The sequence below is a fragment of the Pseudomonas sp. FP1762 genome, assembly GCF_030687105.1.
Lineage (GTDB): Bacteria > Pseudomonadota > Gammaproteobacteria > Pseudomonadales > Pseudomonadaceae > Aquipseudomonas > Aquipseudomonas siliginis.
In genome coordinates this window covers 3,142,452-3,200,122 of sequence record NZ_CP117458.1, presented here as the reverse complement: position 1 = coordinate 3,200,122, position 57,671 = coordinate 3,142,452, and the positions used below count along the sequence as shown (strand labels likewise).

The 57,671-nt window shown below is 62.2% G+C and carries 42 protein-coding genes and 1 tRNA gene (1 of these 43 only partly in view); 15 read left to right on the top strand and 28 right to left on the bottom strand.

Annotation, left to right across the window (positions count from 1 at the left end; all coding sequences use genetic code 11):
• Positions 1 to 199: 199 nt before the first annotated feature.
• Complete coding sequence (locus tag PSH90_RS14260) at positions 200 to 1,354, bottom strand: MalY/PatB family protein (RefSeq protein ID WP_305380836.1); 1,155 nt, start codon at positions 1,352 to 1,354, stop codon at positions 200 to 202.
• 243 nt (positions 1,355 to 1,597) lie between these two features.
• Here PSH90_RS14260 and fdnG point away from each other — a divergent pair, with 243 nt between their 5' ends.
• The 7 genes from fdnG to PSH90_RS14225 all read left to right on the top strand — a co-directional run bounded on the left by fdnG (position 1,598) and on the right by PSH90_RS14225 (position 12,330).
• Positions 1,598 to 4,663, top strand: a complete 3,066-nt coding sequence (gene fdnG, locus PSH90_RS14255) for a formate dehydrogenase-N subunit alpha (RefSeq protein ID WP_305380835.1) — start codon at positions 1,598 to 1,600, stop codon at positions 4,661 to 4,663.
• Entirely contained in the window at positions 4,664 to 5,599 is a 936-nt protein-coding gene (fdxH, locus tag PSH90_RS14250) for a formate dehydrogenase subunit beta (RefSeq protein ID WP_016774818.1), read from the top strand.
• Positions 5,596 to 6,261, top strand: coding sequence for a formate dehydrogenase subunit gamma (locus PSH90_RS14245; protein ID WP_305380834.1), 666 nt, complete (start codon positions 5,596 to 5,598; stop codon positions 6,259 to 6,261). Before fdxH ends, PSH90_RS14245 begins: the two co-directional genes overlap by 4 nt.
• A gap of 3 nt (positions 6,262 to 6,264) precedes the next feature.
• Positions 6,265 to 7,191: a formate dehydrogenase accessory protein FdhE gene (fdhE, locus tag PSH90_RS14240; protein WP_305380833.1), complete on the top strand. Its 927-nt coding sequence runs from the start codon at positions 6,265 to 6,267 to the stop codon at positions 7,189 to 7,191.
• 1,712 nt (positions 7,192 to 8,903) lie between these two features.
• Positions 8,904 to 10,316: an L-seryl-tRNA(Sec) selenium transferase gene (selA, locus tag PSH90_RS14235; protein ID WP_305380832.1), complete on the top strand. Its 1,413-nt coding sequence runs from the start codon at positions 8,904 to 8,906 to the stop codon at positions 10,314 to 10,316.
• On the top strand, positions 10,313 to 12,229 hold the full coding sequence (selB, locus tag PSH90_RS14230; RefSeq protein WP_305383133.1) for a selenocysteine-specific translation elongation factor: 1,917 nt from the start codon (positions 10,313 to 10,315) through the stop codon (positions 12,227 to 12,229). Before selA ends, selB begins: the two co-directional genes overlap by 4 nt.
• Positions 12,230 to 12,234: 5 nt before the next feature.
• A tRNA-Sec gene (locus PSH90_RS14225) sits at positions 12,235 to 12,330 on the top strand.
• A gap of 99 nt (positions 12,331 to 12,429) precedes the next feature.
• On the opposite strand, the gene PSH90_RS14220 is transcribed toward PSH90_RS14225, so the two are convergent.
• The 13 genes from PSH90_RS14220 to PSH90_RS14160 all read right to left on the bottom strand — a co-directional run bounded on the left by PSH90_RS14220 (position 12,430) and on the right by PSH90_RS14160 (position 27,397).
• Positions 12,430 to 12,720, bottom strand: a complete 291-nt coding sequence (locus PSH90_RS14220) for a type II toxin-antitoxin system RelE/ParE family toxin (protein ID WP_041480302.1) — start codon at positions 12,718 to 12,720, stop codon at positions 12,430 to 12,432.
• Positions 12,713 to 12,958: a type II toxin-antitoxin system ParD family antitoxin gene (locus tag PSH90_RS14215; RefSeq protein WP_016770738.1), complete on the bottom strand. Its 246-nt coding sequence runs from the start codon at positions 12,956 to 12,958 to the stop codon at positions 12,713 to 12,715. The genes PSH90_RS14220 and PSH90_RS14215 overlap by 8 nt, the downstream gene beginning before the upstream one ends.
• Positions 12,959 to 13,299: 341 nt before the next feature.
• The gene (locus PSH90_RS14210) at positions 13,300 to 13,659 is read right to left on the bottom strand and encodes a DUF6124 family protein (protein ID WP_150635198.1); all 360 of its coding nucleotides are present in this window, start codon (positions 13,657 to 13,659) and stop codon (positions 13,300 to 13,302) included.
• Between the two features lie 460 nt (positions 13,660 to 14,119).
• The gene (locus PSH90_RS14205) at positions 14,120 to 14,629 is read right to left on the bottom strand and encodes a hypothetical protein (RefSeq protein WP_016774812.1); all 510 of its coding nucleotides are present in this window, start codon (positions 14,627 to 14,629) and stop codon (positions 14,120 to 14,122) included.
• A gap of 8 nt (positions 14,630 to 14,637) precedes the next feature.
• Entirely contained in the window at positions 14,638 to 15,153 is a 516-nt protein-coding gene (locus PSH90_RS14200) for a hypothetical protein (RefSeq protein WP_252867657.1), read from the bottom strand.
• A complete protein-coding gene (locus PSH90_RS14195; RefSeq protein WP_225926639.1) occupies positions 15,150 to 15,857 on the bottom strand; it encodes a hypothetical protein in 708 nt (235 codons plus the stop codon). Before PSH90_RS14195 ends, PSH90_RS14200 begins: the two co-directional genes overlap by 4 nt.
• A gap of 172 nt (positions 15,858 to 16,029) precedes the next feature.
• The gene (locus PSH90_RS14190) at positions 16,030 to 17,325 is read right to left on the bottom strand and encodes an OprD family porin (RefSeq protein ID WP_305380830.1); all 1,296 of its coding nucleotides are present in this window, start codon (positions 17,323 to 17,325) and stop codon (positions 16,030 to 16,032) included.
• Positions 17,326 to 17,525: 200 nt separating this feature from the next.
• The gene (locus tag PSH90_RS14185; protein WP_305380829.1) at positions 17,526 to 19,229 is read right to left on the bottom strand and encodes an amidase; all 1,704 of its coding nucleotides are present in this window, start codon (positions 19,227 to 19,229) and stop codon (positions 17,526 to 17,528) included.
• A gap of 164 nt (positions 19,230 to 19,393) precedes the next feature.
• Entirely contained in the window at positions 19,394 to 20,899 is a 1,506-nt protein-coding gene (gene proP, locus PSH90_RS14180) for a glycine betaine/L-proline transporter ProP (RefSeq protein WP_041480305.1), read from the bottom strand.
• Between the two features lie 382 nt (positions 20,900 to 21,281).
• The gene (locus PSH90_RS14175) at positions 21,282 to 22,580 is read right to left on the bottom strand and encodes a carbohydrate porin (protein ID WP_305380827.1); all 1,299 of its coding nucleotides are present in this window, start codon (positions 22,578 to 22,580) and stop codon (positions 21,282 to 21,284) included.
• Positions 22,581 to 22,677: 97 nt separating this feature from the next.
• On the bottom strand, positions 22,678 to 25,083 hold the full coding sequence (locus tag PSH90_RS14170; RefSeq protein ID WP_305380826.1) for a glucose/quinate/shikimate family membrane-bound PQQ-dependent dehydrogenase: 2,406 nt from the start codon (positions 25,081 to 25,083) through the stop codon (positions 22,678 to 22,680).
• A 453-nt stretch (positions 25,084 to 25,536) separates the two neighbouring features.
• Positions 25,537 to 26,553: an NADP-dependent oxidoreductase gene (locus PSH90_RS14165; protein WP_256809846.1), complete on the bottom strand. Its 1,017-nt coding sequence runs from the start codon at positions 26,551 to 26,553 to the stop codon at positions 25,537 to 25,539.
• A gap of 55 nt (positions 26,554 to 26,608) precedes the next feature.
• On the bottom strand, positions 26,609 to 27,397 hold the full coding sequence (locus PSH90_RS14160; protein WP_150635206.1) for an SDR family oxidoreductase: 789 nt from the start codon (positions 27,395 to 27,397) through the stop codon (positions 26,609 to 26,611).
• Between the two features lie 138 nt (positions 27,398 to 27,535).
• On the opposite strand from PSH90_RS14160, the gene PSH90_RS14155 reads away from it, so the two are divergent.
• Positions 27,536 to 28,138: a TetR/AcrR family transcriptional regulator gene (locus PSH90_RS14155; protein ID WP_305380825.1), complete on the top strand. Its 603-nt coding sequence runs from the start codon at positions 27,536 to 27,538 to the stop codon at positions 28,136 to 28,138.
• A 5-nt stretch (positions 28,139 to 28,143) separates the two neighbouring features.
• Here the strand turns inward: PSH90_RS14155 and PSH90_RS14150 are convergent, their stop codons facing one another.
• Together PSH90_RS14150 and PSH90_RS14145 are read right to left on the bottom strand one after the other, a co-directional pair.
• On the bottom strand, positions 28,144 to 28,545 hold the full coding sequence (locus PSH90_RS14150) for a response regulator transcription factor (RefSeq protein WP_236168776.1): 402 nt from the start codon (positions 28,543 to 28,545) through the stop codon (positions 28,144 to 28,146).
• Complete coding sequence (locus PSH90_RS14145; RefSeq protein ID WP_236168777.1) at positions 28,542 to 29,531, bottom strand: response regulator; 990 nt, start codon at positions 29,529 to 29,531, stop codon at positions 28,542 to 28,544. Before PSH90_RS14145 ends, PSH90_RS14150 begins: the two co-directional genes overlap by 4 nt.
• A gap of 313 nt (positions 29,532 to 29,844) precedes the next feature.
• On the opposite strand from PSH90_RS14145, the gene PSH90_RS14140 reads away from it, so the two are divergent.
• Complete coding sequence (locus PSH90_RS14140) at positions 29,845 to 35,043, top strand: AAA family ATPase (protein WP_370695141.1); 5,199 nt, start codon at positions 29,845 to 29,847, stop codon at positions 35,041 to 35,043.
• Positions 35,044 to 35,287: 244 nt separating this feature from the next.
• On the opposite strand, the gene PSH90_RS14135 is transcribed toward PSH90_RS14140, so the two are convergent.
• The 5 genes from PSH90_RS14135 to PSH90_RS14115 all read right to left on the bottom strand — a co-directional run bounded on the left by PSH90_RS14135 (position 35,288) and on the right by PSH90_RS14115 (position 41,118).
• On the bottom strand, positions 35,288 to 35,764 hold the full coding sequence (locus PSH90_RS14135; RefSeq protein ID WP_016774798.1) for a helix-turn-helix domain-containing protein: 477 nt from the start codon (positions 35,762 to 35,764) through the stop codon (positions 35,288 to 35,290).
• Between the two features lie 88 nt (positions 35,765 to 35,852).
• The gene (locus PSH90_RS14130; protein WP_305380822.1) at positions 35,853 to 36,965 is read right to left on the bottom strand and encodes an alkene reductase; all 1,113 of its coding nucleotides are present in this window, start codon (positions 36,963 to 36,965) and stop codon (positions 35,853 to 35,855) included.
• Between the two features lie 171 nt (positions 36,966 to 37,136).
• On the bottom strand, positions 37,137 to 39,371 hold the full coding sequence (locus tag PSH90_RS14125; RefSeq protein WP_305380821.1) for a molybdopterin cofactor-binding domain-containing protein: 2,235 nt from the start codon (positions 39,369 to 39,371) through the stop codon (positions 37,137 to 37,139).
• Positions 39,368 to 39,841 carry a (2Fe-2S)-binding protein gene (locus PSH90_RS14120; RefSeq protein WP_056786149.1) on the bottom strand — a complete coding sequence of 158 codons (474 nt, stop codon included), beginning with the start codon at positions 39,839 to 39,841 and terminating at the stop codon, positions 39,368 to 39,370. Before PSH90_RS14120 ends, PSH90_RS14125 begins: the two co-directional genes overlap by 4 nt.
• A complete protein-coding gene (locus PSH90_RS14115; RefSeq protein ID WP_305380820.1) occupies positions 39,838 to 41,118 on the bottom strand; it encodes a c-type cytochrome in 1,281 nt (426 codons plus the stop codon). The genes PSH90_RS14120 and PSH90_RS14115 overlap by 4 nt, the downstream gene beginning before the upstream one ends.
• 286 nt (positions 41,119 to 41,404) lie before the next feature.
• On the opposite strand from PSH90_RS14115, the gene PSH90_RS14110 reads away from it, so the two are divergent.
• The 3 genes from PSH90_RS14110 to PSH90_RS14100 all read left to right on the top strand — a co-directional run bounded on the left by PSH90_RS14110 (position 41,405) and on the right by PSH90_RS14100 (position 45,237).
• Entirely contained in the window at positions 41,405 to 42,604 is a 1,200-nt protein-coding gene (locus PSH90_RS14110) for an MFS transporter (RefSeq protein ID WP_305380819.1), read from the top strand.
• Positions 42,605 to 42,698: 94 nt separating this feature from the next.
• Positions 42,699 to 43,604 (top strand): LysR family transcriptional regulator, encoded by a 906-nt coding sequence (locus PSH90_RS14105; RefSeq protein ID WP_016774792.1) that lies wholly within the window; start codon positions 42,699 to 42,701, stop codon positions 43,602 to 43,604.
• 130 nt (positions 43,605 to 43,734) lie between these two features.
• The gene (locus tag PSH90_RS14100) at positions 43,735 to 45,237 is read left to right on the top strand and encodes a sensor domain-containing diguanylate cyclase (protein ID WP_256809843.1); all 1,503 of its coding nucleotides are present in this window, start codon (positions 43,735 to 43,737) and stop codon (positions 45,235 to 45,237) included.
• Positions 45,238 to 45,243: 6 nt separating this feature from the next.
• Here PSH90_RS14100 and PSH90_RS14095 read toward each other — a convergent pair whose 3' ends face one another.
• The 3 genes from PSH90_RS14095 to PSH90_RS14085 all read right to left on the bottom strand — a co-directional run bounded on the left by PSH90_RS14095 (position 45,244) and on the right by PSH90_RS14085 (position 48,879).
• Entirely contained in the window at positions 45,244 to 46,782 is a 1,539-nt protein-coding gene (locus PSH90_RS14095) for a cryptochrome/photolyase family protein (protein WP_305380818.1), read from the bottom strand.
• A 195-nt stretch (positions 46,783 to 46,977) separates the two neighbouring features.
• On the bottom strand, positions 46,978 to 48,099 hold the full coding sequence (locus PSH90_RS14090) for an alkene reductase (RefSeq protein ID WP_305380817.1): 1,122 nt from the start codon (positions 48,097 to 48,099) through the stop codon (positions 46,978 to 46,980).
• A gap of 102 nt (positions 48,100 to 48,201) precedes the next feature.
• On the bottom strand, positions 48,202 to 48,879 hold the full coding sequence (locus PSH90_RS14085; RefSeq protein ID WP_150635214.1) for a type 1 glutamine amidotransferase domain-containing protein: 678 nt from the start codon (positions 48,877 to 48,879) through the stop codon (positions 48,202 to 48,204).
• A 212-nt stretch (positions 48,880 to 49,091) separates the two neighbouring features.
• Between PSH90_RS14085 and PSH90_RS14080 the strand changes: the two genes are divergently transcribed.
• A complete protein-coding gene (locus PSH90_RS14080; RefSeq protein WP_305380816.1) occupies positions 49,092 to 49,676 on the top strand; it encodes a TetR/AcrR family transcriptional regulator in 585 nt (194 codons plus the stop codon).
• 207 nt (positions 49,677 to 49,883) lie between these two features.
• Here the strand turns inward: PSH90_RS14080 and PSH90_RS14075 are convergent, their stop codons facing one another.
• Positions 49,884 to 50,216, bottom strand: a complete 333-nt coding sequence (locus PSH90_RS14075; protein ID WP_305380814.1) for a hypothetical protein — start codon at positions 50,214 to 50,216, stop codon at positions 49,884 to 49,886.
• A gap of 25 nt (positions 50,217 to 50,241) precedes the next feature.
• Positions 50,242 to 52,452: an aldehyde oxidoreductase molybdenum-binding subunit PaoC gene (paoC, locus tag PSH90_RS14070; RefSeq protein WP_305380812.1), complete on the bottom strand. Its 2,211-nt coding sequence runs from the start codon at positions 52,450 to 52,452 to the stop codon at positions 50,242 to 50,244.
• Between the two features lie 266 nt (positions 52,453 to 52,718).
• On the opposite strand from paoC, the gene PSH90_RS14065 reads away from it, so the two are divergent.
• Both PSH90_RS14065 and gabP read left to right on the top strand, forming a co-directional pair.
• Positions 52,719 to 54,845, top strand: a complete 2,127-nt coding sequence (locus PSH90_RS14065; RefSeq protein WP_073476248.1) for a TonB-dependent siderophore receptor — start codon at positions 52,719 to 52,721, stop codon at positions 54,843 to 54,845.
• Between the two features lie 235 nt (positions 54,846 to 55,080).
• Positions 55,081 to 56,487 (top strand): GABA permease, encoded by a 1,407-nt coding sequence (gene gabP, locus PSH90_RS14060; protein ID WP_305380810.1) that lies wholly within the window; start codon positions 55,081 to 55,083, stop codon positions 56,485 to 56,487.
• On the opposite strand, the gene PSH90_RS14055 is transcribed toward gabP, so the two are convergent.
• Both PSH90_RS14055 and PSH90_RS14050 read right to left on the bottom strand, forming a co-directional pair.
• Positions 56,484 to 56,696 carry a hypothetical protein gene (locus PSH90_RS14055; protein WP_041480326.1) on the bottom strand — a complete coding sequence of 71 codons (213 nt, stop codon included), beginning with the start codon at positions 56,694 to 56,696 and terminating at the stop codon, positions 56,484 to 56,486. The two genes, gabP and PSH90_RS14055, sit on opposite strands and share 4 nt — an antisense overlap.
• Before the next feature lie 18 nt (positions 56,697 to 56,714).
• Positions 56,715 to 57,671, bottom strand: the 3' portion of a protein-coding gene (locus PSH90_RS14050) for a pyridoxamine 5'-phosphate oxidase family protein (protein ID WP_305380809.1). Its footprint extends 1,095 nt past the window's final position; only the last 957 of its 2,052 coding nucleotides appear in the window; the start codon falls outside the window, past its right edge; the stop codon is at positions 56,715 to 56,717.

Sequence of the window (57,671 nt, the reverse complement as noted above, 5' to 3'; positions counted from 1 at the left end):
CCGGGTTGACCCGGTGGCTTTGCCTTGAGTTCGATCGGATTTGCGCTGGATTCTGGTTGGCGATGCAAAACCAATGTGGGAGCGAGCCTGCTCGCGAAAGCGGTCTGTCAGACGATAAATATGTCGACTGACACTGCGCTTTCGCGAGCAGGCTCGCTCCCACAGGGGGTCATTTATACAGGGGAATACCGGGCAAGGATCAGCGTTTGCGGCTGGCCAGCGCCCGCTCCATCCGCGCAATCCCTTCTTCGAGCAACGCCCTCGGGCAACCGAAGTTCAAGCGCACGAACTGCTGATGCCGGTCACCAAAATCGAGCCCGGCACTCAGCCCGACCTTGCCCTGTTCGAGGAAGAACCGCTGCGGATCCGGCAGGTCCAGCGCGGTGCAATCGAGCCACGCCAGATACGTGCCCTGCGGCACATTGATGGTCACGCCCGGCAGCCGCGTGCGTACGGCGTTCACCAGCCAGTCGCGGTTGGCCTGCAGGTAGATTTTCAATTCCGCGAGCCAAGGCCCGGCTTCGCTGTAGGCGACGCGGGTGGCTTCCATGCCCAGCGGGTTGACGCTGTCGACCATGCCGCAGCGGGCGTGGTTGACGCGTTCGCGCAGCGCGGCGTCCTGAATGATCATGAACGAGGTCTTCAGACCGGCGATGTTGTAGGCCTTGCTCGCCGACATCAGGGTGATCGTGCGCTTGGAAATTTCCGGACTCAGCGAGGCGGTGGGAATGTGCACGCGGCCGTCGAAGCACAGTTCGGCATGAATTTCGTCGGAGATGATCCACGCGTCCTGCGCTGCGCAGATGTCCGCCACTGCCTGCAATTCTTCGCGGGCGAAGACCTTGCCGATCGGGTTGTGCGGGTTGCTCAACAGCAGGGCGCCGCCGCCTTCGAGCGACTCACGCAAAGATTCCAGCGGCGTGGCGTAAGTGCCATCGGCCTCGGCGTTGAATTCCAGCTCGACCTTGTTCAGGCCCCAGTGCCCCGGCGCGTGGCGCAGCGGCGGATAGTTCGGCACTTGCACGACGACATTCTGCTGCGCCTGCACCAAAGCCTTGAGGGCCATGTTGAAGCCCGATTCCACACCCGGCAGGAAAATCAGCTCCTGCGGTTTGACCTGCCATGAATACTTGTTCCACAGGTCGGCGACGATGGCTTCACGCAGGTTGTCCTGGGCCACGCTGTAACCGAGCAGCGGGTGCAGCAGGCGCTGTTGCAAGGCTTGAACGATGACCGGCGGCGCGGCGAAATCCATGTCAGCGACCCACATCGGCAACACATCGGCCGGGTAGCGGCTCCACTTGGTGCTGCCAGTGTGGTGGCGGTCGAACAGTTGATCAAAATCGAAAGTCATGCGCGGTCTCGTCGAGGCGGATTTGGTTCTGCCGGACATTCTATGCGCAACGCCATCTGTGTGGGAGCGAGCCTGCTCCTGATTGATCGTGTTGATATTGAGTGAAACACCCGACGGTCGGTTTTCACACAATCGGCAAGGTCTTTGTCTACAGTGAAAAAGTCGGCGTCAAGGCGTCGCAACCGTGATTGTCCAGATAAAGCCCGGCGCAAGTACCGGGTTCCACCTGATCAGGAGTGCACGATGGATCTCAGCCGTCGTCAGTTCTTCAAGGTCGCCGGTATCGGCCTTGCAGGCTCAAGCCTGGGCGCGTTGGGCATGGCCCCGACGGCGGCCTTCGCCGAGCAGGTGCGTCACTTCAAGCTCGCCCACACCCGTGAAACCCGCAACACCTGCCCGTATTGCTCGGTCGGTTGCGGTTTGATCATGTACAGCCAGGGCGATGCCGGCAAGAACGTGGCGCAAAACATCATTCACATCGAAGGCGACGCCGACCACCCGGTCAATCGCGGCACGCTGTGCCCGAAAGGTGCGGGCCTGCTCGACTTCATTCACAGCCCCGGCCGCTTGCAGTACCCGCAAGTGCGCAAGCCCGGCAGCAATGAATGGACGCGCATCGGCTGGGACGAAGCCCTCGATCGCATCGCCGACCTGATGAAGGCCGACCGCGACGCCAACTTCATCGAGAAAAATGCCAACGGGCAAACGGTGAATCGCTGGCTGACCACCGGTTTTCTCGCGGCATCGGCGGCATCCAACGAAGCCGGCTACATCACTCAGAAGGTGATTCGCAGCCTCGGTCTGCTGGGGTTCGATAACCAGGCGCGTGTCTGACACGGCCCGACGGTGGCAAGTCTTGCCCCGACGTACGGCCGTGGTGCCATGACCAACACCTGGACCGATATCGCCAACGCGAATCTGATCCTGGTGATGGGTGGCAACGCAGCAGAAGCGCATCCGTGCGGCTTCAAATGGGTGACCGAGGCCAAGGCGCACAACGCCGCGCGGCTGATCGTGGTTGACCCGCGTTTTACCCGGACCGCTTCGGTGGCCGACTATTACGCGCCGATCCGCACCGGTACCGACATCGCCTTCATGGGCGGATTGATCAATTACCTGCTGACCGAGGACAAGATCCAGCACGAATACGTGCGCAATTACACCGACGTGTCGTTCATCGTCAAAGCCGGCTATGGCTTCGAAGACGGCCTGTTCAGCGGCTATGACGCGGAAAAACGCAGCTATACCGACAAGTCCGGCTGGGGTTACGAATTCGCCGAGGACGGTTTCGTCCGCGTCGACCCGACCCTGCAAGACCCGCGCTGCGTTTATCAACTGATGAAGCAGCATTACAGCCGCTACAACATCGACCTGGCCAGCCAGATCTGCGGCATGCCGGTCGACGCCATGCAGAAAATCTGGGAAGAGATCGCTACCTGCTCGACACCGGGCAAGACCATGACGATTCTCTATGCCCTCGGCTGGACGCAGCACTCGATCGGCGCGCAGATCATCCGCAGCGCGGCGATGGTGCAGTTGTTGTTGGGCAACGTCGGCATGCCCGGCGGCGGCGTCAACGCTTTGCGCGGGCACTCGAACATCCAGGGCCTGACCGACCTCGGTCTGCTGTCCAACGCCTTGCCCGGCTACCTCACGCTGCCCAGCGACAGCGAGCAGGACTACGGTCAGTTCATCTTCAAACGCACACAGGTTCCGCTCAGACCGGGGCAGCTTTCGTACTGGCAGAACTACAGCAAATTCCACGTCAGCCTGATGAAATCCTGGTACGGCGCCAACGCCACCGCCGAGAACAACTGGCTGTTCGACCATTTGCCGAAGCTCGACATCCCCAACTACGACGTGCTGAAAATGTTCGACCTGATGAGCCAGGGCAAGGTCAACGGCTACTTCTGCCAAGGCTTCAATCCGATCGCTGCGTTACCGGACAAGAACCGCGTGATGGGCGCATTGGCCAAGCTCAAGTGGCTGGTGGTAATGGACCCGCTGGCCACGGAGACCTCGGAGTTCTGGCAGAACGTCGGGCCGTACAACGATGTGAAAACCGCCGAAATCCAGACCGAAGTCATTCGCCTGCCGACCACCTGTTTTGCCGAGGAAGACGGCTCGCTGGTCAACAGCAGCCGCTGGCTGCAATGGCACTGGAAAGGCGCCGACGGCCCCGGCGAAGCGCAGACTGACATTCGCATCATGAGCGAACTGTTCCTGCGCCTGCGCCAGCGCTATCAGAGCGAGGGCGGCAAGTTTCCCGATCCGCTGCTCAAGCTGTCGTGGCCATACAAGATCCCCGACGAGCCTTCGCCGGAAGAACTGGCGCGGGAAATCAACGGCACCGCTGTCAGCGATTTCACCGATGCCAGCGGTGTCACTGTGAAGGCTGGTACGCAACTGGCCGGTTTCGGCTTGCTCAAGGATGACGGCAGCACCGCGTCCGGTTGCTGGATTTTCGCCGGCAGCTGGACCGAGGCCGGTAACCAGATGGCCCGGCGCGATAACGCCGACCCGTTCGGCATGCACCAGCATCAGGGCTGGGCGTGGGCGTGGCCGGCCAATCGGCGGATTCTCTACAACCGCGCCTCGGCGGACCCGGCGGGCAAACCGTGGGACCCGAAAAAGCGGCTGGTGTGGTGGAACGGCAAGACCTGGACCGGCACCGATGTGCCGGACTACAAGGCCGACGTGCCGCCGGAAGCCGGGATGAATCCGTTCATCATGAACCCCGAAGGCGTGGCCCGGTTCTTCGCCGTCGACAAGATGAACGAAGGCCCATTCCCTGAGCACTACGAGCCGTTCGAAACGCCGATCGGCATCAACCCGCTGCACCCGCAAAACAAGAAGGCCACCAGCAACCCGGCGGCGCGGATCTTCGATTCGGTCTGGGAAACCCTCGGCGAAGCCAAGGACTTCCCGTACGCCGGCACCAGTTACCGGCTTACCGAGCATTTCCATTTCTGGAGCAAGCACTGCAAGTTGAACGCGATTGCTCAGCCCGAGCAGTTCGTGGAAATCGGTGAAGTGCTGGCGAACGAGAAGGGCATCGCTGCCGGTGATCGCGTGCGGGTCAGTTGCAAGCGCGGCTTTATCGAAGCGGTGGCGGTGGTGACCAAACGGATCCGGCCGCTGCAGGTCAACGGCCAGGTCGTGCATCAGATCGGCATCCCGCTGCACTGGGGTTTCACTGGCCTGACGCGTCACGGTTACCTGACCAACACCCTGGTGCCATTCCTCGGCGATGGCAACACTCAGACCCCGGAATCCAAGTCATTCCTGGTCAACGTGGAGAAACTGTAAATGGCCAGCCAAGACATCATTGCCCGCTCGGCCACCACCACCGTGCCGCCGTCGGTAAGGACTCAGCAGGGCGTTGCCAAGCTGATCGACACGACCAAGTGCATCGGTTGCAAGGCCTGCCAGGTCGCCTGCTCGGAATGGAACGAGCTGCGCGACGAGGTCGGCCACAACCACGGCACCTACGACAATCCGCAGGACCTGACGGCGGATTCGTGGACGCTGATGCGCTTCACCGAGCACGAAACCGACGCCGGCAACCTCGAATGGCTGATCCGCAAGGACGGCTGTATGCACTGCGCCGAGCCCGGTTGTCTGGCCGCGTGCCCGAGCCCCGGGGCGATCATTCAGCATGCCAACGGCATCGTCGATTTCGATCAGGACCACTGCATCGGTTGTGGCTATTGCATCACCGGTTGCCCGTTCAACATTCCGCGCATTTCGCAGAAGGATCACAAGGCCTACAAATGCACACTGTGTTCCGACCGGGTGGCGGTCGGGCTGGAGCCGGCCTGCGTGAAAACCTGCCCGACCGGCGCGATCGTCTTCGGCACCAAGGAAGACATGAAAGAACACGCCGCCGAACGCATCGTCGACCTGAAAAGCCGTGGCTTTGAAAACGCCGGTTTGTACGACCCGGCAGGCGTTGGTGGCACCCACGTGATGTACGTGCTGCATCACGCCGACACGCCAAAAATCTATGCAGGTTTGCCGGACCATCCGGCGATCAGTCCGCTGGTGGGCTTGTGGAAAGGCATCAGCAAACCCCTCGGCCTGCTGGCGATGGGCGCGGCGGTGCTGGCCGGGTTCTTCCACTACGTGCGCATCGGGCCGAATCGTGTCGAGGAGGATGAACATCCGACGCCACCCGACACCTCGGTGCACGTGGTCGATCCGGCGGTGCACACCTTCGATCCACGCGGGGAGGAGCGGCCATGAGCAACAAGACGATCCTGCGTTACAGCGCCAACCAGCGCACCAATCACTGGCTGGTGGCGATCCTGTTTTTCATGGCCGGGTTGTCCGGGCTGGCGTTGTTTCATCCGTCGCTGTTCTGGCTCAGTAATCTGTTCGGCGGCGGCACCTGGACGCGCATCCTGCACCCGTACATGGGCATCGCCATGTTCGTGCTGTTTCTCGGCCTGGTGTTCAGCTTCTGGCGCACCAACTTTTTCATCGCCAATGACCGCCAGTGGCTGCGGCGGATCAACCGGGTGATGGTCAACGACGAAGAAAGCGTGCCGCCGGTGGGCAAATACAACGCCGGGCAGAAGTTGCTGTTCTGGACTTTACTGCTGTGCATGCTCGCGTTGCTGTTCACCGGGCTGGTGATCTGGCGCGCGTGGTTCAGCGCGTACTTCGGCATCACCACGATCCGCTGGGCCATGCTGCTGCATGCGCTGGCTGGATTCGTGCTGGTGCTGAGCATCATCGTGCACATCTACGCCGGCTTGTGGATCAAGGGTTCGGTCGACGCCATGCTGCATGGCTGGGTCAGCCGGCCGTGGGCGAAGAAACACCATGCACTGTGGTACCGCGAGGTGACCCGCGACGAACAGCCTCGGGACGTGTCCGAGCGACCGCTGACGAAAAAGGGCTGACTTTTGCCAAGCATTCTTGAACCTGGGGAAATCGAGGCGGCGGCCAGTTCGCCGCCGTTTCTGCATCTGCCGCCACGTAACCTGTTTGCCCTGCGCGCTGAGCGCCTCGAGCGTCTGGCCGAGGGCAATGGGTTGGCGGATTACCTGCGGCTGATGGCCGGGTTGTGCCGGGCGCAGCAGCAGGTCTTCGACGATCCGCCGCTCACCGCGCCGTTTGATGCGCAGCGTTTCGAAGCCTGTCAGCAACACGGTCTGCCACCATTCGCGGCAGATACCTTGGTGCGCGAAGATGCCTGGCAGCCGTGGCTGGACGCCTTGCTGCAGCGCTATGCGCCAGCGCATCAACCTGCAGTGATCGACGCGTTGGACAGTCTGCGCGCCGCCAGTCCCGGCCAGCTGCGCGCGTGGGCGGTGGCGCTGGTCAGCGGTCAGTATTCGCTGGTGCCGGCGGCGCTGGTGCCGTTTCTCGGCGCCGCGCTGCAAACCGCCTGGAGCCACTGGCTGCTCAGCGTGCCAAATCTGCAATTCAAGCCTGGCGACAGCCTCAGCCAATGCCCGGCTTGTGGTTCGCCGGCCATGGCCGGGGTGATTCGCCATCGCGGCAAGCACAACGGTTTGCGCTATCTGGTCTGCTCGCTATGTGCCTGCGAATGGCACGTGGTGCGGGTCAAATGCGTGTATTGCGAGCAAAGCAAAGGCCTTGAGTATCTGAGCCAGGAAGACGACCGGCACAGCGCCGAACAGGCCCCGCTGCGCGCCGAAGTCTGCCCGAGCTGCAACAGCTACCTGAAATTGCTCTACATGGAGAACGACGCCGAAGCCGAGGCGTTGTCGGCGGATCTCGGCAGTTTACTGCTGGACATGCGGCTGGCCCAGGACGGCTATCAGCGCCTGGCGCCCAATCTGTTGCTGGCCCCGGGCGACGACTGACCAGCGCAAAATTGTGGGAGAGGGTGTGCTCCCACAGGTTTTTGTGGTGACCAACAATGTTCATTCCACCCCGAATCCCTGTGGGAGCTGGCTTGCCAGCGATTCAATCGGCACATCCACCACCTTCTTTGACGGACCCACCGCAATCGCTGGCAAGCCAGCTCCCACAAGTCTATGTGCCGAATCACAAAGCCCGGTCAGCCCCGAATTTCTCTGTGGGAGCGAGCCTGCTCGCGAAGGCGTCAGGTCAGCCACATCCACATTGACTGACACACCGCTTTCGCGAGCAGGCTCGCTCCCACAGGTTTTTGTGGTGACCAACAATGTTCATTCCGCCCCGAATCCCTGTGGGAGCTGGCTTGCCAGCGATTGGTCGGCACATCCACCACCTTCTTTGACGGACCCACCGCAATCGCTGGCAAGCCAGCTCCCACAAGTCTATGTGCCGAATCACAAAGCCCGGTCAGCCCCGGATTTCTCTGTGGGAGCGAGCCTGCTCGCGAAGGCGTCAGGTCAGCCACATCCACATTGACTGACACACCGCTTTCGCGAGCAGGCTCGCTCCCACAGGTTTTGTGGTGACCAACAATGTTCATTCCACCCCGAATCACTGTGGGAGCTGGCTTGCCAGCGATTCGGTCGGCACATCCACCGCTTTCTTTGACTGACCCACCGCAATCGCTGGCAAGCCAGCTCCCACAGACTTCTGTGCCGAATCACAAAGCCCGGTCAGCCCCGGATTTCTCTGTGGGAGCGAGCCTGCTCGCGAAGGCGTCAGGTCAGCCACATCCACACCAACTGACACACCGCTTTCGCGAGCAGGCTCGCTCCCACAGGTTTTGTGGTGACCAACAATGTTCATTCCACCCCGAATCCCTGTGGGAGCTGGCTTGCCAGCGATTGGTCGGCACATCCACCACCTTCTTTGACGGACCCACCGCAATCGCTGGCAAGCCAGCTCCCACAAGTCTATGTGCCGAATCACAAAGCCCGGTCAGCCCCGGATTTCTCTGTGGGAGCGAGCCTGCTCGCGAAGGCGTCAGGTCAGCCACATCCACACCAACTGACACACCGCATTCGCGAGCAGGCTCGCTCCCACAGGTTTTTGTGGTGACCAACAATGTCCATTCCACCCCGAATCCCTGTGGGAGCTGGCTTGCCAGCGATTGGTCGGCACATCCACCGCCTTCTTTGACTGACCCACCGCAATCGCTGGCAAGCCAGCTCCCACAGACTTCTGTGCCGAATCACAAAGCCCGGTCAGCCCCGGATTTCTCTGTGGGAGCGAGCCTGCTCGCGAAGGCGTCAGGTCAGCCACATCCACACCAACTGACACACCGCATTCGCGAGCAGGCTCGCTCCCACAGGTTTTGTGGTGACCAACAATGTTCATTCCGCCCCGAATCCCTGTTGGAGCTGGCTTGCCAGCGATTCGGTCGGCACATCCACCGCCTTCTTTGACGGACCCACCGCAATCGCTGGCAAGCCAGCTCCCACAAGTCTATGTGCCGAATCACAAAGCCCGGTCAGCCCCGGATTTCTCTGTGGGAGCGAGCCTGCTCGCGAAGGCGTCAGGTCAGCCACATCCACACCAACTGACACACCGCATTCGCGAGCAGGCTAGCTCCGGCAGTGCGTCTACACTTCTGAAACCCTTTTGGGAGCAAGCTTGCTCTCAAAAGGGATTGTTTCAGTGAAATCAGGAGTGGCTGATGTCTTCCAGCGTTGCCCTGCGGTTGCCGTCCATTGATGGGTTGTTGCGTCATCCGGCGTGCGCGCCGTTGGCCGAACGTTACGGCCGGGATTCGTTGCTGACTGGCCTGCGTCAGTTGCTCGATGAGCTAAGGCCTGACGTGTTGAGCGGGCAATTGGCGGCCGTGGAAATCGGCCCCGAAGTGCTCGCCGGCCGCGTCGGCGAACGCTTGGCGCAACAGCAGCGCAGTCAGGTGCGCCGGGTGTTCAACCTGACCGGCACGGTGCTGCACACCAATCTCGGCCGCGCCCTGCTGCCCGAAGAAGCCATCGAAGCAGTGCAAACGGCTGCACGCTATCCGCTCAACCTCGAGTTCGATCTGGCGAGTGGCAAGCGCGGTGATCGTGACGACCTGATCGAAGGCCTGATCCGCGAACTGACCGGCGCCGAAGCCGTCACCGTGGTCAACAACAATGCCGCCGCCGTGCTGCTGACCCTCAACAGCCTCGGCGCGCGCAAGGAAGGCATCATTTCCCGTGGCGAGCTGATCGAAATCGGCGGCGCTTTCCGCATCCCCGACATCATGGCCCGGGCCGGCGTGCGCCTGCACGAAGTCGGCACCACCAACCGCACCCATGCCCGGGATTACGAAGCGGCAATCGGTCCGCGCAGCGGGTTGATCATGCGCGTGCATGCCAGCAACTACAGCATCGAAGGCTTCACCGCGCGGGTGGCGACTGCGGAACTGGCCGAGTTGGCACACGCTCATGGCTTGCCGTTGCTGGAAGATCTGGGCAGCGGCAGTCTGCTCGACCTGACGCGCTGGGGCCTGCCGGCGGAACCGACGGTGCGTCAGGCATTGCTCGATGGCGCCGACATCGTCACCTTCAGCGGCGACAAATTGCTCGGCGGGCCGCAGGCCGGGTTGATCGTCGGGCGCAAAGAACTGATCGCGAAGATCAAGAAGAATCCACTGAAGCGCGCACTGCGGGTCGACAAATTGACCTTGTCCGCGCTGGAGGCGGTGCTCGGTCTGTACCGCGATCCGGATCGCCTCGCCGAGCGTCTGCCGAGCCTGCGCCTGCTGACCCGGCCCCAGGCCGACATTCACGCTCAGGCTGTGCGTTTGCAACCGTTGCTCGCCGATGTCTTGGGCGAGGTCTGGCAGGTCAGTGCAGTCGAGGCGTTGGGCATGATCGGCAGCGGCAGCCAACCGGTGGCGCGCTTGCCGAGTGCAGCGCTGTGTTGCCGCCCGCAGGTGTCCAAGCGCTGGCGCGGGCGGTATCTGCTCAATCTCGAAGCAGCGCTGCGCGGTTTGCCGACCCCGGTGCTCGGACGAATCGACGCCGATGCGCTGTGGCTCGATCTACGCCAGCTCGACGATGAGCCAGGGTGGCTGGCGCAGTTGCCGCAATTGCAGGTCGACCGGTGATCGTCGGCACGGCGGGGCACATCGACCACGGCAAGACTTCGCTGTTGCAGGCGCTGACCGGGCAAACCGGCGACCGCCGCCCGCAGGAGCGCGAACGCGGCATGACCATCGATCTCGGTTATCTCTACGCCGAACTCGCAGCGGGCTCCGGGCTGACCGGCTTCATCGACGTGCCCGGCCACGAAAAATTCACCCACAACATGCTCGCTGGTGCGCAGGGCATCGATCTGGTGTTGCTGGTGGTAGCGGCCGACGACGGCGTGATGCCACAGACGCGAGAGCATCTGGCGATCGTCGAACTGCTCGGCATTCCCCGCGCGCTGGTGGCGATCACTAAATGCGACCGGGCGGGAGCGGGCAGGGTGGAAGAGGTGCAGCGCCAGGTCCTGGACCTGCTCGCGCCCGGACCATTTGCTGATGCGCCGATTTTTACCGTGTCGAGCTTGAACGGGCAGGGCGTCGATGAGTTGCGCGCGGCGTTATTGCAGTCACACAACGAGGTGCAGGCGCGCAGTTGCGACGGCGGCTTTCGTTTGGCGATTGATCGGGCGTTCAGCGTCGCGGGTGCGGGGATTGTGGTCACGGGCACGGCGTTGTCGGGCACGGTTGCGGTGGGCGACAAACTTGTCTTGGGGCCTGCAGGCAAATCGGTGCGCATCCGGGGCTTGCACGCGCAAAACCAGGTCGCCGAGCAAGCCTTCGCCGGCCAGCGCGTGGCGTTGAACCTCAGCGGCGAACGTCTGGAACTGGCGCAGATCCACCGTGGCCAATGGCTGCTGGCGGACTGGCTGCATGCCCCGACCCAGCGCATCGACATCGACTTTCAGCTGTTGCCCGGTGAGCGCACCTTCGAACACTTCCACCCGGTGCATCTGCACCTCGCCACCCAGGACGTCATCGCCCGCGTCGCCTTGCTGCAAGGCCCGCGCCTGAGCCCCGGCGAGCGCATGTTCGCGCAACTGCTGATCAACGCGCCGGTGCACGCAGTGAAAGGCGATCGATTGATCCTGCGCGACGCCAGCGCCCAGGGCACATTGGGCGGCGGTGTTGTGCTCGACCCATTCGCCCCGGCGCGCCAACGCCGCAGCCTTGAACGCCTCGCGCAACTGCAAACCCTTGCCCTTAGCGTCAGCCTCGAACAGGCCCTGCCGTCACTGCTCAACCACAGCCCCGGCGGCATCGACCCGCAACGCCTCGAACGCCAATTCAACCGCCCGCGCGCGCAGTGGACGCTGGCAGAAAACATCCGCCTGATCGACACCCGCCAAGGCCCGCTGCTGTTCAACGTGCAGCGCTGGGGCCAGTTGAAATTCACTTTGCTCGAACAACTGGCGCGATTCCACGAACAGGAACCCGACCAGATGGGGCCGGACCGTGATCGCCTGCGCCGCTTCAGCGCGCTGGCACTGGAACGCTCGACGTTCATCAGCCTGCTCGACGAACTGCTCAACGCCGGCTCGATCCTCGCCAGCGGCCCCTGGCTGCACCTGCCCGACCATCAGGTGCGCCTGAATGCCGACGACGAAATCCTCTGGCAGCAATTACAGCCGTTGTTCGAACAGGCCGGTTTCGACCCGCCGTGGGTACGCGACGCGGCGAAAATGCTCGGCGAAGACGATGCCAGCGTCCGCCTGCTGCTACGCAAACTCGCACGGCTGGGCCTCATGCACCAGGTGGTGCGCGACCTGTTTATCAGCGACATCGTCCTGCGGCAAATGGCGGCGCTACTGCTGAAACTCGCCGAAGAAAATCCGTCGATTCAAGTGACAACCTTCCGCGATGCGCTAGGCTTGGGACGCAAACGCTGTATTCAGTATCTGGAATATTTCGACCGACTCGGCCTGACCCGCCGCCTCGGCGAATCCCGCCAGATCCGCCCCGACAACGCGCTGGCTGACGCCTGCGCACCCTGAGTTCAGGAAGACAATCGCGCCCGGTGGCGCGGCCGGGCTTCAAACCCGGTTGGGGACGGCATCCGTTCCCGGGCAGGTTCGACTCCGGCTGTCTTCCGCCAGTCTCCTAAAAGCAAAGATCGCAGCCTTCGGCAGCTCCTACATCGATTTGTAGGAGCTGACGAAGGCTGCGATCTTTTGATTTTCGGTGATACGAGAGGTTAGAGATTACGCTGCGCTTCCATCCGGTCATGCAAGATTCTGATTATCGCGATCCCATAGGCGGTGATTCGAAAATAAATCATGTGACTCTCCACGCTGCAGCGTCGGTAACCGGGGCGGATAGCGTCGCATGCGGGTGCTGTTTTGGGACGATCAGCCAACTGCTCGAAAGACTCAGTCAGGATGTCGATGTAGCGATTGGCCTGATCCAACCCCCATTGTTGAGCTGTATAGGTCCAGATAGCCTCAAGATCCGCTTCGGCGGCGGGGGTAAGTCGGTATTCAGCCATGCGCCCTCAACATTCTCTTTTTGAAAGCATCAGCATCGAAAGGCCGGGGGGCACCACTGGATTCTCCTTCTCGAAGGGCTGCGCGGACGGTTTCCAGTTCAGCGTTTCGCTCTTGCTCTCGACGGATCAAATCGCGGATATATTCGCTGTCGTTGGTGTAATGTCCCGCTTCTATTTGAGCTTTGATCCAATGGTCTTGCTGGTCAGTCACGGTTATGGTTTTGCGTACGGTAGCCATGATCGGGCCCTTTGCGGATGGCGAACTTTGCGCAAATTATCATACTAATGGTGCGCTAACGAGTATGAGCCTAGCCGTTATAAGAACGAATCACAGCCTTCGGCAGCTCATGCGTATATCACTCGAACTGCCGCAGGCTGCATTTTCAGACCCGCAACCGAATCTGCTGCCCGAGCACATCCATCGGGTTAAATAATCCTTCCCCTTTGTGATCGCTTGCAGGCTCGCTACCACAGGTTCCTTCAGTGGTCGCAAAGTTTGCGTCCGACCAGGATCAATGTGGGAGCGAGCCTGCTCGCGAAGAGGCCGGCACGGGCATCGCATAACTCAGCCGGCCCGCATTACCCCGGCAATTCCAGATTATCCAGCACCCGATTCACCGCCAGTTCCCCGAGCATGATCAGTTGCGCAATCCCCATCAGCGTCCGGCGCTGGGATGGCTTGACCAGCCCGGCGAATTCCTGGGCGATGGTTTTGGCCGAGGCGAGGGTTTCGCAGGCGTTGGCCAGCAGGTCTTCGTTTTTGGTGTCGGCGGTGACGGCATACATGGCGCGGGGGCTGAAGGGTGGCGGGGTAGAGCCGGGTGGGCAGAGGTAGTGGTCGAGGGCGCGGTCGGCGGCTTCGTGGAGTTTTTTGGAGTCGAGGGATTCGTAGGGGGAGGTGGGATCGGTTTCGGGTGGGTTGGGTGTGGGTTTGATCATGGTGAAGCTCCTATTAAGTGGAGCCGTCAGGCACTGTCGCTAAACAGTAAGGTGGCGGCTGTACGCAGGTTAGCGAACCGGTTATAGGCACCCGGCAGACCCGAAGGTCTCCCACATACAGCCACCATGGCGTAGTCGCAGACATTGAACCCGCGACAAAGCATGGAACGCTGATGCACCTATTCAAGATCCGGGTCGCTAAACCCGATCGCTGATTCGTCAGCGACCGCACCACAATAGAACCCGCCCCCAAGGCGCACAAGCCGGCGGATTCTGGCTTGGCTGTAGGCAATGGCGCAAGGATTTGTAGCCTTGAGACCGTATCCGCAGGTGTCTTTTAAACAGCTTCGTTTAAATCAAAGAATTGCGCCGTACCTGATGGCCTCTTCGCGAGCAGGCTCGCTCACACATTGCAATGCGTTGCGCCGCAGTCCACCGCACCAGCCCCCATCACCCAACCTCACGGCTGATACGGAATCACCTTGTCCCGGTCCATTTCCACCAACAACTGGTCGAGCATCTGCCGTTTGTTCTCGACCCCGGGAATCGGCACATACCATGTCATCACGCTCCAGCCTTCGCGGGAGTAGTTGTAGGTTTTGAGCAGTTGGCCATCCTTGAAGACCGAGCCGCGCAGGTTGTCCTGGTAGTGGTAGGGCATCGGGAAGGTGAACAGGGTGAAAACGTTGACCAGCGCCAGCCAGTTGACCTTGCCGTCGCTGGGTTCGGTGATCAACAGGCTGTAGCCGTTGCGAGTGTAACCGCCGTCGAGCATCGAGAACGCGCCGGTCTTTTTCAGGACGCTGACGGTTTCGCGCTGATGCTGCTCGTCGATGCGCGTATACGCCGGCCCCATGCCGAGCGTGACCGGCACGTAGGCCTGATCGGCATGGTAATCGAGCGGTTGCAAGGTGTTGGCGCAGCCGCCCAGCATCAGTGAGGCACAGAGCAGGCCGGCGACTTTTATCATCGCGCGGTTCATTGCGCGACTGCCGGGATCAGCCGGTCCTGCTGCACATCCTGCGCGAAGGCGCGGGCGATGCGGCCGAGGTTCTGTTCGCGCATCTCGCCGCCCTGATCCAGTAGCCAAGTGTATTTTTGAGTGATGTTGCGATAGGTGTATTGCTTCAGTCGCTTGTCACCCTGGAACACGGTGAATTCGGTTTGCGTGTCGAATTCGTTCGACAGCGGCAGCAAGAACAACGTCGCGGTGCTCAGCAGAATCACCGGAAACGGCGGTAGGTGACGTTCCACATCAAGTTTGACCTGCACGTTGTACTCGTCAGCTTTACCGCTGCCGGTTTCGATGGTGCGGAACACACCGGTCTGACGCAGGTGGTTGCGCAGGCTGGAGCCGTTTTCCGGATCATCGACCATAACGTGAATCGGCTGCAGATAATCCTGAGCGTCCGTAAGCGTGCGCTCGGGCAAGGTGTTGGTCGCCGCGCAACCGGTCAACAGAGCGGCGGCGGTGAGGGCGATGATTTTTTTCATGGTTTGGCGTCCACGGCAATACCCGGGATGGGGCCGGTGAAGATGTAGGGCTGAGCACTGTTCAGGTCGAGTTTCAGCGGTTGCAGCGTTGGCAATCCTGGCGCCAGACGTTGCGCAATCAGCGCATCGCGGGCGTTCTGATCACTCCAGCGGAACGCGCAGAAACCGGCTGTCAGGCAGAACGAGCGGAACTCGCCGATGTAATAGGCCTTGCCGGGTTCCAGGCGCATCGGCAGGTTGAATTTCTCCCGCGCCTCTCTCGAGGTGAAAACAGTGCCTAGCCCAGGTTGATAACGTGCGGAAAAGAACTGGAAATCATAGAACTCGTAATCGCCCGGCTTCAGGGGAAGCACGAATACGCTCGCTGCGCCGACACCGTCCTGAACATCCTGCGGCGTGGAGTAAGCGCCGGCCATTTTCCAGACGCCGGCCGCACCGTATTCGGAACCGCGTTTGCGGAAAAAGATTCGCTGGTTGTCAGCGGCTGATTGCTTGAGTGATTGCGGCCCGATTGAGCCAACGAGATAACTGACTGGCTCGCTTGCCTTGGGTTGCAAGGGTTCGCTGACCCAGGAAGCGCTTTCGGTAATGCAGCCGCTGAGCGTCGCGGCGAGCACGACGGCCGCTCCGAGTTTGAATAGCTGAAACATGTACATCCCTGAATCTGCTTGCGTTGATTGACTACAAACAGGAAGGTCAATCAATGCCTTCCTGGCTTGGCTTTTTATGCGGGGGCGCAGAATAAACGAGGTGATGGCACTTGGCTAGCCGCTGTAGGCGCTGCGGTACGCTGAAATCATTTGATTTTGATCTCAAGGAGCAAACTCATGGTTTGTGGCCGACGCAGGAACCTGTGGGCGGGTTGATCGTGTTACCTCAAAAACCCAACGGGTACTGAACGACCACGTAAATCCGGTCAATGTCATCCCCGGCCTGCGCTTCGTTGGCGCGGTGGGTGACGTGCGATAGCTGCACCGACAGATCCTTCGCGGTGCCGGACTGCACGACATATTTCAGGTCGATGTCGCGTTCCCAGTGCTTGCCGCCGCTGCCTTGTTGCGGTTGGTAGTCGCCGCTGTCGGCGTCGAACGGGTTGTAGGCGCCGCCCTTGGGCGCGTGCGTTCCGTCGATGTGGCTGCCGCTGACGTAGCGGGTCATGAAGTTCAGGCCGGGGATGCCGAAGGCGCCGAGGTCGAGGTGGTAGCGGGCTTGCCAGGAGCGTTCGTTGGCGCCGTTGAAGTCGGCGTATTTGATCGAGTTGGCGAGGTAGATCGAGTCGCCACCGACGAAATCGAACGGCGTGTCGCCATTGATGCGTTGCCAGCCGAGCATCACCGTGTGCGCGCCGAAGCTGTATTTGCCGGAAAGGCTGAAGGCGCTGTTGTCGATCTCGCCGGCCAATGCGCGGCCGGTGTCGCGGGTATGGTAGAGGTTGGCGTCGAGCAGCACACCGGACTGTTTGAAGTGCAGGTTGCCGTAGTACTGGTGCCAGGTGTCGCTCAGTTCTGAGGCGTAGAGTGCGCCGCCGATCGGGCTGGAGCTGAACAGGTCGGCACCGACGAAGCTGATGCCACCCGCTTCGGTGTTGGCGCCGTAACCGTAGAAATCGCCTTGGCCGGAGGAGCTGTCCTGGTTCTTGAATGCAGTGAAATGCCCGGCGAGCAGATTGACGTTGTCGAACTCGGCGCTGTTGAGCAAAAAGCCTGTGGCGTATTCCGGTTGCAGGCGTTTGTCGGAAGTGTCGAAGACCGGGGTTTCCACGGTCATTTCGCCGAAGGCCAAAGTGGTGCGCGAGACCTTGAGCTTGAACGCACCGCCAGCGCTGGAATAGTCGTGTTCGCTGCGGCCATCGCTGTCGACCGGTAGCAGTCCGGTGCCTGAATGGCCCTTGCCGCCGTCGAGTTTCAGGCCGGCGAAAGCGTGGGCGTCGATGCCGAAACCGACTGTGCCCTCGGTGAAACCGGATGAGAAGTTGCCGATAAAGCCCTGTGCCCATTCCTGTTTGTAGTTTTTCCCGAAGGGCGTGGGCGAGCGGTAGTCGTTGCTGAGGTAGAAGTTGCGCAGCAGAACATCGCTTTTGGCGTCGTCGAAAAAGCCGCTGGCATGGGCGGTGCCGGTCAGACCGCAGAGCATGGCAAGCAGGGTGAGGCGGGAGGGCGCGCGGTTGATCATGGTCAGGGCCGGTGGTGATTCGAATGGCGCTGATGATCGAAGATTGGGAACAAAGAGGATTGGGTTGATGTGCTGAGTTGGCAGCTTTCACCACAAAACCTGTGGGAGTCGGGGGTAGTCAATTAGAACTGTGGCGGCCGTCAGGCCGCCATCGCTGGCAAGCCAGCTCCCACAGGGTTTGTGGGAGCTGACACAGTGCATTAAGCCAGCGGCGGTGTGCGCGGTGGGATCTGGCGTTTGCTGCCGGTGGATTCGAAGGCGGCGGCGAAGCGCAGCAGGTTCGAGTCGTCGTACGCGCGACCGGCGAAGGTCAGGCCGACCGGCATACCGATGTCGGCCATCACGCCCATGGGCACGGTGACGGTCGGGACGCCGAGGTGGCGGATCGCGAGGTTGCCGTTGGCCACCCAGACGCCGTTGCTCCAGGCGATGTCGGCCGAAGCAGGATTGACATCCGCATCGGCCGGGCCGACGTCAGCGACGGTCGGGAACAGCACGGCGTCGAGGCCGAGGTTGTCCATCCAGTCTTCAAGGTCGATACGCCGGGTCTGCTCCAGACCGCGCAGGCCGTCAGGCACGGTAGGAATCTCATTCCACGGCGTGATGCCACGCTCGGCCATGCGCACGTATTCGTCCATGCCGGCGGCCAGATCGCCTTCGCGGTTGGGCAGGGTGCCCGGGTCGTGCGGGAAGATCTTCGGCCCGTCGACGTCAACCAGACGATTAAGCTTCGGGTCGCCGTTGGCCTGCAGGAAGTCGTCGAATGCCCAGGCAGTCAGATCCCACAATTCATGATGGAGAAACTCTTTCGACACCAGCCCACGGGTGAACACGGTTGGCGCGCCAGGGCGGTCGCCTTCGCAGTTGGAGACCAGCGGGAAGTCGGTTTCGACGACTTCGGCGCCGGCGGCTTCGAGGGCTTGGCGCGCCTGCTTCCACAAATCAATCACGGACGCGCGGGTGTTTATGCGCTGGCCGGTCGGGCCGCCTATGCCGGGGGCTTCGCTGGTGCCGGCGTCGGGGTCGGCGTTGATGTACATGCGCGGGATGGCGAAGCGTTTGCCGGCCAGGGCTTTGGCATCGACGGCCAGTTCACTGTACGCAGCCGGGCGCACTTCGCTGACACGCGGGATCGGCACCCACGGTTGCAGGCGCCAGAGGTCGCCACGGGTGTCCGGGTCTTCGGCGACGACCACGTCGAGCACTTCGAGCAGGTCGGCCATGGTCCGCGCGAACGGCACGACGACGTCCATGGTCGGGGTCAACGGCCAGTTGCCGCGCACCGAAATCACCCCGCGCGACGGGGTGTAGGCGCACAGGCCGTTATTCGACGCAGGGCCGCGTCCGCTCGACCAGGTTTCCTCGGCCAGACCGAACGCAGCAAAACTCGCAGCGGTGGCGGTGCCGGCACCGTTGGACGAGCCGGAGGCGAACGGGGCGGTGAGGTAAGCGGCGTTGTACGGGCTTTCGGCGCGGCCATAGACGCCGCGTTGCATGCCGCCATTGGCCATCGGCGGCATGTTGGTCTTGCCCAGGCAGATCGCCCCGGCAGCGCGCAGGCGTTCGATGGTGAAGGCGTCGCGATGGGCGACCAGATCGGCAAATGCCGGACTGCCGGAAGCGGCGGTCAGGCCCTTGACCAGATAACTGTCTTTGGCGGTGTAGGGGATGCCATCGAGCGGGCCGAGGGTTTCACCTTTGGCGCGGCGGGCATCGGAGGCGCGGGCTTCGTTCAGCGCTTCAGGGTTGCGCACGACGACGGCGTTGAGTGCCGTCGAGGTGTCGGCGCCGTCGTAGGCATCGATCCGTGCCAGATAGGCCTGCACCAGCTCCACGGCAGTGGTCTGGCCGGATTCAAGGGCGGTGCGCAGTTGGGCGATGGAGACTTCGGTGACTTCGATCATGGGGTCACCTGTTGAGCGTGGTTGTTTGGGGCAGGGGTATTCATAGCGGTTCTCGTTGCACGGCTTTAAGCGACAAGGTCAAGACTGGCGCCTATTTAACACCAAGCCGCGCTTCGAGTAATCGGCGGGGTGATGGCCCCACCGATTTTTCTGCGTCCAGCGGATCATTCATTGATGCGCGGATGCTGCTGGACCAGCACTTTGCGCTTGGCCTCCAACTCGGCGATCTCGGCATCAATGTCTTCGATTTTCTGCTCGATGTTGTCGTGGTGTTCCTGCAACAGTTCCTTGGCCTCTTCGAGATCGGAAGCCGCCGGGGCCGCGCCGCGCAGGGGCTTGTTGGCGGTTTCCTTCATGGTCACGCCAGTGACCAGACCGACCACGGCGATGACCATCAGGTAATACGCAGGCATGTACAGATCGTTGGTGCTTTCCACCAGCCAGGCCACGGCAGTCGGGGTCAAACCGGCGATCAGCACCGAGACGTTAAAGGCACTGGCCAGCGCGCTGTAGCGGATGTGCGTGGGGAACATCGCCGGCAGGGTCGAGGCCATCACACCGATAAAGAAATTGAGCAGCACCGCGAGGATCAGCAGGCCGGAGAAGATCAGGGCGATGCTGCCGCTGTTGATCAGCATGAACGCGGGAATGGCGAAGATGAACAGGCCAATGCTGCCGACGACGATGAAGGGCTTGCGGCCGATCTTGTCGCTGATGAAACCGATCAGCGGCTGCACGAAGAGCATGCCGACCATGATCGCGATGATGATCAGCACGCCGTGGTTTTCGCTGTAGTGAAGGTTGTGCGTCAGGTAACTCGGCATGTAGGTGAGCAGCATGTAATAGGTGACGTTGGTCGCCGCCACCACGCCGATGCAGGTCATCAGGCTGCGCCAGTGTTTGGTCGCGACTTCCTTGAACGACACTTTCGGGCCACCGGCGAGGCCTTCGCGGTCTCCTTGTTCGAGTTTTTCCACGTGCTGCTGGAACGCCGGGGTTTCTTCGAGGGCGTGGCGCAGATACAGGCCGATCATGCCCAGCGGCAGGGCGAGGAAGAACGGAATCCGCCAGCCCCATTCTTCGAAGCGCTGTTCACCGAGAATCGTCGAGATCAGCACCACGACACCGGCGCCGAAGACGAAACCGGCGATCGAGCCGAAATCCAGCCAGCTGCCGAGGAAGCCGCGTTTGCGGTCCGGCGCGTATTCAGCAACGAAGATCGAGGCGCCGGTGTATTCGCCACCGACCGAGAAACCCTGCGCCATTTTCGCCAGCAACAGCAGGATCGGCGCCCAGATGCCGATCGAGGCATAGGACGGAATCAGGCCGATGGCGAAGGTGCTCAGGGACATGATGACGATGGTCGCGGCGAGGACTTTCTGTCGTCCGTACTTGTCGCCGAGCGCACCGAAGAACAAACCGCCCAGTGGACGGATCAGGAACGGCACGGAGAAGGTCGCCAGCGCGGCGATCATTTGCACGCCGGGATCGGCGCCGGGGAAGAAGACCTTGCCGAGCACATAGGCGACAAAGCCGTAGACGCCAAAGTCGAACCATTCCATGGCGTTGCCCAGTGCGGCGGCGGTGATCGCCTTGCGCATCTTGGCGTCGTCGACAATGGTGATGTCTTTCAAACCGATCGGTTTGACGGTGTTCTTGCGTGATTTCATTGCGCTGTTCCCGCTCGCTGATCCAGATTACCGCTGCGATGCCATCTCCATGATGGCGCCGGCTCTTCTGGCTCAGATACATGCGGACACGAAATAATTCACCGGTGGGCTGGAATTAATTTCGACAGGTGGGGCTGGTGGTCGGTGCTCTGAAGGGCTTGGTTGGAGCATTCAAGATAGCGGTTGTCTGAACCAATGCCATCGCGAGCAGGCTCACTCCTACAGTTTCGCGCGGCGAATCACAATTCCCTGATCCAACACAAATCCCCTGTGGGAGCGAGCCTGCTCGCGAAGGCGGCGACACATTCAACATCGCAGTCGCCTGACCCGGCGCTTTCGCGAGCAGGCTCGCTCCCACAGTGGTTTTGTGTTTCGCAGGGACTTATAGCGCAGCCTTCACCTGCAAACCCACCACCAGCGCATTATCGATGTCCTGCCCGGAGAACGCGCCCGGTTCGATGATGTATTGCAGGTTCGGGCGCAGCGTCAGCCATGGGGTGGCCTGGTAGCCGTAGCCCAACTCGATCAACTGCTCGGCGCTATCGAGGTTCGGAAACGCAGCACCATTGGCCAGCGCGGCATCCTGTTGCACATCGCGGCTGCGCGGGTTCGGCACGGCGCGGCCATAGCCCAGGGCCACGGTGTCTCGCGGGCGGCCTTCGAACGGTTTGTACAAAACCACGCCGGTGCCGTACCACTTGCTGAACGGCGAGGCCGTTTCACTGGCCGCCGAGTATTGACCGAACGCATGCAGGCTGCGGCCCTCGGAAGTCGGCGAACGCCATACGGCCTGATCGATCAGCAAATAATGTCCGCCACGCCCGGACACTTCGTCGTCGCTGCCAATGCGTTTGACGTCGGAGCTGTCGTAGTAATAGCCGAGCTTGTACTCACCCGGCAGCTCGCCGGCGTGCTTGTACACCAGCTCGATCGGCACGACGGTGCCGGTGGTGTGCTTCGGCCCCAGATGCCAGGCGCGGCTGGAATTGCCGTTGCTCTCGGGGTCGACGTTGAACGCCGCCACACGCAGTTGCCAGGACGGCGACAGGTCGTATTTGACCCGCACGCCCAGACGCGCGTTGGGGTAGTTGGTCCAGCCGCTGCCGCCGGACATGTTCAGCGGGTGACCGCAGAAACCGGCGTTCATGAAGTTGCACAGAATGCCGCTGTCGAGGCCGCCGAGGTCGTTGCCCATGGCCATGTAACCGAGCTTCACATTCAGCGCCGGGGTGAACAGGCTGCGCTCGTAACTCAGTTCCGTCAGGCGCGTGTACAGGCCGCCGTAGTTTTCCTGAATCGGCAAGCGGTTGCCGACCAGATCTTCCGAAGCGCTGTTACCGCGCCGGTCGTTGATGGTCAGTTGTACTTTGCCGCCGTTGTCGACGCCGTAGAGTTTGCTCAGATCAAACTGCACGCCGAGTTTGATGTTCTGCGAGTAGCGCGCCGAACGGTGCAGGCCGCCGTCGGCGTTGTAGGCGGTTTCGCCGCTGTAATCGCCAGTGAACTTGATGCCGTCTTCATCGAGTTGATGACGCAAGCCGCCCCAGTCACCGGTGAGGGTGCTGCGGGTCAGCAGACCGGAGTCGCTGGCGGCCAGCGCGGGTAGGGCAGTGGCGCAGCTCAGGCCCAGCAACAGGCCAGTGGAAAGCTTGGTACGAGAAAAGCGAACAGCCGATGACATGTGAATCCTTCCTGCTGAAATCTTTAACGCAATAAAACGGCGACGCGGTGCTTTGGGGCACCGCGCGCTTGGAGGAGGTTGGTTGTGCGGCAATGAGTTACGGCAGGGCGTAGGCCATCACGTAATCGCCACGATCGGTCGACTGGCGTGCGCCGCCAGCGGTGACGACGATGTACTGCTTGCCGGTTTTCGGCGAAACGTACGTCATCGGGCCGCCCTGGCTGCCGACCGGCAGACGGGCTTTCCAGATTTCCTCGCCATTGCCGCTGTTGAAGGCGCGCAGGTAGAAGTCCTGGGTGCCGGCAATGAAGATCAGGCCGCCCTGGGTCGACAGGGTGCCGCCGAGGGTTGGCAGACCGATCTTGATCGGCAAGTGCATGCGAATGCCCAGGGGACCGGTGTCTTCAACGGTGCCGACCGGAACCTGCCATGCGACTTTCTGGGTCTTCATGTCGATCGCGGTCAAGGTGCCGAACGGCGGCGCCTGGCACGGAATGCCGGCCACCGACAGGAAGCGGTTCTTGTTCACCGCGTACGGCGTGCCTTTGAGCGGAACAGCGCCCATGCCGGTGTTCAGCGCTTCGCCACCGCCAGCGGCCTGGCCTTTGTTCTGCGACGGGATCATCTGGATCCACAGACCCAGGCGCATGTCGTTGACGAAGATGAAACCGTGCACCGGGTCAGTGGAGATGCTGCCCCAGTTCATGCCACCCAGCGAACCCGGGAAGCTCAGCGATTTGTCGGTACCCGGCGCGGTGTACAGACCGTCGTAGCGCATGCTCTTGAAGTCGATACGGCAGAGCAACTGGTCGTACGGCGTGGCGCCCCACATGTCCGATTCGGTCAGGTGCTGCGCGCCGATCTGCGGCATGCCCACGGATTTCGGCTGGGTCGGCGAGTACGGCTCGTTAGGGATGTTCGCGGCTTTCACCGGTACTTCCTTGACCTCGGTCAGCGGCTTGCCAGTGGCGCGGTCGAGCACATAGATCTGCCCGGCCTTGGTGCCGATGACCAGCGCCGGAACGCTTTGGCCGTCCTTGTCGAAGTCGATCAGGCTCGGCTGCATCGGCAGGTCGAAGTCCCACAGATCGTTGTGCACGGTCTGGAACACCCAGCGTTCTTCACCGGTGCTGGCGTCCAGCGCGAGGATCGAGGCGCCGTACTTGTGGTCCAGTTCGCTGCGCTCGACACCATAGATGTCGGTGGACGAGCTGCCCATCGGCAGGAACACCGTGTTGGTAGCCGCGTCGTAGGACATCGGCGCCCAGCTGTTCGGCGTGCTGCGCACATAGGTGCTGCCGTCGGCCGGTGCGTTGCGGTCCTGCGGGTTGCCCGGGTCGAACGCCCAGCGCATGGCGCCGGTGATCACGTCAAAACCGCGAATCACACCGCCCGGCATGTCGCTCTGCACGTTGTCGGCAACACGACCGCCAACCACTACGGTGGTGCCAGCCATCAATGGCGCGGACGACAACTGATAGTAGCTGTCCGGAACATCACCCAGACCGGCCTTCAGATCGACTTGGCCGTTGTTGCCGAAACCCTGGCAGAACTCGCCAGTGTCAGCGTCGACCGCGATCAGGCGAGCATCGATGGTATTGGTCAGCAGACGACGCTGGCAGTTGGCAGCCGGCGCCGGTTTGGCTTCGATGATCGAAGAGTTGCTCGGCTGAGCGATGGTCGCGGTGGCGTCGAAATAGGCCATGCCACGGCAGCGCTGCCAGACTTTCGATTGCGCGTTGATCGCGTTCTTCCAAAGCTCTTTACCGGTGTCGGCATCGAGGGCGATCAGGTTGTTGTGCGGGGTGCAGATGAATACTTTGTTGCCGACCTGCAGCGGGGTGAGCTGGTCTTCGGCGCCGTTGCCATCGCTCTCGGCGACGTCCCCGGTATGGTAGGTCCACGCGACTTTCAACTTGTCGACGTTGTTGCGGTTGATCTGGTCGAGCGCGGCGAAGCGGCTGCCACCTTCGGTGTTGCCGTAGTGCGCCCAGTCTTTCTGCGCCTTGGCCGGCTCGACCGGAGTCAGGCCCGGGCCAGTGCCAGTGGCGGCAACGGTTGGGTGGGCGACGAACATGTTGCCCGCCGCAACGGCCACACCGACCGCCAGCACAGCGGCCACGGCATACGCACCACGACCGGCCACGCGGCCATTGGCGCGCGCCAGCAGCGGGTAGACCAGCGCGACGACCATACCGATGACGCTGAACATGAACAGCCGCGAGAACACCGGCCAGAACACCAGCCCGGCGTCAGCCACGGCCCAGATCGCGGTGGCCACGAGAAACGCGGCGAACAGCCAGGCGCCTGCAGTTTTCTTCAGTGCGATCAGCACACCGGAAACGGTCATCGCCAGACCGCCGACCAGGAAGTACCAGGAACCGCCCAGGCTGACCAGCTTCACACCGCCGACCGCGAGCGCCAGACCGAGCAGGGCGATGATCACGCCAAGGCCGACCAGAATGAACGTTGAAACGCCTGAGACGCGTTGACTGTGGTTCACATTGAAAGTCCCGTTTGAATGAAGCGCGGGATTATAGCGGTAACTAACCATTCAGTTAACCGCAGTTTTGCCATGAAACCGTGCACTTCTGTGAATCAAGCGTGGTGCAGGATTAGCAAAACGCAAGTTGAGAGGGGTTTCTCGAGGTTTCAGCAGGAGGGGCGGATTGAGCGTGGTATTGCAATGCACATGCTTGGACACCGCGCTGGATTCACCCCTCACCCCAGCCCTCTCCCCGAGGAGAGGGAGCCGATTTGTGGGCTTTTTGAGACCTGTGTTCGCCTCGGTATCTCAGGTCGGTGTAACTCGCGCATTCAACTCGGTCAGTCCTCTCTCCCTCTGGGAGAGGGAGCCGATTTGTGGGCTTTTTGAGACCTGTGTTCGCCTCGGTATTTCAGGTCGGCGTTACTCGCGCATTCAGCTCGGTCAGTTCCCTCTCCCTCTGGGAGAGGGCTAGGGTGAGGGGCTTTTGAGGTTGGCCGCGATGGCAACCTTGCCCTTGGCCCGGCCTTTTTCTACGTAGTGCAAGGCGTCAGCTATCTGATCGAACGGAAAAGTACGATCGATCACCGGTTTGATCACCCCGGCCTCAATCAACGCAGTGATTTTCTGCAACTGGATGCCGTCGGCACGCATGAACAGAAACGAATAACCCACCCCACGCTTGCGCGCCTTGCGCCGAATACCACTGCTGAGCAGACGCATGACCAGCCCGAGCAGCCACGACAAACCCTGCTCCTGAGCGAACTGCGCAGTCGGCGGCCCTGACAGGGAAATCAGTTGCCCGCCCGGTTTCAACACCCTCAACGATTTTTCCAGCACATCGCCGCCGAGGCTGTTGAGCACCACGTCGTAGTCGCGCAGCTCATTGGCGAAATCCTGCTGTTTGTAATCAATCACCACATCAGCGCCCAGCGCCTTGACCCACGCGACATTCGCCGTGCTGGTCGTAGTCGCAACAAAAGCGCCGAGGTGTTTGGCCAGTTGAATGGCGACCGTGCCAACGCCACCGGAGCCGGCGTGAATCAGTACCTTCTGGCCTTTTTGCACGTTGGCGACTTCGACCAGTGCCTGCCACGCCGTCAACGCCACCAGCGGCATGCAAGCCGCCTCGGTCATGGCGAGATTGGCGGGTTTCAACGCGACCGCTGTTTCATCGACAGCGATGCGTTCGGCAAACGTGCCAATCCTGTTATCAGGCGCACGCGCATAAACCTCATCGCCCGGCTTGAAACGCTTGACCGCCGCACCGGTGCTGAGCACCACACCGGCGACATCGTTGCCCAATATCAAAGGCATTTGATAGGGCAGGATCATCTTGAATTCGCCGCTGCGAATCTTCAGATCCAGCGGGTTGACGCTACTCGCGCGCACTTCGATCAGCACGTCGTGAGCGCCAACCAGCGGTTCGGGCAGGTCGCCAATCCGGCCGTTCTGCTTGCCGTAGCGCTCGATGAAAAATGCCTTCATTGCGGATGCTCTTGTCGGTAGAAACCCGCCGGCATAGCGGCGGGTTTGAATGAGGTCAGGCTTGCGTCAGATAACGTTGCGCAACAGCCGACTGGCGGATCTGCCCCAACAGGCCCTGCCGCGCGGTTTGCAGGGCATCCCAGCGCTCGCCCTCGTGCAGCGGCGGGATGGTCACGACTTCGCGACGGTCGAAGCCGACCAGCGCGGCATCGACCATGTCGCCGACTTCCATGATGTCGGTGAGGGTGTTGATGTCGATACCGGCGCGGTCCCAGATTTCCGTGCGGGTGGCGGCGGGCAGCACCGCTTGCACATACACGCCTTGTGGCGACAGTTCCAGGCTCAGGCCTTGAGAGAGGAACAGCACGAACGCCTTGGTCGCGCCATACACCGACATGCCGAACTCCGGCGCCAGGCCCACCACCGAGCCGATGTTGATGATCGCGCCGTCGCCGGCCTTGGCTAGACGCGGCGCGATCGCGCTGGCCAAACGCACCAACGCGGTGGTGTTGAGCGCGACCAGTTGCGCCACGCTGTCGGTGCTCTGCTCGATGAAGGTACCGGACTGCGCCGCGCCGGCATTGTTGACGAGGATACCGATGCGCGCGTCGTCACGCAGACGCGCCTCGACGGTTTGCAGGTCGCTCAGTTGCGTCAGGTCGGCCTGTAGCACTTCGACATGGACGTTGTGTTCAGCGCGCAAACCGGCAGCAAGGGTGTCCAGGCGCGACTGGTCACGGGCGACCAGCAGCAGATCGTGCCCGCGCTGGGCGAAACGTGCGGCGTAGACGGCGCCTATGCCGGTGGAGGCGCCAGTGATCAGAACAGTAGGGCGAGTAGTCATGGTGTTGGCTCTTTTTCAGGTGAAGACTGATTGCGGGCTTTTAGGATGATGATCCAAATCTAAACTGTCAACGGTTTTGATTATGGCTAACATCTATGTATCATCGAGCCATGATTTTTCAGCGCTGGAGGATTCAACATGCGCGTATCCAAAGCTCAGGCTCAGGCCAATCGCGAGCACATTGTCGAAACGGCATCAGTGATGTTCCGCGAACGCGGTTATGACGGGGTCGGCGTGGCTGACCTGATGGCGGCCGCCGGTTTTACTCACGGCGGTTTCTACAAACACTTCGGCTCCAAGGCCGACCTGATGGCCGAAGCCTCGGCCAATAGCCTGGCGCAGTCCACGGCCGCCGCCGAAAGCATGAGCGTGCAGGATTTCATCGACGTGTACGTGTCCCGCGACCATCGCGATGGCCGCTCCACCGGTTGCACCATGGCGGCGTTGTGCGGCGATGCGGCGCGGCAGTCCGGGGATGTCAAAGCGGCGTTCGCTGAAGGCATCGAGCGCACGTTACAGACGCTCGGCGAGAAATACCCGACGGCAGCGGATGCACCGCAAGGTGAGGGCCGAACCCGGATGATCGACCTGCTGGCCCGCGCGGTCGGGGCGATCATGCTGTCGCGGGCCTGCCCGGATGACTCGGCGCTGGCCGATGAGATTCTGACGGTGTGTCACGCTTCGATGACTGAGTCGCTGCCCGCGATCGAAACTGCGCAAGAAGCCACGCAGGACAGCTGAAGCGATCAGTGCTGGCGGTGCAGGGCCTTGTCGAGTGCCGCCAGCAAAACCTCTTCTTCGAAGGGTTTGCACAGGCATTCAAACGCCTGGTAATGCCCGGACTCAGCCAGCGCCGCCTCGTCCCAATGGGCGGACATGCAGATCACCGGAAACTGTCGCGGCAGTTGGCGCATCACGTCGATGCCGGACAGGCCGGGCATGCGCAGATCCAGCAGCAGGCAGGCGATTTCGGCGAAGTCTGCTTCGGCGAGAAACGCTTCGCCACTGGCATAAACCTGCGCGCGATAACCGACCGAGCGCAGCAGATTCGACAGGCTTTTGCGCACCGACGCGTCGTCATCGACGATGCAGACAATCGTCGGTCGGGTGTTCTCGATCGCCGTCGGGCGACCCGCCGGGGCGCTCACGACAGGCTCGATGGGCCAGGCGAAGGCGCAGCGCTGATCAGTCCGTAGAGTTCGACGAGGTTGACCAGCGAGCGGGTCTGCATCTTCGCCATGATGTGTTTGCGATGAACCTTGGCGGTCACTTCACTGGTGCCCAATTGGTTGGCGATCTGCTTGTTCGACAGACCGCCAACGATCAGTGGCAGCACCTCGCGCTCACGCGGTGTCAGTTGCGCCGCCAGCTGCCGCACGTGCTGAACCCGTTGCCATTGATTGAACGCCGTCGCGGCGTGTTGACGGGTGCTGCGCAGAATGCCGAGCAGTTCATCGTCATTGAATGGCTTGGTCAGGAACTCCACCGCGCCGGCCTTCATCGCCTGCACCGACATCGGAATCGTGCCGTGGCCGGTCATGAAGATCACCGGCCACGGCAAGCCGCGCTCGTTCAGCGCCGCCTGCAATTGCAGGCCTGTGGTTTCGGGCAGGCTGACGTCGAGCAACAGGCACGCCGGGCCATTGGCGATGTCGCCCTCTAGCAGTTCTTCGGCGGACTGGAAAATCCGGTGCTCGATGCCTTCGGCGCGCAACAAGCGGCTGAGCGCGGTACGCACGCAGGCCTCATCGTCAACGATGAACACCGGCACCGATTGCGTATCGACCAACGGCGGCTGCGCCACCATCGGCGCCGAGGCCAGCGCGTTGAACACGGGCAGTTTGGGTTCGCGGTCTTTCAATAATCGGTAACCTCGACGGGCAACCGTCTGGATGATTTCTTTTTCCCCGAGCAGTTTGCGCAGCGAGGAAATCTGCACTTGCAGATTGTTCTCTTCGACGACGATGTCCGGCCACACCTGATTGATCAGCTCGTCCTTGCTGACGATGCGCCCATCGGCCTGCATCAGTACGGAAAGTATTTCGAACGCCCGCCCGCCCATGCGCAAGGGCCGGCCATCGAGAAAGGCTTCGCGCCGTTCCAAAGAAATCGTGGCTTGGCCGAGTCGGATCATGCGGGCCTCTGCGTTGCGGTGAGAAGGAGAGGGCGCGGGCGCCGGGTTATCAGGTTCGTACGCTAGGGGACGGCCTGGCATAAAGCAATTATCCCGAGGGATAAGACGTGCGCTTGTATAGCGCAAGAAACAGCCGCGCAAGGCTCTGGACGGCCATCTTGAGGCTGCGGACGGACATCAGCGCAGCGGCTGGCCCTCTGGCAAAAAAACGCTGGGTATACTTCGCCACCAGCCTGAATCCCATTTCCAGCGGTGAATGCGTATGCCCGGCCAGCCATCCTCCTCTGCAATTTCCCGCGTGGCCGATGCGCCGATGCTCGATGAAGCATGGCTGGAGAGCTGTCGGTTCAGTCTGCTGCGCCGTGACCATGAACTGACCTGGTTCAGCCTCGAAGACAGCCACTCGGGCCAGAGCTGGTTCGCTGTGCGTGCGCCGATCCAGCGTCCGGCGCTGTGCCAGCGGCTGGAGCGCGATTTCCATTTGCAGTTGCCTTCGCAGTGGGCGCTCAACCCGCTCGCGCTGATTCGCTCGGCGGACGGGCCGGTGTTGGTCTACCCGCAATGGGGCGCGCCGCTGGCTGGACTGATCGACGCCGCCGGCTTACCACTCGGACGGGTGCTGAATATCGCCGTCGCCGCCGCGAATGCGCTGGTCCACTCTCGCCATCCGGAAACACCGCAAAACCCTGTGGGAGCGAGCCTGCTCGCGAAAGCGTCATTCCAGCCGACATCACCCTTGACTGACCCACCGCTTTCGCGAGCAGGCTCGCTCCCACAGGGTTCTTTATTGCCTTGGCATCTGCTGGTCGATGCTGACGACAGCGTCAGGCTGATGGGCTTTCACACCCACGCGCAGGAAACGCCGGCGACCGAACTGCCGAGCTTGGAACACTGGCCTTATCTGGCGCCGGAACAGCTGCAGCGCGACGGCGTCGATTCCGATGAGCGCAGCGACGTCTATGCGCTGTCGGCAATCATTTATGAGGCGCTGACCGGGCGCCCGCCGCTGATCGCTCGCGACGCCTCGCAATGGCTGCATGTGCACGCCGCCGTCGAGCCTTTGTCGCCAGCGCAATACCAACCCGACCTGCCGCAAGGCATTTGTCACGTGCTGCTCAAGGGCCTGGCCAAGGAGTCGGACGCGCGCTATCAAAGCATCGAATCGCTGGCCGCCGATCTGACCTGGTGCCTGCGGCAATGGCAGAAAAAAGGCCAGATCGAAGCGTTCCGCCTCGGTGCATTCGATGCTCGCGCAACGGCCACGCGCGGCGATGTGCTGTTTGGTCGTGATGACGAACGTCAGCAACTGCTTGAACAGATCCAGCGCGTGCGCAGCGACGGCATCGCTCGCGTGCTGCTGGTTGCCGGCGCACCGGGAGCGGGGAAGTCGACGCTGATCCAGCAAGTCCTGCGTAGCCAGGCACCCGGTTATTGGGCCAGCGGCAAGATCGAACTGCTGAACAATGACCGGCCCTTCGCGCCGGTGGCGCAGATTTTTCAGTCTCTGATCAGCCAAGTGTTGACCAAGCCCACGCTGGCCTTGCAGGCCTTGGCCGAGCAACTGCGCGAAACCCTAAAGGGCCGTGGCCGCTTGCTGCTGGACCTGGCGCCGGAAGCCGAACTGCTGATTGGCGCCACCGCCGAACTGCCGAACATGCCGGCGCGCCACGCCCTGGATCGGGTCAATCGGGCGCTGCTCGATGTGCTCGAAGTCTTTGCGCAACCGGGGCATCCGCTGCTGCTGTTTATCGACGACTTGCAGTGGGCTGACGACTCGACGCAGGCGTTTCTCAAAGCCTTTATCGGCCGACCGACGCGGCATCTGCTGCTGGTTCTGGCGTATCGCGAGGGCGAGTTGACGGAGCATCCGGGCGGCTGGCTCGATGAGATGCGCAGAGCACCCGCGCTGCCAGTCAGTGACCTTCGACTAGGGCCGCTGTCGGTGCAGGCCGTTGCGCAACTGATGGCGGTCGAACTCGATGCTGACGTCGACAACCTCGAGGCGCTGGCCCGCGTCGTGCACTTCAAAACCGCCGGCAATCCGTTGTTCGTCAGCCAGGTGGCGCGCGCGCTGGTGGACGAGCGTCTGCTGCGTTTCGACGCGACGACGCGGCGCTGGGTGTGGAATCAGGCCGAAGTGAACGGCTATCGCTACGCCGACAACGTGGCCGAATTGATGGTGCAACGCTTGCAGCGTCTGCCGGTCAGTGCCCGTGAAGTGTTGCGCACCGCGGGTTACGTTGGTGGCCGCTGTGACGAAACGCTGTTGGGCGATTTGCTGGGGGACGATCCGGCGCAATTGCTGCGTGACGTGGATTATCTGGTCAGCGCCGGATTTCTCCTGCGCGAGCCTGGCCAACTGGTGTTTCCCCACGATCGGGTGTTGGAAGCCGCCGCTGCGCTGACCGCACCGGCCGGGCGCTCGGCTGAGCATGCGCGCATCGCTGCCGCCATGCTCGATCAATGCGGCGAGCAGCGGCAGGCGCGGGTCTTCGACATCGCCAGTCAGATTCAGCGCAGCGCCGGCAATGCGCTGCAAGCGCCTCGACGCGCTGAATTCATCCAGTTATTGCTCGAAGCTGCCGAGCGCGCCCGCGATAGCGCCGCTGTCGAGCAGGCCGTGGATTATCTGCGCAGCGCCGAGGTGTTACTCGGCGACAACGGCTGGACGCAGCTCTACCCGCAAGCCTTCGCGGCGCGCTGGCTGGCAGCCGACTGCGCGATGTTGCTGGCGGATCTGCCCGGCGCGCAACAGCGTCTCGACGACTGTCTGGAACACGCTGCCACCGTGCTGGACCGGGCGAAAACCTACCGCCTGCGCGCCAGCCTGCGCACCTTGCATTCCGATTACCACGGCGCGATCGGCGAAGCGCTGGCCGGTCTTGCGTTGCTCGACATCGACCTGCAGCGACACCCATCGAAGGCGCAACTGGGCGAAGCGTTCGAACGGGTTCGGCAATTGGTCGGTGCGCGACGGATCGCTGAGTTGACGGCGTTGCCCAAAGCCATCGAGCCGCGAATCGAAGTGGCCATGGAACTGCTGAGCACGCTGATCGCCTCGTTCTTCGTGCAGGACGACATTGCTTTTCTGCACCTGGCGAAGATGGTCGAACTGACTTTGCTCCATGGCACCACGCCGAGCAGCGGCTACGGTTTCGCCTGGTACGGCGTGATGATCGCCGACCGTTATGGCGAATATCTGGACGGTGTTGCTTTCGCCGAACTGGCGCTCGATCTGACTGATCTGCACGGCTATGAGGCGGGGCGCACCGGCACGCTGGTGGCGCTGGATCAGGTCAGCGCGTGGACCCGGCCGATGGCTTACGCGCGGCAGAAGGCTTTCGCCGCGTTTGAGTGCGGTCAGGCCGGCGGCGATCTGGGCATGTCGTGTTACGCCTGCAACCACATCGGCTCCGATCTGCTGTTCATGGGCGAGCCGCTGCCAAACGTGTTGAACGAGCTGGACGTCGGCCTGAGTTGGGTGCGGCAGTTTCACTACATCGACATCGAGCGCATTCTGCTGGCGCAACAGGCGTTCGCCAGCGATTTGCGCAATGGGCCTGAGCCTCGTTCGATCGCAATGCTGGATGCTTTGGAACATGACCGTTTTGGCCCGCTGCATCGCGACCGCGTTTCACAGCCGACGCTGTTGTGGATGTGGTTGTATTCGGGCATGTCGGCGTTCTATTTCGGTGAAGTGCGTTACGCGTTGCGCCGTTTCGAAGACGCCGAGGCGTTGACCTGGTCGCTGCCGGCGCACATTGATCTGGCGCATTACTACCTGTTCTACAGCCTGGCACTGGCCAGTCCCGAGGCGCCGGGCTCTGTTGCCGAAAAACTGCAGAAGCTGGAGCAGCAACGGCAGCGTTTTCTGCCATGGGTCGAGCTCAATCCTTCAACCTTCAGCAACAAACTGCTGCTGATCGAAGGCGCGATGGCCCGCGTGCGCGGCGAAGGGCTGGCCGCCATTCGCTGCTTCGACCAAGCGCAAATCGCGGCGGCCGCTGCCGGATTTATCCATGAGCAAGCACTGGCACATGAACAACTGGCCGAGGTCTGCCTGGCCAACGGCCTGGTCTCCGGCACGCATCATCACCTGCGTGTTGCGCGCGACTGCTATGTGCTGTGGGGCGCTGAAGCCAAGGCGCGCCAGCTCGAAGCGCAGCATCCGTTTCTCGCCCACGAGCATACCCTTCAAGCGGGAACGCCGGTGACGCGGGTGCGCCTTGATCTGGAAGTCGGCATTGAAGCGGCACGCGCGGTCTCGCAAGAGGTGTTGCTCGATCGGCTGGTGGAGACCTTGATGAATCACTTGATGATTCAGGCCGGTGCCGACCGCGGCGCGCTGCTGTTGGTCGCCGAGGGTGAGTTGCAATTGGCCGCTGCCGCGCATGTCGAGGCGGGCAACGTGCGGGTCAGTCAGGACAACGATCGCTCGCGGGAGCAGATCGCGCCGGTTTCAGTACTCAATTCGACCATGCGCACGCGCACGCCGCTGGTGCTCGACGATGCCCGCGCCGACTGCCCGCAAGCTTACAGCGCCGACTTGCGCGAGCGGCAGACGCGCTCGCTGATGTGCCTGCCGTTGCTCAAGCAGGGCGCGCTGATCGGTCTGGTGTATCTGGAAAACAGCCTGGTACCGAAGCTGTTCAGCGCCGAACGCCTGACCATGCTGGAAATCCTCGCCTCGCAGGCAGCGGTGTCGCTGCAGACCGCACGGCTCTACGCGCAACTGGTCGAAGACAACCGCTTGCGCGCGCAGATGGAAGCCGACTTGCGCAGCTCGCGGGCGGAACTGGCGCGCAACTCGCACCTGAAAATGATGGGCGAACTGTCGGCCTCGATCGCCCACGAAATCAGCCAGCCGCTGCTGGGCATTTCATCGAACGCCTCGGCCAGTCTGCGCTGGCTCAAGCGCGACACGCCTGATCTCGACGAGGCTATTCAGGGACTGGAAGACATCCGCTCCGACAGCGCCCGTGCCACCGAGATCGTCCAGGCCTTGCGCGCATTGGCCAGGCAGGCGCCGTTGCAACGATTGCCGGTGTCGATTGACGCGTTGATCGGTGAGGTCGTGCAACTGACGGCCAGCGATGTGCACAATCGCGGGGTGAGCTTGCACACGCAACTCAACGCTGCTGACCCGGTGCTGGGGGATCGGGTGCAGATCCAGCAGGTGATCTACAACCTGATCGTCAACGCGCTGGAAGCGATGGCTGGGCAGGGCGTGACTGACGGGCGCCTGGTGATTGAGTCGACGCTGTCCGATGGGCAGGTCTGCGTGGCTTTTCAAGACAATGGGCCGGGGATCGCCGAGCATCAGCGTGAAGAAATTTTCGATGCGTTCTTCACCACCAAGGGCAGCGGCATGGGCATGGGCCTGGCGATTTGCCGAACGGTGATAGGCGCCCATGGCGGGACGTTGCGCGTGGAAGACAGCGAAGAGGGCGCGCGGATCTGTTTCAGGCTGCCGCTTGCGCCGGACGCCAGGATCAAAAGCCCCTCACCCTAACCCTCTCCCGGAGGGAGAGGGGACTGACCGGGGTGTTTGGGGGAGATACGCCGACGTGAAAGTCCGAGTTGAACTCAGGACTGGAAAAACACCAAATCAGCTCCCTCTCCTCGGGGAGAGGGCTGGGGTGAGGGGGGAGTTCACCGCCGTACCAACGCCGACCACCAGCGCTCTACCGCAAAAAAAAAGCCGCGAAAAATCGCGGCCAAAAGGGAGGAGTGAACAAAACCCTTTGAAATCCGACTCAGGGCCGCAGTTCCGTCAAGCGCTGGCCCATCGTCGAATTCAGCAACCCATCGCTGAGCCGCCAGACATCCGCATCCACCAGCGCCACCCGCGCTCCGCACATCAGTTGGCGCCAGACCTTCGGCGGCATCCCCACCATGCGCCCGAACGTGCGGGTGAAGTGCGAGTGATCGGAAAATCCGCATTCATAAACAATCTCGGTAATCGCCATCGAGGTCAGCAACAGCCCTTTGGCTTTGTCGATCTTCATCTTCAGCATCCATTCCTGAGGTGAGCAGCCGGTGACGATCTTGAACGCCCGGGAAAAGTGGCTGCGTGAAAGATTGCAATGTTCGGCAATCTCGCTGACGCGCAGGCTGCGGCTCAGATCGTGCAGCATGTAGGCCTTGGCGCGGCGTTCCTGCCAGCCGGACAGTGCGCCCAGTGGGCGCGCCAGGTGGCAGGAAGGGTCTGACTTCACCGATTGCGGGTTCATGGCGGCTCTCCTGATCGATGGGCAAAGTCTGGCCGCAGGCTTTATTTAAAGTCCTTAAACAAACCTTAAAAGTTATGAAGCCCAAGCCTCAGGCGTGAAACGGATAATCGACATAACCACGCTGATCGCCGCCGAAAAAACTGCTCGGATCCGGTGTGTTCAGCTCAAGCCCATCGTGCAGCCGACGCGGCAGATCCGGGTTGGCCAGGAATGGCCGGCCAAAGGCGATGATGTCGGCGCGATCGGTGTTCAGCGCCTGTTCGGCGGACTCGGCGTCGTAACCGCCAGCGAGGATCAGCACGCCGTTCCAGGTCTGGCGCAACTGGGCAATGATCGCGTCCCAGCGCGGATCAAAGTTTTCGTCCTTGACCGTGCCGACCATGGCCGGCTCGACCAGGTGCAGGTAGGCCAGATTCCACTGGTTGAGCGCTTCGACCAGATAACCGAAGGTCGCTTCAGGCGTGTCATCGCCCATGCCCATGAAGCGACCCATTGGCGTCAGGCGTACGCCAACGCGCTCGGCACCGACTTCATCAGCCACGGCGGCGACCACTTCGAGCAGGAAGCGCGCGCGGTTTTCTACGCTGCCGCCATAGGCGTCGTCGCGCTGGTTGCTGTTGCTGTTGAGGAACTGGTCGAGCAGATAACCGTTGCCGGCATGGATTTCCACGCCGTCCATGCCAGCGTTCAACGCGTTACGCGCAGCGCGGCGATAGTCTTCGACGATGTCGGCAATTTCCGCCGTTTCGAGGGCGCGCGGCACCGGTACATCGCCCCACACGCCGTTGCCTTGTTCATCGACGATAAAGGTCTTGCCCGGCACTGGCAGGGCGCTTGGCGCCACCGGCAAGCCGGCGTCCGGCTGAAAGCTGGGGTGCGAGACCCGGCCGACGTGCCACAGCTGCATGAAGATCAGACCGTTCGCTGCGTGCACCGCCGTGCTGACTTCGCGCCACGCCTGGACTTGCGCATCGGTGTAGATCCCCGGCGTCCACGCATAGCCTTGGCCTTGCTGAGAAATCTGCGTGGCTTCGGTGATGATCAGCGCAGCACTGGCGCGTTGGCGGTAGTACTCGGCGTTCATCGCGGTCGGCACGTCGCCCGGCTGGCCAGCGCGTGAGCGGGTCAGGGGCGCCATCGCCACGCGGTGGGCAAGGGTATAAGGGCCAAGGGCAATGGGTTGGAACAGGCGACGGGTCATGGGTAGCTCCGGATGGCGATGAGTAGAGTTCAAGCGCGGCAGCCAGGTGCCGCGCGCTGTGCAGGTAACTTAACCGGGGGTGACGGGGCTGATAATCCGTGGCCGGCGCTACGCAGTTTTGCGCGCAACGCAACGGCACCCGCGCTCATCGCTGATGAACGCGGGCGTGGTTCAGGCGGGTTGGCTCGAGCGAGTCAGCGGCAGATTCAGCCAGCGCCGGCCGGTGGCATTGCTGACCGCGTTGCCGAGCGCAGCAGCCATCGGCCCTTGGACGATTTCGGCAGCACCAAGGAAGGGTTCGCCCGGTTGATCAAGCAAATGCACGTCGACTTTTTTCGGCAATTGGGTGAAACGCAGAATCGGATAACCGCTCCAGTCGTAGCTGCGAATGCCGCCGGCGTCGTAGGCGACTTGTTCGTAGAGCGTCCAGCTCGCCGACTGGACGATGCCGCCCTCGATCTGATTGCGCAGGCCATCGGGGCTGACGATCTGGCCGACGTCGACCGCCGTCACCACATGGTCAACGCGGATTTCACCGGTCTGCGGATGCACCCGCAATTTCACCGCGAGGGCGCAGCAACCCATGATGTTCTTGTAGCGGGCGAAGGCGAAACCGATCCCCGCGCCGGGCTCGTTGCTCTTGTGGGGCCAGCCGATTTCGTCACGCACGCGCTCAATCACAGCCCGGGCACGCGGATCGCTCAGATGGGCCAGGCGCAACGCCAGCGGATCAAGGCCAGCCTTGATCGCCAACTCATCGATACCCGCCTCGATCGCAAAGATGTTGATGTGCGCACCGAGCGAGCGCATGGCCGAAGTGCGGAACGGCATGGTGGTGACGAAGTTCATGTTGATCCGCGTCGCGCCCAGCTCATACAGCGGCACCGCGTTGCGATCACCGTCACCTTCGGGCTGAGCGATTGGCACCGACGGCGCCGAGGCGAAGGGTTTCGCCAATAGACGTGCCGGCAGCAGGCGCCCGGCATTGACGATGCGTTCGTTGTGCGGCGTGGTCCACAGCTCGTAGTTCCAGTCCTGCAAACGGCCCTGACTGAGGCCGGCATCGACTTCGGTGACCATCGCCGAACTGTATGGCTCCCAAAGGTTTTCCTGCTCTCGCATCCATTGCACGCGCACCGGCGTGCCCGGCAGGCGCATGGCGATCAGCGCGGCATCGGCGGCGGCATCATCGGCGCCGTTGTGGCCGTAGCAACCCGAGCCTTCGGTATGAATGCAGCGCACACGGTCCGGCGGCAGCCGCAGCATTTCGGCGATACCGGCGCGCAGCGGATAGACGCCCTGGGTGTGGGTCCACACCGTGAGCACGCCATCGTTAAACCAGGCCACCGCACAGGACGGGCCGATCGAGCCGTGCATCAAATACTGCTTGGTGACCCGCGCTTTGAAGCGCGTTTCGGTCGCGCCGCCGGGATTGCCAGTGTTGCTGATCGGATAGCGCTTGGAGGGCAATTGCTTGAGCAAATCGTGAATCCCGGCGGCTTCGGGAATCGCCTCGCCGCCGCTCCACTTGGCACTCTCGATGCCGCTGCGCATGGCTTTGATCGCTTGCCACTCATCACGGGCGACCACCGCCAGATAGTTGCCGTCGCGGATCACTTTGACCACGCCGCTGAGCGCTTCAATCGATGCCGTATCGAATGCCTGCAGCGTGCAGCCGGGACGCGGCGGGCGAATCACCCGCGCATGCAGCATGCCCGGCAGGCGCATGTCTTGCACGAACGCCGCGCCGCCGCTGACCTTGGCCGGAATGTCCAGACGCGGCAGGTTGTGCCCGATCAGCTTGAAGTCGGCCGCTGCCATCGCCGGTGATTGCGCCTTGGCGTATTGGTGCACATCGACATGTTTGACTGCTTCGGCATAAGCCATGCGCTGAGCGGCTGGCCCTTCGATAATGCCGTCGCGAGTGCTCAGTTGCGCAGCATCGACTTGCCAACTGCGCGCAGCGGCATCGACGAGCATTTCCCGCACCTGCGCGGCAGCGTTGTACAGCGCGGTGCCGCTGTCGAAAATACTGTGGCTGCCGGCGGTGTAGCCTTCGTTGGGCGTCAGTGCGGTGTCGGCGGTGAGCAAGTTGATTGCGCTGGCCGGCACCTGCAAACGCTCGGCAGCGATTTGCAGCAACGCGGTTTTCACTCCAGTGCCCAGTTCGACCTTGCCGGTGTACACGGTGATGCCGTCGGCGCCAATGCGAATCCACGCGTCCAGGTAAGGGTTGGTGCGCAGGCTGCCGGGCAAATCGGGGGCAAGGACCACGGTGCCGAGGGTGTCGACTTCGGTGTCGGCCAAGACACGCTGCGCTACCGGCATCAGGGTGAAGGCCATCAGTAGTGCGCCGCCACGCAGGAAGGCCCGGCGGCTGGGGTTCAAGCCGTTAGCTTCGCTCATGTCCGGCTCCCGTTGTGCCCGGCCACCTGCTTGATCGCCTCGATGATGCGCAAGTGCGTGCCGCAACGGCACAGATTGCCGGCCATGTGCTCGCGGATGGTTTGTTCGTCCGGGTGCGGATCACGTTCGAGCAACGCCTGCGCGCGCATCAGCATGCCGGCGATGCAGTAACCGCATTGCGCCGCTTGCTTGTCGATGAATGCCGTTTGCAACGGGCCGGGTTTTTCTGCGCTGCCGAGGCTTTCGACGGTGCGGATCTTTTTTCCTTCAAGGCCTGCGCACGGTGTCAGGCAGGCGAACACCGGCTGGTCGTCGACGATCACCGTGCACGCGCCGCACTGGCCCAGGCCACAGCCGTACTTGGCGCCGTTGAGGTTCAAGTGGTTGCGCAGCGCATACAGCAGCGGCATGTCCGGCTCCAGCTTCAGCGCTTGGGCGGCTCCATTGACGGTGAGAGTGATCTGGCTCATTTCGTCTCCTGACGTAACGCTTCAATAGTGGAAGAGAGGTCGGCCCATGGCTGCTCGGGTCTGGCTTGCTCGCGCAGATACGCGGCGAGGGCGCCGAGCTGGGCGTTGTCGAGGCTGGCGGCGAACGGCGGCATCACCGGGCCGGGCGCGCCGGGAATGGCGGGCACGCCGTCAAGCACGCTCTTGAGAAAGTTGCGCGGGCTGGCCGCTTGTAGCGCCGAGGTGCTTTCCAGGCCTGGGCGGCCGTCGATTTCACGCATCGGCGCGGCGGGTGCGTGACATCCGGCACAGGCGCTGCTGAAGAGCAGGGCGCCGCTGCTGTGATCCGCTGGACTGCTCGGCGGCTTTTGCGCAGTGATTTCGGTCACCGCGTGCGGGCTTTGCAGGCTCAGCAGGTAGTCGGCAATCGCCTCGGCCTCACTGGCCGGCAAGCGCGCCAGACTCAGGCTGACCGGACGCATCGGGCCGGCGGGTGTGCCGTGGCCATCGACGACATCGGCGCGAAGGTAGCCGACCAATTGCTCGCGATTCCATGGATTGGCGCGTTGCTGGAGGCCGACCAGTGCCGGCGCTTCCCAGCCATCAACGCTGCCGCCCTGCAGATACTCCGAGGATTTCTCCGCGCCGATCAGGTTCAGCGGTGAATGGCAGCCGGCGCAGTGGCCCGGGCCGTCGACCAGATAGCGTCCGCGATTCCATGCCGCGCTGTGTTCGGCCAGCGGCGTGAGCGGCTCGCCATGCAGAAACAGCAGGTTCCAGAACGACACCAGCGGGCGGATGTTCATCGGGAAGTTCATCTGGTTCTGCCGCGCCGGGGCGTGTACGGCGGGGCCGCTCATCAAGTAGGCATAGGCGTCGGCGATGTCTTCGGAGCTCATGCGCCGGTAGTGCACGTAGGGAAAGGCCGGGTAGAGAAAGTGGCCGTCGCGGGCAATGCCTTCGCGCATCGCCCGCTCGAAGGCCGGCAGTGACCATTCGCCGATGCCGGTCTGCGCATCCGGGGTGATGTTGGTGCTGTACAGCGTGCCGAACGGCGTCACCAGCGGCAGCCCGCCAGCCAGGTATTCGCCGCCGGGGCGGGTATGGCACACCGCGCAGTCGCCGGCCTCGACCACCCGTGCGCCGCGTTGCAATTGCGCCGTATCGAATGATGTGGGGCGTTTGATTGGCGCGATCGCCGGGCGCCACATCAGCGCGACAGCGACGATCAGGCCGATCAGCGCGAGCACGGCCACGCTGATCCACAGGGTTCTGGATTTGAGTAGAGGGCTGTTCATGATCGGCAGGAAAACGCGGCGGACAGTGGCAGGACGAGTGCAGTGCGGGTCATGGAAACGCTCCTTGTAGCAGCCGGGGGAAGGGCGCCGATGCGGACGTCTGCGCCAGGGCCAAAGCGTAGAGAAGACCCTTGCAGCGGAGAATCACCGGCCCGCGCAACAGCGCGTTGCGCCACAAGCAACGTTGCGCGCCGCGCATCAGTGCGTTGCCAGTGGCACGGATTCTCGCCCCCGCCGGCTGACCGTAGCCTTGGCACAACTTTCCCGAACTCAACGAGGTGTCACCATGCTTACGGGCAACCCTGCCGTTGCGGCCCCGGCCGAACAGCCTGCTTCACTCTCCGGCCTGATGGTCGCGTTTCTGGCATTTTGCTGCGGCGCGGTCGTCGCCAACCTGTATTACGCACAACCCATCGTCGAACTGATCGCGCCGCAGATCGGCCTCTCCAGCGCCAATGCCAGCCTGATCGTCTCGCTGACGCAGTTCGGTTACGCGCTGGGCTTGTTGCTGCTGGTGCCGCTGGCCGACCTGATGGAAAACCGCCGTCTGGTGGTCGGCTTCACTCTCGCTGCCAGCGTAACGCTGCTGTGCGCTGGCCTGACTCAGTCGCCGTCGCTGTTCCTGCTGCTCTCTTTGCTGATCGGCCTGACTTCGGTGGCAGTGCAGATTCTCGTGCCGCTGGCCGCGCACCTGGCGCCGGAAGCCAGCCGGGGCCGCGTGGTCGGCAACATCATGAGCGGCCTGTTGTTGGGGATTCTGCTGTCGCGGCCGCTGTCGAGCCTGTTGGTCGAAGTGTTCGGCTGGCGCGGGGTGTTTTACAGCGCGGCGGCACTGATGGCGGTGATCGCGTTGATTACCGCTGTGGCATTGCCGCGCCGGGTGCCGACGCACAAAGCCACCTATGTCGCGTTGATCGGTTCGGTGTTTGCCTTGGCCCGACGCTTTCCTGTGTTGCGCCAGCGTTCGCTGTATCAGGGTTTGCTGTTCGCCAGTTTCAGCCTGTTCTGGACTCTCGCGCCGATTGAGCTGATGCGTCACCACGGTTTCAGCCAGGCGCAGGTGGCGATCTTCGCTCTGGTCGGCGCGGTGGGTGCGATTGCTGCGCCGATTGCCGGGCGTCTGGCCGATGCCGGGCACGGTCGTCGCGGTACCTTGGTGGCGTTGCTGCTGGCGCCGCTGTCACTGTTGATCGCCGCGTTGCCGGGCAGTGGTTACGTGTGGCTGGTGGTGTGTGCGGTGCTGCTGGATTTTGCCGTGCAGTTGAACATGGTCCTCGGCCAGCGCGAGGTCTACGCCCTCGACCCGCACAGCCGCGCACGCCTGAATGCGGTGTACATGACCAGCATCTTCGTCGGCGGCGCCCTCGGTTCACTGGTCGCCAGCCCGCTGTACGAACACTTCGGCTGGAACCTCTCGGCCGCCGCCGTAGCGGTGTTGCCGGCGCTGGCGCTGGCGTTGTTCCTGAGCCGCAAGGCTGATGGCTGAGGTCGCGATGAGGCCCGGCAAGCACGACGATACAAGACGTGTGGCGAGCACTGATGCACAATCAGCGGCGTTCCCTCACCACCGGACCCCGCTTATGGACAAGTTGCTGGCCTTGAAGATGTTTGTTGAAACCGTGCGCTGTGGGGGCTATTCCTCGGCGGCGCGCAAGCTTGGGATTTCGACGTCTTCGGTGACACGGCAAGTGGCAGGGCTGGAAAACGAGTTGGGCGCCAGTCTGCTCAATCGCACCACGCGCAACACCAGCGTGACCGTCGCCGGTCAAACCTATTTCGAGAAAGCCGTGGCGATTCTCGATGCCATCGACGAAGCCGATGCGGTGGTCGCCGATCGTGGCAGTGATGCCCAGGGTCGCTTGCGCATCAGCGTGCCGGTGGAGTTTGGCCGGCGGCTGATCGCGCCGCACCTGAGCCGCTTGCTTGAACGCCATCCCGGGCTGGAGATCAGTCTGTCGCTGAGCGATCAGGTCAGCGATTTGCTCAGCGAGCAGATCGACGTTTCAGTGCGGCTCGGCTCGACGGTGGTCAGCGAGGACATCGTCAGCAAACGCGTCGGCCACTTTCAGCGTTGGATTGTCGCCAGCCCGGATTATCTGGCGCGCAGCGGCGTGCTGGAGCATCCGCGGGATCTGCTCGAGCACCAGTGCCTGCGCTTCGACTACGGCGGTAGCCATCACCACTGGACCTTTCAGGGCGACGAAGAGCCGATTCAGCTCAACGTCCAGGGTCGCCTGCAAAGCAACAATGCCGACATCCTGCGCGAAGCGGCGATTGGCGGTGGCGGTGTGGCGCTGCTCGCCGACTGGCTGGTGCGCGATGACGTCGCCGCCGGACGCCTGACGCGCTTGCTTGAACACTATGAAGTCAACCCCGGCAGCGCCAGCAGTTGCATCAACGCGTTGTACCTGCCCAACCACCGTGGATCGAGCCGGATCAACGTGTTCATCGATTTTCTCGTGGAAATCCTCAAACCCGCCGCTTAGCGCTGCACACTCTGTTGCTGCAGCCGCTGCACACTGCTTGTATGCTTGCGCCCCGGAACACGTGGCCGCCGTGAGTGCCGACGTTCGAATGATGGCTGGAATGGATACCGGACTTCCTTAAGGTACTGACGTGAAGCGTGATACTCGCCTTGTAATGCTCCTGCTGCTGGTGATTGGCTGTTCCCTGACTTCGCTGACGATCTGGAAAGTCTGGTCTTCGCGTGAGCGTGCGCTGGCCGAGGTCGACGTGCATGGCCTAAACCTGACCCAGGCGCTCAACACCTACACCGAAGGCATCGTCCGGCAAAGCTCGCTGCTCTTGCTCGGGCTGGTCGAGCGTCTGGAAACCGAGGGCAACGGCCCGGCGCAGATTCAGCGCATCCAGAGCCTGATCGACCGCCAGCAGCCGCTGATGCCACAGCTCAGCGGCATCATCATCTATGACCGGAACGGGCATTGGCTGATGTCCTCCAATCGGCCGATTCCGGAGGGCGCCAACAGCAGCGACCGCGCCTATTTCATTCACCACCGTGAAAACCGGAGCCGCGAGCCGTTCATTGGCCCGCCGATCCAGAGCCGTGCCAATCATGAATGGGTGGTGACCATCAGTCGGCGCTTCAATGACGCCGGTGGCCAGTTCGCTGGCGTTGTAGCAGTGACGCTGGGGGTGGAAAACTTTCTGCGAGTGTTCGGCAAACTCGACGTTGGCCAGGACGGCGCGATAGGCCTGTCGTACACCGATGGCACGCTGCTGGTGCGTTACCCGTTCCGTGAGCAGGACATGGGCCGCAACTTCTCCAAATCGCCGATTTACGCCAAATACCTTGTCGACCGTTCAGTCGGCACTGCCTCGTACACCTCCAGCCTCGACGGCGTGGAGCGGTTGTACGCGTTCCGCAAAAGCGAAACGCTGCCGCTGATCACCACCGTGGCCCTGGGCAAGGACGAAGCGCTGGCGGCGTGGCGCATCGAAGCGGCGTTGTCGGCGGTGGTGGTGATCGGGCTGCTGGGGCTGACCGGGCTGATCGGCTGGTTCCTGATCCTTGATATCCGCCGCCGCACCGAGGCCGAAGAAGCCTTGCGCGATGCCCAGCAGCAATTGCTCGCGTCCAATCGGCAGCTGGAATTACTGGCGCTGAAGGATGCGCTGACCGGCCTGGCCAACCGCCGCTGTTTCGATGAAACCCTGACGGTGGAAGCGCGGCGCGCGCAGCGTGACGGGACTTCGCTGGCCTTGCTGATGATCGATATCGACCACTTCAAATTGTTCAACGATGCCTTGGGCCACGTCGCCGGCGATGCCTGCCTGCAAGCGGTCAGCAAGATTCTTGAAGGCTGCGTGCGACGCCCCTCGGATCTGGTCGCGCGCTACGGTGGCGAGGAAATGGCGGTGATCATGCCGGCCACCGACAGCGCCGGTGCTACGGTGGTGGCGCAACTGATGCTCGAGCGTTTGCAGCAGGCGAACATTGCCCACCCGGGCAGTCCGTTTGCTCGGATCACGGTGAGTATCGGCATGGCGGTAGGGACGGGCGCTCAGCTGGATTCGCTGCCGGCGTTGATCCAGACCGCCGATCAGGCGCTGTACCGCGCCAAAGCGGCGGGGCGCAACGGGATGGCCGGGCAGGCCTGAGGCGCACTAGAAAGCTTCGCCGCTATCCAGTGTCGCCAACAGCATCTGCCCGCGCTGCCACAGCGCGTCCTGCTTGGCCAGCGGCATGCGGTCGAGGTTCTTGTACATCATGCCCATGCGCTGATTGCCACGCAGAATGTCGCCGTGGCGCATGAGGAAATGCCAGTACAGCGCGTTGAACGGGCAGGCATCGTCCGCGCTGCTTTCCTTGACCTTGTAGGCGCAGTCGCCGCAGTAATCCGACATCCGATTGATGTACTGGCCGCTGGCACAGTAAGGCTTGGAGCCGAGATAACCGCCGTCGGCATGCATGACCATGCCAAGGGTGTTGGGCAGTTCGACCCAGTCGAAGGCGTCCATGTAGATCGCCAGATACCACTCACAGATTTCCTTCGGCGCAATCCCGGCGAGCAAGGCAAAGTTGCCGGTGACCATCAGCCGCTGGATGTGGTGGGCGTAGGCATGTTGCAGGCTTTGGCCGATGGCCTGGCGCATGCAGTTCATCTGCGTTTCACCCGTCCAGTAGAACTCCGGCAGCGCACGCGTGTTAGCAAACACGTTGCCCTCGGCGTAATCCGGCATCTTCAGCCAGTACACACCGCGCACGTATTCGCGCCAGCCGATCAGCTGCCGAATGAAGCCTTCGGCAGCGTTGAGACCTATGCTCCCCGACCAGTAAGCCGCCTCGACATCGCTGCACAGCTGACGCAAATCGAGCAGGCCGATGTTCAGCGCCGCGCTGATCCGCGCGTGAAACAGGAACGGCTCTTCGCTGGCCATGGCGTCCTGGTAATCACCGAAGCCGGCCAGCGCATAGTCGAGAAAGTATTGCCACAGGGCCTGAGCATCGGCGTGGGTCACCGGGTAGTTGAAGTCATCCAGCGTGCCGTAATGGCTGGCGAAGCGCTCGCCGACCAACGCCAGCACCTCTTGGGTGATTGCATCATTGGCGAAACGTGCCGGGTAGGGCGGTTTGGCGTGTTTGGGCAGCGCCTTGCGATTCTCCGCATCGAAATTCCACGCACCGCCGACCGGCGTACCGTCCCCGTTCAGCAGCAGCCGACTCTTGCGCCGCATCTCGCGGTAGAAAAACTCCATGCGCAGCTGCTTCTTGCCGCTGGCCCAGTTGGAGAACTCTTCGCGAGAACAGAGGAAGCGGCTGTCTGAATGCCAGTGCACGGGCAAGCCCGAATCTTTGATTGACTGCTCAAGGCGCCAGTCGCCGCATTCGGTTATGTGGATCTCGTCGGCACCAGTGAGGGTTTGCCAACGCTGCAATTCACCGGGGATTGAGCCGCTATTGTCCAGGTCGTCGAGGGTGACGTATTGGACGCGGTAGCCTTTATCGCGCAACGCCTCGGCAAAGTGGCGCATGGCGCTGAAGATCAGAGCGATCTTTTGCGGATGATGGGCGACGTGGGTCGCTTCCTCCATGACCTCGACCATCAGCAGCAGGTCGTGCTGGGGATCGAGTGGCTGCAGGGAGGCCAGGTCGAAAGACAGTTGGTCACCGAGGATCAGGAGCAAACGGTGGGCAGGGGGCATGGAGCTAAGTCCGGTGAACGATTCGAACTCCAATAGTTATACAGATTGTTTGTTATGTATAGGTTTTAGCGGCCACTGACATCCTATTGTGGGAGCGAGCCTGCTCGCGAAAGCGTCCTGTCAGTCAATACAAGTGCTGACTGACCCACCGCCTTCGCGAGCAGGCTCGCTCCCACAGGAACTTGTTTTGGGTTCTTAGGCGGGGTAGGTCGGGTAATCGATATAACCCTCGGCACCACCGCCATACACCGTCGCCGGATTCAATTGGTTCAACGGCCAGTCATGGGCAATCCGCGCCGGCAGATCGGGGTTAGCCATGAACGGTCGGCCAAACGCGACGAGATCCGCCAGGCCCGACTCAAGCAATTGCGCCCCGGTTTCGGCGGTGTAGCGACCGGCATAAATGATCGCGCCGCTGAACGTGTCGCGCACGGCCTGGCGAAAGGTCTGCGGCATCGCTGGCGCGTTGTCCCAGTCGGCTTCGGCGATCGACAGGTAGGCGATGCCGACGTCTTCGAGAATCTTGATCGCCGCAATGTAAGTTGTGTGCGGATCTTCCTCGACCAGGCCCAGATACGTCCGCGCTTCATCAGTTGTAGTGAACAACGGCGCGAAACGCACACCGACCTTGTCCTTGCCGATGCATTCGGCGACGCCGGCCACCACTTCGCGCAAGAAGCGCAAGCGATTGTCCAGCGAGCCACCGTACTGATCGGTGCGCAGGTTGCTGTGGGCGGAGATGAACTGGTTGACCAGATAACCGTTGGCGCAATGCAGTTCGATGCCATCGAAACCCGCATCCATCGCGTTGCGCGCGGCCTGGATATACAGCTGAATCAGTTCCTGCACTTCATCGGTGCTCAGCGCGCGCGGAGCGGACGGCGGCACCAGTTCACCGACACCAGGCGCGGTTTCGATGAACACGCTGACGCGGTCCGTCGCCACCGCAGAGGCCGACACCGGCGCATCACCATTAGGCTGCAACGCCGTGTGCGAGACCCGACCGACGTGCCAAAGCTGGGCGAAGATCACGCCATCCACCGCGTGCACCGCCTCGGTGACTTTGCGCCAACCGGCGATCTGCTCCGGCGTATGAATGCCCGGCGTCCACGCATAACCTTGCCCGCGCGGTTCGATCTGGGTGCCTTCGGTGACCAGCAAACCGGCACCGGCGCGCTGCTGGTAATACTCGGCCATCAATTCGTTGGCGACATTGCCCGGTTGCGTGCTGCGCTGGCGGGTGAGAGGTGGCAGGACGATACGGTTTTTCAGGGTGTGTGCGCCCAATTTGGCAGGCGTGAAGAAAGCGTTATTCATGGAGTAAGCCTTGAATCTGATTAGACCAGTCGACTAGTGACTGGGCAAAAAAACAACGCCGGGCGGTACGCACGCGGCGTTGATCGGGGTAGAGCGAGGGATTCAGCCGAGCATCTTCAACAGCTTTTCGGCAACGGCGGCGGAGCTGGCCGGGTTCTGGCCGGTGACCAGTTGACCGTCAGCCACCACATGCACCTGCCAATCGGCGACTTTCGAATAGCGCCCGCCCAGACGCTGGAATTCGTCTTCGATGAGGAACGGCACCACGTCAGTCAGGCCGACCGCCGCTTCTTCGGCGTTGGTGAAACCGGTGACGTCGCGATCTTTGACGATCGGCTGGCCGTCAGCGCGCACCACATGACGCAACACGCCGGGTGCGTGGCAGACAAAACCGTGAGGTTTGTTGGCGCGGTCGAAGGCTTCGATCAGTGCAATCGAGGCCTTGTCTTCGGCCAGATCCCACAGCGGGCCGTGGCCGCCTGGGTAGAACACGGCGTCGAAATCTTCGGCCTTCACGTCAGCCAAACGGCCAGTGGTGGCGAGTGCCTGTTGTGCAGCCGGATCAGCGCGGAAGCGATCGGTTTCGGCAGTCTGCGCGCTTGGCTCATCGCTTTTCGGATCGAGCGGCGGCTGGCCGCCGGCAGGCGATACCAGCGTGACGTCGGCGCCGGCGTCCTTGAAGGCGTAGTAGGGCGCGGCGAACTCTTCCAGCCAGAAGCCGGTTTTCTTGCCGGTGTTGCCGAGTTGATCGTGGGAAGTCAGAACCATCAAGATTTTCATATAGCACCCTTGGGTTGGTCTGGCATCGGCAGAAGGCGAGGGATTCGCTTGTTGTCGGTGCCGCATGAATTTGTGTGTCGGGGCGCAGCATAGTTTCCAATTAGACCAGTCGTCTAGCAATTTTTTCAGAAAATGTTTTTGCCCGTCGGTTATGGCAAACTCCCGGTCCTGAAAACTATACGACTGGTCTATTGTCTGGAATTTTGCGCACCATGAAGCCGACCTTTGACGACACCCGCCAACACTTGCTCGACACCGGCCACCGGATGATGGCCGAGAAGGGCTTCACCAGCGTCGGCCTCAACGAGATCCTGCAGACCGCCGGCGTGCCCAAGGGCTCGTTCTATCACTACTTCAAATCCAAGGAGTTGTACGGCCAGGCGCTACTCGAGGATTACTTCGTCGACTACCTCGCCGACATGGAGCGCCGCCTGACATTGCCTGGGCTGTCTGCCTTCGAGCGTTTGATGGATTACTGGCAGGGCTGGCAGAACCGCTGCACCCTCGAAGGCCACGGCGATGAATGCCTGGTGGTGAAACTCAGCGCCGAAGTCGCCGACCTGTCCGAATCAATGCGCCTGACCTTGCGCGACGGCGCCGAACGCATCGTCGCGCGCATCACCGAATGCATCGAACAAGGCCAAAATGACAAAAGCCTGCCCGAGGGCGATGCGCGGAAGTTGGCAGAGACGCTGTATCAGCTCTGGCTCGGCGCGAGTCTGCTGAACAAACTGCAGCGCACCGGACAGTCGCTGGAAACTTCGATGGCGATGACCCGGCAGCTTTTGCGAGTCTGAGCCTCGCCGCAGGTCCCTGTATGAGTGAACCACCGATCTTGATTCAATCCCCAATCCCTGTGGGAGCTGGCTTGCCAGCGATGGCGGTATATCTGCTACATCAATGCTGGATGTGCTGACCTCATCGCTGGCAAGCCAGCTCCCACAGGGATTTGCGGTGGTTGTCGCAGTTATGTCCAGGGAGTACCGGATCAGGCCACTCAACATTCAGTCAGGGGACTTTTCCTCTTCAGGCAGTTGGGCAAACCACTGCGCATACGGTGTATTGCTCACCTTGAATCGGTTGTAATCCGGGCTGCCGTCATCCCACCACACCGGCCCGCGCTCACCCAGCGCGACTTTGGCGTCGTTGACGCGAGCTCTCGCTGACTTCAACGCCTGTGCATCCTCCGCACGCTTTGCCTCTTTGACCGCACGCCGCGCTGACATGAGTTCGGCTACAAATGCCTCACGCTCGGCGGCTGGCAGCGATGGATTGCTGCAACGCCATAGCTGTTGCTTGACCACAAAATAGCGGCCATCGGGGGTGGTGGGGTACATGGGCGATATCCTGCGTGATCCAGTCTCAGACCGGGTAGGACAACTCGCCGATGAGTTTATCCAGCGTAATCGGATAATCGCGCACCCGTACGCCACACGCGTTATAGATCGCATTGGCGATCGCCGCCGCCGCGCCGCTGATACCCAGCTCACCGACGCCTTTGGCCTTCAGCGGGGTGGCATACGGGTCGACTTCATCGAGAAAGATCACTTCCTGATGGGGAATGTCGGCGTGCACCGGCACCTCGTATCCGGCCAGATCGTGATTGACGAAAAAGCCGATTCGATGATCCACCGCCAGCTCTTCCATCAATGCCGCGCCGGCGCCCATGGTCATGCCGCCAATGATCTGGCTGCGCGCGGTTTTCGGGTTGAGGATGCGCCCGGCGGCGCACACGGCCAGTTGCCGACGCAGGCGAATTTCGCCGGTCGCCGCATTGACCGCGACCTCGGCGAAATGCGCGCCAAAGGTCTGCTGGGCGACGCGCTGGGCAAGGTCTCCGTACTCCATGCGGTCCTCGCCCGTCAGCTCGCCATTGGCTGCGGCCTGAGCCAAGCCAACCTGCTGCGAGCCTGCGCGAATTTGCCCGTCGACAAACTCGGCTTGCTGCGGGTCAAACCCGACGGCGCGAGCGGCTGCTTCACGCAGTTTCACACACGCGGCATACACGCCGGCAGTGGAGGAGGCGGCTCCCCACTGGCCGCCGGAGCCCGACGATTCCGGAAACCGCGAATCGCCCAAGTGCACCACGACACGGTCCAGCGGCACGCCCATCATTTCGGCAGCGGTCTGGGCGATGATGGTGTAACTGCCGGTGCCGATGTCGGTCATGTCGGTTTCCACGGTGATGACGCCTTGACGATCGAGACTCACCCGCGCCGCAGAAGCGGTGGTCGGTGCGCCGCGAATCGCCGAGGCCAGCCCGATGCCGATCAGCCAGCCATCCTCACGGCGCTGAGCGGGTTGAGGGTTGCGCTGACGCCAGCCAAAGCGTTCGGCCCCAGTGTTCAGGCATTCCACCAACTGCCGTTTGGAGAACGGCCGCGCCGGTTGCTCCGGATCGACCTGCGAGTTGTTGAGGATGCGCAGCTGCAGCGGATCCATCTGCAGCTTTTCGGCCAGTTCATCCATGGCGATTTCCAGCGCCATCATCCCCGGTGCCTCGCCCGGCGCGCGCATCGCCGAACCCTCGGCGAGATCGAGCACGGCGAGATTCAGACGGGTCATGCGATTGGCCCCGGCGTAAAGCAATCGGGTTGACGCGGTGGCCGCTTCGGCGCGACCACCGCGCAGATTGCCCGACCAGCTCTCGTGGCCGATCGCCGTGATCACGCCGTCACGGTTGGCACCGATGCGCAGGCGCTGAATCGTCGCCGGACGATGGGTCAGGTTGTTGAACATCAGCGGCCGCGGCAGCGCGACTTTCACCGGTCGCCCGGCATGTCGAGCGGCCAGGGATGCCAACACTGCGTCGCAAAGAATCGTGCCCTTACCGCCGAAACCACCGCCGATATACGGCGAGATCAGGCGCACATCTTCCTTGGCGATGCCGAGGGTTTTCGCCAGATCGCGCACGCCCCAGTTGATCTGTTGGATCGATGTCCACAAGGTCAATTGCGTGCCACTCCAGCGGGCAATGGTTGCGTGCGGTTCCATCATCGCGTGGGCCTGGTCAGGCGTGCTGTAGTGCTGATCGATTTGCACTGGCGCAGCGTTGAAGGCGCCTTCGAAGTCACCGACGCTGGTTTGCGGCGGCGGGCCGAAACCGGCCGGTGGCGGTGGAGTGGCGGAGTCTTTCGCCGCCGCCAGATCGAATGAACCTGGTTCGGCCACGTAGCGGATGTCGAGCAAGCCGGCGGCCGCGCGGGCCTGTTCAAAAGTGTCTGCGACGACAATCGCCACGGCCTGGTGATAGTGATCGACCTGCGGCCCGGCCAAGGCCCTGGCTACGTAAAACTCGCCTTTGGCCAATGCCCCGGCGTTTTCGTAAGTGACGACGGCGATCACCCCTGACGCCTCCCGCGCTTGCGTCGAATCGATCGAGGCAATGCGCCCCTTGCCGATCCCTGCGCCGACGATATAGCCGTAGGCGGCGTCCGGCACCGCTGCGTTTTGCTCGTAGGCGTAGGGGGCGGTGCCGGTGGTTTTCAGCTTGCCGTCGATGCGGTCGGCAGGTTGGCCGATCACCTTCAGCTGGTCGATCGGATTGGAGCCGGCCGGGGTGTCGAATTTCATCTGCAAATTCCTTCCAGACAGGCTGGCGACGCACACGTAGCGCGGCGCAGCCATCGGTTGACGTCGGATCTCTACGAGCCTAGGCCATCGACGCGCCACTGATAATGCGCGGATTCAGGATGGAGTGATGAATCTCGCTCACCAATCCTGATCAACATGACAAATAGGAATACGTTTCAATTACTAATGCGACCGTATACCATGCGCGACGTTTTCACTGGCGGTTTTGCCCTTCGTTCTGGCCTATTCGTAAAGGTTTTTACCTCATGCGTCGAACTCTGCTTTCCATTTGTGTGCTGCAGGCGTTGTCTTCTTCCTCGTGGGCTGAGTCAGCCGAACCGACTTCTTCAACGCTTGAGCTGGAAGCCACCGACGTGGTCGGCACAGCGGATTACGAAAGGGCAGACGGTCCGGTGCAAGGCTATCGCGCGACGCGTTCGGCCAGCGCCACGCGCACCGACACTTCGATTCATGAAACCCCGCAGTCAATCAGCGTGGTGACCAAGGATGCCGTCGAAGACCTCGGCGCCACGCGTTTGCAGGATGCGCTGGATTACGCCGGCGGCGTCGGGCGCGCGAACAATTTCGGTGGGCAGGGCCTGACTACGTTCACCGTGCGCGGCTTCACCACGGGCGAGTTCTACCGCAACGGTTTCCCGATCAACCGTGGCTACCCGAACATGCCAGACGCCAACACCATCGAGCGTCTGGAAGTGCTGCGCGGCCCGGCGACCATGCTCTATGGCCGTGGCGACCCAGGCGGTACCTTCAACGTGGTGTCGAAACAGCCGTTGCCCGAGCGCACCGTTACGTTAGGCAGCCAGTTGAACGACCAAGGCATGAAGCGCGGCACCCTCGACGCTTCCGGGCCACTCGACGAAGAAGGGCGTCTGGCCTATCGCTTGAATGTGGTGGGCGAGGGCGGCGATACCTTCCGCGATCATGTCGAGAACGAGCGCTACGGCATCACGCCGGTGCTGACCTGGCAGGCCACCGATGCGACCAAGCTGATTTTCGAAGGCGACTTCATGCGCAACAACGCGCCGCTCGATCGTGGCGTCACGCGCTACCCGGCGCAGATCGGCACCGCCTCGCGCGATACCTTCTTTGGCGAGAAGGACGTCGGCAAGCTGCACAACGACAACAACATGGCGCAGTTGCGTTTCGAGCACATGCTCAACGATGACTGGACCCTCGGCGGTGGTTTCCAGTGGCTCGACGGCTCGCTCAAGGGCAATGCGATCGAGGCCAACGGCATTGCCGCTGACGGCCGCACGCTGGGACGCAACTTCAACTACCGCAAGCTGGAATGGACCGACAAGGACACCCAGCTCAACCTCACCGGGCATTTCGACACTGGCGGTCTGCAGCACACCTTGCTCACCGGCATCGAGTATGAAGATTACGATTACAAGTCGATCATCCAGCGCTCCAGCGGCGCGGTCAGTGCCTACCCGATCGACATCTTCAATCCGGTTTACGGCCAGCCACGCCCGGCGCTGACCCGCACGCCGACCCACGACAAAGAAAACCTCAAGACCTACGCCGCGTTCGTGCAGGATCAGGTCGCCCTGACCGACAAGCTCAAAGTCCTGGCCGGCGCGCGTTTCGAGCGCTTTGAGCATGACTATGAAACCTACGTGCCGGGCGGCAAGAGCTGGCAGGCCAGCGACAATGCCGTCACCCCGCGTATCGGCATCACCTACGATTTGACCGATACCCTGGCGGTGTACGCCAACACCGCGCGCTCGTTCAAGCCCAACACCGGCGCCAGCCGCGAAGGCGGCGGTTTCGCCCCGGAGAAAGGCAAGTCCTACGAGATGGGCGTGAAGTGGGAAGCGCTGGATCAGCAGTTGAGCGTCGACGCGGCGATCTACCAGATCGAAAAACGCAACGTGCTGACCACCGACCCGGTGGACTCCACCTTCAGCGTCGCCGCTGGTGAAGTACGCAGCCGTGGTTTCGACGTCAACGTCACCGGCAACCTCACCCCGGAGTGGCGAGTGGTCGGCGGTTACGCTTACGTCGACGCCGAGGTGACCAAGGACAACACGCTGCGCTCCGGCACCCGACTGCTGAACATCCCGAAGAACAGCTTCAGCCTGCTCAACATGTACGAGTTCCAGGACGGCACGCTCAAAGGCCTTGGCCTTGGCACCGGCCTGAAATACGTCGACGAGCGCGCCGGGCAGACCGCCAACACCGCGTTTTCCATGGGCAGTTACACCGTGGTCGACCTGCTGAGCTTCTACAAGGTCAACGACAAAGTGCGGCTCAACCTCGATGTGAAAAACATCTTCGACCGCGACTACGAAGAAGGCGCCTTCGGCAACGTTTACGCCTACCCGGGCGCGCCGCGAACCGTGCAGGTAGGGATTTCCTACACGCTGTAAATTGCCGCAGCGGTTGCCGCCGACCCATGGTGGCCTGAGAGTGGCATGTCGAAATCAGACATCGGCATGCCGCACTCAGGCTAGTTGGGCGGCGGTCGGGCCACGTAAGGTGAAGCATCATTTCGTCGGCGAAGCGTCTGCGTCGCTGCTTTCGCCTGAGTCGACTCAAGGAAATGATGATCGCCTGACGCACAGTCAGTGGCCCAAACGTCGATCATGAGAACAATAAGAACCCATGACTAGCCTGAACCCCAAGGACTCCAACGGTCAGTTGGCGCAAGGTTTCAAACCGCGTCACGTCACCATGCTTTCCATTGCCGGCATCATCGGCGCAGGACTTTTCGTTGGCTCAGGCCACGCCATCGCCGCCGCAGGACCTGCGGTGCTGCTCGCTTATCTGTTCTCCGGTCTGCTGGTCGTGCTGGTCATGCGCATGCTCGGTGAAATGGCCGTGGCGCACCCCGACACCGGCTCGTTTTCCACCTACGCCGATCAAGCCATTGGCCGCTGGGCCGGCTTCACCATCGGCTGGCTGTATTGGTGGTTCTGGGTGCTGGTGATTCCCATCGAAGCACTGGCCGCCGGTCACGTGCTCAATCAGTGGTTTCCCCAGGTCGATGCCTGGTTGTTCGCCTTGCTGTCGATCGTGCTGCTGGTGATCACCAACCTGTTCAGCGTGTCGAAATACGGTGAGTTCGAATTCTGGTTCGCCATGGCCAAGGTCATCGCGATCATCGGTTTCATCGGCCTGGGCTTTGCGGTGCTGATTGGCTGGATTCCCGAGCGCGAAGCCAGTGGCTTGAGCACGCTGATGGCCGAGCACGGCGGCTTTGCGCCGAACGGCATGTCGGCGGTGGTTGGCGCGTTCATCACCATCATGTTCAGTTTCATCGGCACCGAAGCGGTGACCATCGCCGCTGCGGAGTCGAACAACCCGGCGCAAAACATCGCCAAGGCCACGCGCTCGGTGATCTGGCGTATCGGCATTTTCTATCTGCTGTCGATCTTCGTGGTGATTTCCGTGGTGCCGTGGAATGACCCGCAGCTCGCCTCGGTCGGTTCCTACCAGCGCGCACTGGAACTGATGAACATTCCTAACGCCAAATTCCTCGTCGACGTCGTCGTGTTGATCGCGGTGGCCAGTTGCATGAACTCCTCGATCTACATTTCCTCGCGCATGCTCTATTCGCTGGGCCGACGCGGCGATGCGCCGCCGGCATTGAAGGTGACTTCGGCGGCCGGCGTGCCACGCCCGGCGGTCATTGCCAGCACGGTGATCGGCGCAGGCGTGACGTTACTCAGCTATTTCATGCCGGCCGGGCTGTTCCAGTTCCTGCTCGCCAGCTCCGGCGCAATCGCCTTGCTGGTGTATCTGGTGATCGCCATTTCGCAGTTGCGCATGCGCCGCCGACTGGAACGGGAAAAGGTCGAAATGACCCTGCGCATGTGGCTGTTTCCCTGGCTCACCTGGCTGGTCATCGCCTTCATCTGTGCGGCTTTGGCAGTGATGATGATCACCCCTGAACATCGCCTGGAAGTGACCTCGACCATTGGCTTGGCGCTGCTGATTTCCTTCGTCGGATTGATCACCAGCCGCCAGCATGGGCCGGCGGGCAGAGTGGCGGCGGTGAGCAAAGCCTAAGCAAACAACGCCTTGAGCCCACGGGAAAACCAGCCGTTCGGGCTCGAAGGCAGATGCTCACGTTGATTGAATGAGCCCGTCAACGCGCAGGTTTCACCGGCGAGCGAGCCCATCAGTTGCGGCAGCAAAAAACTGCGTTCGCATTCGCTGGCGGACAGTCCGGTTTTCTCTTGCGGCCAAACGACGCTGGTTTCGGCAAACGGCTTCATGGCACACCTCCTCAACATTCAAACATCCAGCACCAGGGTGTCGCTGCCCTGCGCCGGGGCGGCGCAGCAGATCAGCACTTCGTCATCCGCCAGACGCATGGCCGGCGGGGTGAGGTAATGCACCTGGCCGCTGGTAAGGCGGGTTTTGCAGGTGCCGCAGGACCCGCCGCGACAGCTGAACTCCGGATTCAAGCCACGCGCCTCGGCCAGTTCGAGCAAGGTGCCGCTGCCCGGTTCCCAGCGTGCTTCCTTGCCGGACGTGGCAAACAACACCTTGACCGGTTCTTCGGCGACCGGTACTTGCGGCGGCGCCGGGGTACTGATTTCGACATCGCGGATCAGCGTCGACGGGCCGAAGGTTTCGGCGTGGATGCGATCGTCCGGGATGCGCATTTTGCGCAGGCCGTCGTACAGCGCCTGGGTAAAACTGCCCGGGCCGCACAGGTAGAAATCGTAGTCATCCAGCGGCAGCAGGCTCTTCAGCAAGGCGATGTCGATGCGCCCGGCATGATCGTAACCCTGCGCTGTTGCTTCCAGCGGCGGCTGGCTGACCACGCGCAGCAACTTGACCTTGTCACCGGCGCGTGCAGCCAAGGCATCGATTTCTTCGCGAAAGGCCAGATCCTCGACGGTGCGACTGCTTTGCACCACCCAGGTCGGGCGCATGCGGCTGATGCGTTTGCCCTGATAGACCACCTCGCGCAGCATCGACAGCAACGGCGTCACCCCAACCCCGGCGGCCAATAGCACCAGTGGCCGGCGTTCGGTGGCGTCAACGGTGAAATCGCCTTGCGGCGCGCGGGCTTCGATCAAATCCAATGCCTGAACGCGATCATGCAGATGCGAGGATACCGAGCCATCGCGTTTGACGCTGATACGCAGAAACTCGTCCGACGGCGCGCTGGACACGCTGTAGGTGCGGATCGACGCGGCGTCCTGGCCGTCGAGCAAGACCTTGATCGGCAAGTGCTGGCC

Coding starts and splice junctions, on each gene's coding strand:
- PSH90_RS14260 (WP_305380836.1), bottom strand. CDS start 1,354: ATGACTTTCGATTTTGATCAACTGTTCGACCGCCACCACACTGGCAGC.
- fdxH (WP_016774818.1), top strand. CDS start 4,664: ATGGCCAGCCAAGACATCATTGCCCGCTCGGCCACCACCACCGTGCCG.
- PSH90_RS14245 (WP_305380834.1), top strand. CDS start 5,596: ATGAGCAACAAGACGATCCTGCGTTACAGCGCCAACCAGCGCACCAAT.
- selA (WP_305380832.1), top strand. CDS start 8,904: ATGTCTTCCAGCGTTGCCCTGCGGTTGCCGTCCATTGATGGGTTGTTG.
- PSH90_RS14220 (WP_041480302.1), bottom strand. CDS start 12,720: ATGGCTGAATACCGACTTACCCCCGCCGCCGAAGCGGATCTTGAGGCT.
- PSH90_RS14215 (WP_016770738.1), bottom strand. CDS start 12,958: ATGGCTACCGTACGCAAAACCATAACCGTGACTGACCAGCAAGACCAT.
- PSH90_RS14210 (WP_150635198.1), bottom strand. CDS start 13,659: ATGATCAAACCCACACCCAACCCACCCGAAACCGATCCCACCTCCCCC.
- PSH90_RS14205 (WP_016774812.1), bottom strand. CDS start 14,629: ATGATAAAAGTCGCCGGCCTGCTCTGTGCCTCACTGATGCTGGGCGGC.
- PSH90_RS14200 (WP_252867657.1), bottom strand. CDS start 15,153: ATGAAAAAAATCATCGCCCTCACCGCCGCCGCTCTGTTGACCGGTTGC.
- PSH90_RS14190 (WP_305380830.1), bottom strand. CDS start 17,325: ATGATCAACCGCGCGCCCTCCCGCCTCACCCTGCTTGCCATGCTCTGC.
- PSH90_RS14185 (WP_305380829.1), bottom strand. CDS start 19,229: ATGATCGAAGTCACCGAAGTCTCCATCGCCCAACTGCGCACCGCCCTT.
- proP (WP_041480305.1), bottom strand. CDS start 20,899: ATGAAATCACGCAAGAACACCGTCAAACCGATCGGTTTGAAAGACATC.
- PSH90_RS14175 (WP_305380827.1), bottom strand. CDS start 22,580: ATGTCATCGGCTGTTCGCTTTTCTCGTACCAAGCTTTCCACTGGCCTG.
- PSH90_RS14165 (WP_256809846.1), bottom strand. CDS start 26,553: ATGAAGGCATTTTTCATCGAGCGCTACGGCAAGCAGAACGGCCGGATT.
- PSH90_RS14160 (WP_150635206.1), bottom strand. CDS start 27,397: ATGACTACTCGCCCTACTGTTCTGATCACTGGCGCCTCCACCGGCATA.
- PSH90_RS14155 (WP_305380825.1), top strand. CDS start 27,536: ATGCGCGTATCCAAAGCTCAGGCTCAGGCCAATCGCGAGCACATTGTC.
- PSH90_RS14145 (WP_236168777.1), bottom strand. CDS start 29,531: ATGATCCGACTCGGCCAAGCCACGATTTCTTTGGAACGGCGCGAAGCC.
- PSH90_RS14140 (WP_370695141.1), top strand. CDS start 29,845: ATGCTCGATGAAGCATGGCTGGAGAGCTGTCGGTTCAGTCTGCTGCGC.
- PSH90_RS14135 (WP_016774798.1), bottom strand. CDS start 35,764: ATGAACCCGCAATCGGTGAAGTCAGACCCTTCCTGCCACCTGGCGCGC.
- PSH90_RS14130 (WP_305380822.1), bottom strand. CDS start 36,965: ATGACCCGTCGCCTGTTCCAACCCATTGCCCTTGGCCCTTATACCCTT.
- PSH90_RS14125 (WP_305380821.1), bottom strand. CDS start 39,371: ATGAGCGAAGCTAACGGCTTGAACCCCAGCCGCCGGGCCTTCCTGCGT.
- PSH90_RS14120 (WP_056786149.1), bottom strand. CDS start 39,841: ATGAGCCAGATCACTCTCACCGTCAATGGAGCCGCCCAAGCGCTGAAG.
- PSH90_RS14115 (WP_305380820.1), bottom strand. CDS start 41,118: ATGAACAGCCCTCTACTCAAATCCAGAACCCTGTGGATCAGCGTGGCC.
- PSH90_RS14110 (WP_305380819.1), top strand. CDS start 41,405: ATGCTTACGGGCAACCCTGCCGTTGCGGCCCCGGCCGAACAGCCTGCT.
- PSH90_RS14105 (WP_016774792.1), top strand. CDS start 42,699: ATGGACAAGTTGCTGGCCTTGAAGATGTTTGTTGAAACCGTGCGCTGT.
- PSH90_RS14095 (WP_305380818.1), bottom strand. CDS start 46,782: ATGCCCCCTGCCCACCGTTTGCTCCTGATCCTCGGTGACCAACTGTCT.
- PSH90_RS14090 (WP_305380817.1), bottom strand. CDS start 48,099: ATGAATAACGCTTTCTTCACGCCTGCCAAATTGGGCGCACACACCCTG.
- PSH90_RS14085 (WP_150635214.1), bottom strand. CDS start 48,879: ATGAAAATCTTGATGGTTCTGACTTCCCACGATCAACTCGGCAACACC.
- PSH90_RS14080 (WP_305380816.1), top strand. CDS start 49,092: ATGAAGCCGACCTTTGACGACACCCGCCAACACTTGCTCGACACCGGC.
- PSH90_RS14075 (WP_305380814.1), bottom strand. CDS start 50,216: ATGTACCCCACCACCCCCGATGGCCGCTATTTTGTGGTCAAGCAACAG.
- paoC (WP_305380812.1), bottom strand. CDS start 52,452: ATGAAATTCGACACCCCGGCCGGCTCCAATCCGATCGACCAGCTGAAG.
- PSH90_RS14065 (WP_073476248.1), top strand. CDS start 52,719: ATGCGTCGAACTCTGCTTTCCATTTGTGTGCTGCAGGCGTTGTCTTCT.
- gabP (WP_305380810.1), top strand. CDS start 55,081: ATGACTAGCCTGAACCCCAAGGACTCCAACGGTCAGTTGGCGCAAGGT.
- PSH90_RS14055 (WP_041480326.1), bottom strand. CDS start 56,696: ATGAAGCCGTTTGCCGAAACCAGCGTCGTTTGGCCGCAAGAGAAAACC.